General features: G+C 54.5%; 58 protein-coding genes and 1 other RNA gene (1 of these 59 running past the window's edge). 29 read left to right on the forward strand and 30 right to left on the reverse strand.

The window, feature by feature from the left end; all coding sequences use genetic code 11:
- Positions 1-32: 32 nt before the first annotated feature.
- Entirely contained in the window at positions 33-422 is a 390-nt protein-coding gene (locus tag ACK13D_RS11525) for a DUF454 family protein (RefSeq protein ID WP_010255914.1), read from the reverse strand.
- A gap of 57 nt (positions 423-479) precedes the next feature.
- Between ACK13D_RS11525 and priC the strand changes: the two genes are divergently transcribed.
- From priC to rsmS, 3 genes are read left to right on the forward strand one after another with little or no spacing between them, the layout of a single operon-like run.
- A complete protein-coding gene (gene priC / locus ACK13D_RS11530) occupies positions 480-1,001 on the forward strand; it encodes a primosomal replication protein PriC (RefSeq protein ID WP_010255912.1) in 522 nt (173 codons plus the stop codon).
- 57 nt (positions 1,002-1,058) lie between these two features.
- Positions 1,059-1,304, forward strand: a complete 246-nt coding sequence (locus tag ACK13D_RS11535) for a membrane protein (RefSeq protein WP_010255909.1) — start codon at positions 1,059-1,061, stop codon at positions 1,302-1,304.
- Between the two features lie 8 nt (positions 1,305-1,312).
- Positions 1,313-1,465: a pleiotropic regulatory protein RsmS gene (rsmS, locus tag ACK13D_RS11540; protein ID WP_010255907.1), complete on the forward strand. Its 153-nt coding sequence runs from the start codon at positions 1,313-1,315 to the stop codon at positions 1,463-1,465.
- Here the strand turns inward: rsmS and acrR are convergent.
- A complete protein-coding gene (gene acrR / locus ACK13D_RS11545) occupies positions 1,462-2,100 on the reverse strand; it encodes a multidrug efflux transporter transcriptional repressor AcrR (RefSeq protein WP_010255906.1) in 639 nt (212 codons plus the stop codon). The two genes, rsmS and acrR, sit on opposite strands and share 4 nt — an antisense overlap.
- Before the next feature lie 142 nt (positions 2,101-2,242).
- Between acrR and ACK13D_RS11550 the strand changes: the two genes are divergently transcribed.
- From ACK13D_RS11550 to ykgO, 4 genes are all read left to right on the forward strand, one after another.
- Entirely contained in the window at positions 2,243-3,436 is a 1,194-nt protein-coding gene (locus ACK13D_RS11550) for an efflux RND transporter periplasmic adaptor subunit (protein ID WP_010255904.1), read from the forward strand.
- Between the two features lie 16 nt (positions 3,437-3,452).
- Positions 3,453-6,608: a multidrug efflux RND transporter permease subunit AcrB gene (locus tag ACK13D_RS11555; protein WP_010255902.1), complete on the forward strand. Its 3,156-nt coding sequence runs from the start codon at positions 3,453-3,455 to the stop codon at positions 6,606-6,608.
- 162 nt (positions 6,609-6,770) lie between these two features.
- Positions 6,771-7,025: a type B 50S ribosomal protein L31 gene (locus ACK13D_RS11560; protein WP_010671219.1), complete on the forward strand. Its 255-nt coding sequence runs from the start codon at positions 6,771-6,773 to the stop codon at positions 7,023-7,025.
- A gap of 11 nt (positions 7,026-7,036) precedes the next feature.
- Positions 7,037-7,177: a type B 50S ribosomal protein L36 gene (gene ykgO, locus ACK13D_RS11565; protein ID WP_010255896.1), complete on the forward strand. Its 141-nt coding sequence runs from the start codon at positions 7,037-7,039 to the stop codon at positions 7,175-7,177.
- A 45-nt stretch (positions 7,178-7,222) separates the two neighbouring features.
- Here the strand turns inward: ykgO and ACK13D_RS11570 are convergent, their stop codons facing one another.
- The 3 genes from ACK13D_RS11570 to ACK13D_RS11580 are packed head-to-tail and all read right to left on the reverse strand — an operon-like array spanning position 7,223 to position 9,621.
- Entirely contained in the window at positions 7,223-8,101 is an 879-nt protein-coding gene (locus ACK13D_RS11570; RefSeq protein ID WP_264367012.1) for a metal ABC transporter substrate-binding protein, read from the reverse strand.
- 15 nt (positions 8,102-8,116) lie between these two features.
- Positions 8,117-8,956 carry a metal ABC transporter permease gene (locus ACK13D_RS11575; protein WP_010671217.1) on the reverse strand — a complete coding sequence of 280 codons (840 nt, stop codon included), beginning with the start codon at positions 8,954-8,956 and terminating at the stop codon, positions 8,117-8,119.
- Positions 8,953-9,621 (reverse strand): metal ABC transporter ATP-binding protein, encoded by a 669-nt coding sequence (locus ACK13D_RS11580; protein WP_033766689.1) that lies wholly within the window; start codon positions 9,619-9,621, stop codon positions 8,953-8,955. The genes ACK13D_RS11575 and ACK13D_RS11580 overlap by 4 nt, the downstream gene beginning before the upstream one ends.
- A gap of 341 nt (positions 9,622-9,962) precedes the next feature.
- On the opposite strand from ACK13D_RS11580, the gene ACK13D_RS11585 reads away from it, so the two are divergent.
- The 3 genes from ACK13D_RS11585 to ACK13D_RS11595 all read left to right on the forward strand — a co-directional run bounded on the left by ACK13D_RS11585 (position 9,963) and on the right by ACK13D_RS11595 (position 11,081).
- Entirely contained in the window at positions 9,963-10,316 is a 354-nt protein-coding gene (locus ACK13D_RS11585) for a hypothetical protein (RefSeq protein ID WP_010255885.1), read from the forward strand.
- Positions 10,317-10,463: 147 nt separating this feature from the next.
- Positions 10,464-10,841 carry an Hha toxicity modulator TomB gene (gene tomB, locus ACK13D_RS11590; RefSeq protein WP_003850455.1) on the forward strand — a complete coding sequence of 126 codons (378 nt, stop codon included), beginning with the start codon at positions 10,464-10,466 and terminating at the stop codon, positions 10,839-10,841.
- 24 nt (positions 10,842-10,865) lie between these two features.
- Complete coding sequence (locus tag ACK13D_RS11595; protein WP_003850458.1) at positions 10,866-11,081, forward strand: HHA domain-containing protein; 216 nt, start codon at positions 10,866-10,868, stop codon at positions 11,079-11,081.
- Between the two features lie 134 nt (positions 11,082-11,215).
- Here ACK13D_RS11595 and ffs read toward each other — a convergent pair.
- Positions 11,216-11,312: signal recognition particle sRNA small type (gene ffs / locus ACK13D_RS11600), an RNA gene on the reverse strand.
- A 175-nt stretch (positions 11,313-11,487) separates the two neighbouring features.
- Here ffs and ACK13D_RS11605 point away from each other — a divergent pair.
- A complete protein-coding gene (locus ACK13D_RS11605) occupies positions 11,488-11,799 on the forward strand; it encodes an MGMT family protein (protein WP_010255882.1) in 312 nt (103 codons plus the stop codon).
- Between the two features lie 39 nt (positions 11,800-11,838).
- Here the strand turns inward: ACK13D_RS11605 and ACK13D_RS11610 are convergent, their stop codons facing one another.
- The gene (locus ACK13D_RS11610) at positions 11,839-12,396 is read right to left on the reverse strand and encodes a YbaY family lipoprotein (protein ID WP_010255881.1); all 558 of its coding nucleotides are present in this window, start codon (positions 12,394-12,396) and stop codon (positions 11,839-11,841) included.
- A gap of 190 nt (positions 12,397-12,586) precedes the next feature.
- Here ACK13D_RS11610 and tesB point away from each other — a divergent pair, with 190 nt between their 5' ends.
- Positions 12,587-13,450 (forward strand): acyl-CoA thioesterase II, encoded by an 864-nt coding sequence (tesB, locus tag ACK13D_RS11615; RefSeq protein ID WP_033785426.1) that lies wholly within the window; start codon positions 12,587-12,589, stop codon positions 13,448-13,450.
- Positions 13,451-13,499: 49 nt separating this feature from the next.
- Here the strand turns inward: tesB and amtB are convergent, their stop codons facing one another.
- From amtB to ACK13D_RS11640, 5 genes are all read right to left on the reverse strand, one after another.
- Positions 13,500-14,786 (reverse strand): ammonium transporter AmtB, encoded by a 1,287-nt coding sequence (gene amtB, locus ACK13D_RS11620; RefSeq protein WP_010255877.1) that lies wholly within the window; start codon positions 14,784-14,786, stop codon positions 13,500-13,502.
- A gap of 34 nt (positions 14,787-14,820) precedes the next feature.
- Positions 14,821-15,159 carry a P-II family nitrogen regulator gene (gene glnK, locus ACK13D_RS11625; protein ID WP_003850469.1) on the reverse strand — a complete coding sequence of 113 codons (339 nt, stop codon included), beginning with the start codon at positions 15,157-15,159 and terminating at the stop codon, positions 14,821-14,823.
- Positions 15,160-15,416: 257 nt separating this feature from the next.
- Positions 15,417-17,192 (reverse strand): SmdB family multidrug efflux ABC transporter permease/ATP-binding protein, encoded by a 1,776-nt coding sequence (locus ACK13D_RS11630; protein ID WP_010671215.1) that lies wholly within the window; start codon positions 17,190-17,192, stop codon positions 15,417-15,419.
- Complete coding sequence (locus tag ACK13D_RS11635) at positions 17,185-18,954, reverse strand: SmdA family multidrug ABC transporter permease/ATP-binding protein (protein ID WP_010255867.1); 1,770 nt, start codon at positions 18,952-18,954, stop codon at positions 17,185-17,187. The genes ACK13D_RS11630 and ACK13D_RS11635 overlap by 8 nt, the downstream gene beginning before the upstream one ends.
- A gap of 24 nt (positions 18,955-18,978) precedes the next feature.
- Entirely contained in the window at positions 18,979-19,440 is a 462-nt protein-coding gene (locus ACK13D_RS11640) for an Lrp/AsnC family transcriptional regulator (protein ID WP_031592177.1), read from the reverse strand.
- 117 nt (positions 19,441-19,557) lie between these two features.
- Here ACK13D_RS11640 and ACK13D_RS11645 point away from each other — a divergent pair, with 117 nt between their 5' ends.
- Positions 19,558-20,592, forward strand: coding sequence for a PLP-dependent cysteine synthase family protein (locus ACK13D_RS11645; protein WP_010255863.1), 1,035 nt, complete (start codon positions 19,558-19,560; stop codon positions 20,590-20,592).
- A 34-nt stretch (positions 20,593-20,626) separates the two neighbouring features.
- On the opposite strand, the gene cof is transcribed toward ACK13D_RS11645, so the two are convergent.
- The gene (cof, locus tag ACK13D_RS11650; protein WP_033779652.1) at positions 20,627-21,448 is read right to left on the reverse strand and encodes an HMP-PP phosphatase; all 822 of its coding nucleotides are present in this window, start codon (positions 21,446-21,448) and stop codon (positions 20,627-20,629) included.
- A 92-nt stretch (positions 21,449-21,540) separates the two neighbouring features.
- On the opposite strand from cof, the gene ACK13D_RS11655 reads away from it, so the two are divergent.
- Both ACK13D_RS11655 and queC read left to right on the forward strand, forming a co-directional pair.
- Positions 21,541-23,259 carry an SgrR family transcriptional regulator gene (locus tag ACK13D_RS11655; protein WP_346450337.1) on the forward strand — a complete coding sequence of 573 codons (1,719 nt, stop codon included), beginning with the start codon at positions 21,541-21,543 and terminating at the stop codon, positions 23,257-23,259.
- Positions 23,260-23,300: 41 nt separating this feature from the next.
- Positions 23,301-23,996: a 7-cyano-7-deazaguanine synthase QueC gene (gene queC / locus ACK13D_RS11660; RefSeq protein WP_031592184.1), complete on the forward strand. Its 696-nt coding sequence runs from the start codon at positions 23,301-23,303 to the stop codon at positions 23,994-23,996.
- Between the two features lie 50 nt (positions 23,997-24,046).
- On the opposite strand, the gene ACK13D_RS11665 is transcribed toward queC, so the two are convergent.
- From ACK13D_RS11665 to bolA, 9 genes are all read right to left on the reverse strand, one after another.
- The gene (locus tag ACK13D_RS11665; protein WP_010671209.1) at positions 24,047-24,445 is read right to left on the reverse strand and encodes a YbgC/FadM family acyl-CoA thioesterase; all 399 of its coding nucleotides are present in this window, start codon (positions 24,443-24,445) and stop codon (positions 24,047-24,049) included.
- Positions 24,446-24,545: 100 nt separating this feature from the next.
- Positions 24,546-24,899, reverse strand: a complete 354-nt coding sequence (locus tag ACK13D_RS11670) for a ComEA family DNA-binding protein (RefSeq protein WP_010255849.1) — start codon at positions 24,897-24,899, stop codon at positions 24,546-24,548.
- Between the two features lie 140 nt (positions 24,900-25,039).
- Complete coding sequence (ppiD, locus tag ACK13D_RS11675) at positions 25,040-26,908, reverse strand: peptidylprolyl isomerase (RefSeq protein ID WP_022626118.1); 1,869 nt, start codon at positions 26,906-26,908, stop codon at positions 25,040-25,042.
- Between the two features lie 247 nt (positions 26,909-27,155).
- Entirely contained in the window at positions 27,156-27,428 is a 273-nt protein-coding gene (hupB, locus tag ACK13D_RS11680; RefSeq protein WP_009091701.1) for a nucleoid-associated protein HU-beta, read from the reverse strand.
- A 214-nt stretch (positions 27,429-27,642) separates the two neighbouring features.
- Positions 27,643-29,997 (reverse strand): endopeptidase La, encoded by a 2,355-nt coding sequence (gene lon, locus ACK13D_RS11685; RefSeq protein ID WP_346450338.1) that lies wholly within the window; start codon positions 29,995-29,997, stop codon positions 27,643-27,645.
- Positions 29,998-30,183: 186 nt separating this feature from the next.
- Positions 30,184-31,455 (reverse strand): ATP-dependent protease ATP-binding subunit ClpX, encoded by a 1,272-nt coding sequence (clpX, locus tag ACK13D_RS11690; protein ID WP_010671205.1) that lies wholly within the window; start codon positions 31,453-31,455, stop codon positions 30,184-30,186.
- A gap of 134 nt (positions 31,456-31,589) precedes the next feature.
- Complete coding sequence (clpP, locus tag ACK13D_RS11695; RefSeq protein WP_010255410.1) at positions 31,590-32,213, reverse strand: ATP-dependent Clp endopeptidase proteolytic subunit ClpP; 624 nt, start codon at positions 32,211-32,213, stop codon at positions 31,590-31,592.
- Positions 32,214-32,549: 336 nt separating this feature from the next.
- On the reverse strand, positions 32,550-33,854 hold the full coding sequence (tig, locus tag ACK13D_RS11700) for a trigger factor (RefSeq protein ID WP_010255408.1): 1,305 nt from the start codon (positions 33,852-33,854) through the stop codon (positions 32,550-32,552).
- A gap of 293 nt (positions 33,855-34,147) precedes the next feature.
- Positions 34,148-34,462 (reverse strand): transcriptional regulator BolA, encoded by a 315-nt coding sequence (gene bolA, locus ACK13D_RS11705; RefSeq protein ID WP_008924895.1) that lies wholly within the window; start codon positions 34,460-34,462, stop codon positions 34,148-34,150.
- Between the two features lie 286 nt (positions 34,463-34,748).
- On the opposite strand from bolA, the gene ACK13D_RS11710 reads away from it, so the two are divergent.
- The 8 genes from ACK13D_RS11710 to ACK13D_RS11745 all read left to right on the forward strand — a co-directional run bounded on the left by ACK13D_RS11710 (position 34,749) and on the right by ACK13D_RS11745 (position 43,577).
- A complete protein-coding gene (locus ACK13D_RS11710; RefSeq protein ID WP_010255406.1) occupies positions 34,749-35,327 on the forward strand; it encodes a lipoprotein in 579 nt (192 codons plus the stop codon).
- 57 nt (positions 35,328-35,384) lie between these two features.
- On the forward strand, positions 35,385-36,875 hold the full coding sequence (ampG, locus tag ACK13D_RS11715; RefSeq protein ID WP_010255404.1) for a muropeptide MFS transporter AmpG: 1,491 nt from the start codon (positions 35,385-35,387) through the stop codon (positions 36,873-36,875).
- Positions 36,876-37,319: 444 nt separating this feature from the next.
- A complete protein-coding gene (gene cyoA / locus ACK13D_RS11720; RefSeq protein ID WP_010255402.1) occupies positions 37,320-38,246 on the forward strand; it encodes a cytochrome o ubiquinol oxidase subunit II in 927 nt (308 codons plus the stop codon).
- A gap of 4 nt (positions 38,247-38,250) precedes the next feature.
- Positions 38,251-40,233: a cytochrome o ubiquinol oxidase subunit I gene (gene cyoB, locus ACK13D_RS11725; RefSeq protein WP_010255400.1), complete on the forward strand. Its 1,983-nt coding sequence runs from the start codon at positions 38,251-38,253 to the stop codon at positions 40,231-40,233.
- Complete coding sequence (locus ACK13D_RS11730) at positions 40,233-40,850, forward strand: cytochrome o ubiquinol oxidase subunit III (protein ID WP_009091720.1); 618 nt, start codon at positions 40,233-40,235, stop codon at positions 40,848-40,850. The genes cyoB and ACK13D_RS11730 overlap by 1 nt, the downstream gene beginning before the upstream one ends.
- Positions 40,850-41,179, forward strand: coding sequence for a cytochrome o ubiquinol oxidase subunit IV (locus tag ACK13D_RS11735; RefSeq protein WP_008924889.1), 330 nt, complete (start codon positions 40,850-40,852; stop codon positions 41,177-41,179). Before ACK13D_RS11730 ends, ACK13D_RS11735 begins: the two co-directional genes overlap by 1 nt.
- 13 nt (positions 41,180-41,192) lie before the next feature.
- Positions 41,193-42,080 carry a heme o synthase gene (gene cyoE, locus ACK13D_RS11740; protein WP_010255394.1) on the forward strand — a complete coding sequence of 296 codons (888 nt, stop codon included), beginning with the start codon at positions 41,193-41,195 and terminating at the stop codon, positions 42,078-42,080.
- Between the two features lie 132 nt (positions 42,081-42,212).
- The gene (locus ACK13D_RS11745; protein ID WP_010255391.1) at positions 42,213-43,577 is read left to right on the forward strand and encodes an MFS transporter; all 1,365 of its coding nucleotides are present in this window, start codon (positions 42,213-42,215) and stop codon (positions 43,575-43,577) included.
- Between the two features lie 747 nt (positions 43,578-44,324).
- On the opposite strand, the gene ACK13D_RS11750 is transcribed toward ACK13D_RS11745, so the two are convergent.
- The gene (locus tag ACK13D_RS11750; protein WP_003852530.1) at positions 44,325-44,816 is read right to left on the reverse strand and encodes a YajQ family cyclic di-GMP-binding protein; all 492 of its coding nucleotides are present in this window, start codon (positions 44,814-44,816) and stop codon (positions 44,325-44,327) included.
- 135 nt (positions 44,817-44,951) lie between these two features.
- On the opposite strand from ACK13D_RS11750, the gene panE reads away from it, so the two are divergent.
- Both panE and yajL read left to right on the forward strand, forming a co-directional pair.
- The gene (gene panE, locus ACK13D_RS11755) at positions 44,952-45,872 is read left to right on the forward strand and encodes a 2-dehydropantoate 2-reductase (protein WP_418796424.1); all 921 of its coding nucleotides are present in this window, start codon (positions 44,952-44,954) and stop codon (positions 45,870-45,872) included.
- Positions 45,826-46,422, forward strand: coding sequence for a protein deglycase YajL (yajL, locus tag ACK13D_RS11760; RefSeq protein WP_010671202.1), 597 nt, complete (start codon positions 45,826-45,828; stop codon positions 46,420-46,422). The genes panE and yajL overlap by 47 nt, the downstream gene beginning before the upstream one ends.
- 80 nt (positions 46,423-46,502) lie before the next feature.
- Here yajL and thiI read toward each other — a convergent pair whose 3' ends face one another.
- Positions 46,503-47,951, reverse strand: coding sequence for a tRNA uracil 4-sulfurtransferase ThiI (gene thiI / locus ACK13D_RS11765; RefSeq protein WP_418796426.1), 1,449 nt, complete (start codon positions 47,949-47,951; stop codon positions 46,503-46,505).
- A gap of 235 nt (positions 47,952-48,186) precedes the next feature.
- On the opposite strand from thiI, the gene xseB reads away from it, so the two are divergent.
- The 4 genes from xseB (at position 48,187) to ACK13D_RS11785 (ending at position 52,270) form a co-directional block, all read left to right on the forward strand.
- Positions 48,187-48,429 (forward strand): exodeoxyribonuclease VII small subunit, encoded by a 243-nt coding sequence (gene xseB / locus ACK13D_RS11770; RefSeq protein ID WP_010255382.1) that lies wholly within the window; start codon positions 48,187-48,189, stop codon positions 48,427-48,429.
- Entirely contained in the window at positions 48,429-49,328 is a 900-nt protein-coding gene (gene ispA, locus ACK13D_RS11775; protein ID WP_064689919.1) for a (2E,6E)-farnesyl diphosphate synthase, read from the forward strand. The genes xseB and ispA overlap by 1 nt, the downstream gene beginning before the upstream one ends.
- Before the next feature lie 19 nt (positions 49,329-49,347).
- Positions 49,348-51,213, forward strand: coding sequence for a 1-deoxy-D-xylulose-5-phosphate synthase (gene dxs, locus ACK13D_RS11780; protein ID WP_010255380.1), 1,866 nt, complete (start codon positions 49,348-49,350; stop codon positions 51,211-51,213).
- An 82-nt stretch (positions 51,214-51,295) separates the two neighbouring features.
- On the forward strand, positions 51,296-52,270 hold the full coding sequence (locus tag ACK13D_RS11785) for an aldo/keto reductase (protein ID WP_033756762.1): 975 nt from the start codon (positions 51,296-51,298) through the stop codon (positions 52,268-52,270).
- Positions 52,271-52,336: 66 nt separating this feature from the next.
- Here the strand turns inward: ACK13D_RS11785 and pgpA are convergent, their stop codons facing one another.
- The 6 genes from pgpA to nrdR form a co-directional block, all read right to left on the reverse strand.
- Positions 52,337-52,831, reverse strand: a complete 495-nt coding sequence (pgpA, locus tag ACK13D_RS11790) for a phosphatidylglycerophosphatase A (protein WP_031293112.1) — start codon at positions 52,829-52,831, stop codon at positions 52,337-52,339.
- Entirely contained in the window at positions 52,821-53,798 is a 978-nt protein-coding gene (gene thiL / locus ACK13D_RS11795) for a thiamine-phosphate kinase (RefSeq protein WP_010255374.1), read from the reverse strand. Before thiL ends, pgpA begins: the two co-directional genes overlap by 11 nt.
- 55 nt (positions 53,799-53,853) lie before the next feature.
- On the reverse strand, positions 53,854-54,273 hold the full coding sequence (gene nusB, locus ACK13D_RS11800) for a transcription antitermination factor NusB (protein WP_010255372.1): 420 nt from the start codon (positions 54,271-54,273) through the stop codon (positions 53,854-53,856).
- A gap of 19 nt (positions 54,274-54,292) precedes the next feature.
- Positions 54,293-54,763 (reverse strand): 6,7-dimethyl-8-ribityllumazine synthase, encoded by a 471-nt coding sequence (gene ribH, locus ACK13D_RS11805; RefSeq protein ID WP_010255369.1) that lies wholly within the window; start codon positions 54,761-54,763, stop codon positions 54,293-54,295.
- Positions 54,764-54,853: 90 nt separating this feature from the next.
- Entirely contained in the window at positions 54,854-55,954 is a 1,101-nt protein-coding gene (gene ribD / locus ACK13D_RS11810; RefSeq protein WP_031592195.1) for a bifunctional diaminohydroxyphosphoribosylaminopyrimidine deaminase/5-amino-6-(5-phosphoribosylamino)uracil reductase RibD, read from the reverse strand.
- A 3-nt stretch (positions 55,955-55,957) separates the two neighbouring features.
- On the reverse strand, positions 55,958-56,237 hold the 3' portion of the coding sequence (nrdR, locus tag ACK13D_RS11815) for a transcriptional regulator NrdR (protein WP_009091750.1). It continues 170 nt past the right edge of the window; the window shows 280 of its 450 coding nt (coding positions 171-450); its start codon lies off the right edge, out of view — the gene reads right to left on this strand; its stop codon occupies positions 55,958-55,960.

Consider the following 56,237-nt stretch of genomic DNA (forward strand, 5'->3'; position numbering starts at 1 on the left):
AAATCTAAGCAAATGACCGGCTAAATGCAACTTTATCGCGGCGGCGGCGGTGCGTCCGCTGCTTCTGCCACCACCGGAATACGCCACATAAACAGCAGCAGCGCCGCCAGCATGATCAGCAGCATAATGCGTACCCAGAGCTGATGCACCAGGAAGAGTGAGAGACTAAAGGTGGCGACTATCAGGCAGATAGCGCGTACTTTAGCCCCTGGCGGCATCGCGCGATGCTGCTGCCAGTGACGCAGATAGCGGCCAAATGGCGATTTCCACAGCAGCCAGTGATGAAAACGCGGCGATGAACGGGCAAAACACCAGGCCGCCAGCAGCATGAATGGCGTGGTAGGTAATAAAGGTAATACAATGCCCAGCGTCCCCAGCACAATCGCCAGCCAGCCGAGGGTTAATAACAGAATGCGTTGCATGAATGCCGCCCAACTCTTTCCTCATCAGCGTACGTTAGCACAATTGAGCGTGACGCGATGAGTGCGATCGCCATACAACAGCGCCTGCAACAGCTCCTTATCGCCCTGCGGCAGGAACTCGCCTGCCATTCCGATGGGGTTTGCCGTCTGCCACGTTTTGATACTCAGCTGTTTCGCACCAAAGGCACGCGGCTGGCTGATTACCTGCTGGAAGTGGAACAGAATTTTGCCCGGCTCTGCGACAGCAGCCACGATCTGGCCCGCAGTGCCTGGCTGGCTGAACGCCTGGTCGATCAGATTGCCGCCCTGCAACGTGAGGCGAGTACGCAACAGCTGCGTACCCGACGCGAACAGCCCGTCAGGAACCCACGCGCCGCAAAATATCAGGAGTACCGTGAATTTGAACGGCGTTTGCTGGCAATGATCGATCAGCGTGAGCAGAGACTGGCGCTGGCCGAAACGCTGGCGGTACAGCATCAGCTGAAACAGGATCTGGAAACGTTAGAGCAGCGACTGGCACGCTGTCGGCAGGCGATTCGCTCGGTTGAATGGGCCTCTTCGTTGCGCGGCAGCGAATAAAGCGCAGCGTGACAAAAGCGCTCCTATACTGGGTGTGATTCGGCGCGGAGAAGAACCATGGCTTTACTTGTGTGGCTGTTAAGCGGTTTACTGCTGGGGTTGCTGAAGCGCCTGCTGATGCCGGGACCACCGGGCGGCCTGGTTGCTACCCTGACGCTGTCGATGATCGGGGCTCTGATTGGCGGCTATATCGCCACCTATTTTGACCTGGGTACCCTGGCAACGCTGCATATTGGCGCACTGGGCATGGCGATTCTCGGTGCATTAGTGATGCTGCTGGTCGCGGCCCGACTACGTATTTAGGAGAAGAGATGTCACTGGAAAATGCCCCTGACGACGTCAAACTGGCAGTTGATCTGATTCAACTACTGGAAGAGCATCAACTGCCGGTAGAAACCGTGCTTTCAGCGCTGGCCATGGTGCAGCGCGATTTCGAAAACAAGCGTGATCGCCCATCGGCTTAGTGGTGGGCAGTCAGCGTCGGACTGAGGCGCAGCATATCGATAAAGGCATTGACCAGCGTCGGCGCGTCTCCGGCTAAATCAAAACTGTCCGGAGCAAACAGCCAGCTTTCCATCATACCGTTGACGTAACCGCGCAGGATAAGAGCGGCCTGACGCGTGCTGAGACTGCCCGGAAGTTGTCCGGCTTCGATACACTGGCGCAGCACATCTTCAATTTTGTCGTAGCACTCCAGCAGTAAGCTCTGCTGCATATTCTTCAGCGCCGACATTTCGCCAACAAATTCACATTTGTGGAAAATGATCTCCATCAAGGCGCGGCGCTGCGGATCCTTTGCTGTCGCGTCAAAGATATAGACCAGCATCGCTCGCAACACAGAGAGTGGATCGCCAGGGTATTTTGTCTGATACTCAAGTTCCACATCGTCCAGACCAGCATCACAACGAAGCCATATTTCATGTAATACATCGGCTTTATTTTTGAAGTGCCAGTAGATGGCCCCTCGCGTGACGCTGGCAGCGGTTGCAATATCCGCCAGAGAAGTGGCTGAAACGCCCTGCTGCGAAAACAGAACAATGGCGGCATCAAGAATTTGATGTCGCGTTTCAAGTGCTTGCGCTTTGGTTTTTCGTGCCATAAGGGGCTTTTTTTACAAACAGGTAAGTTTACATACATTTGCGAATGTATGTACCATAGCATGACCTGCGACTTGACACAGCAATGGGTTTTTCAGTTTGTGATCCATTGACCAATTGATATCGGACACTAGAGGTTTATTTATGAATAAAATCAGAGGATTATCGCCTCTGGCGGCCGTCCTGATGCTATCAGGCAGCTTTTTGTTAACAGGATGTGACAACAATAAATCCGAACAAGCCGCCCAGCAACCGCCAGCAGTGGGGGTTGTAACACTGAAAACTGAACCCCTGAAAATCTCGACTGAATTACCTGGCCGCACCTCGGCATATCGTGTCGCCGAAGTCCGTCCGCAGGTTTCCGGTATCATTCTGAAGCGTAACTTTGTTGAAGGCAGCGATGTCAAAGCGGGTCAGTCTCTTTATCAGATCGATCCTGCTACCTATCAGGCTGCCTATGACAGCGCCAAAGGTGATTTAACTCAGGCGCAGGCCAATGCACGCATCGCTCAGCTGACCGTCAAACGTTATAAGCCTTTACTCGGCACCAAATATATCAGTCAGCAGGATTACGACACCGCCGTTGCCACGGCCGCGCAAAACGATGCTGCGGTTCAGGTAGCAAAAGCCAATGTAGAAACGGCCCGCATTAACCTGGCTTATACCAAAGTCACCTCGCCTATCAGTGGCCGCATCGGCAAATCGTCAGTAACGGAAGGTGCGCTGGTACAAAACGCACAAACCACCGCTCTGGCCACTGTGCAGCAACTTGACCCGATGTATGTCGACGTCACCCAGTCGAGCGAAGATTTCATGCGCTTACGTTCAGAACTGGAGTCGGGTCAGCTGAAGCAGAACGATGGCAAAGCCAACGTGACCCTGCTGATGCAGAACGGCAACAGCTATCCACAGACAGGTACGCTGGAGTTCTCTGACGTTACCGTTGATGAAACCACGGGTTCTATCACCCTTCGCGCCATTGTCCCGAACCCGAACCATGCGCTGTTACCGGGTATGTTTGTTCGCGCTCGTCTGGATGAAGGTACCAATCCTAATGCGTTGCTGGTTCCGCAACAGGCGGTAGCCCGCACCCCAACGGGTCAGGCAACGGTCATGGTGGTGGGTGCAGATAACAAAGTGGAAGCTCGTCAGGTCACCACCTCTCAGGCGATTGGCGACAAGTGGTTAGTCACCGACGGTGTTAAAGCGGGTGAACGTGTGATCAGCACGGGTCTGCAGCGAGCCAAGCCGGGCGCACAGGTTACCCCACAAGAAGTCTCAGACGATGCGAAAGCGGCACCCGATTCAAAGCCGCAGTCTGACAAGTCATCGTCATAACAGGAGCCGTTGATTCATGGCTAAGTTCTTTATCGATCGGCCCATCTTTGCGTGGGTGCTCGCCATCATCATTATGCTGGTCGGTGCGCTATCGATTCTCAAACTTCCGATTGAGCAATATCCCAATGTTGCACCGCCGGCGATTGAGATTCAGGCCACCTACCCTGGTGCAGATGCTAAAACGCTGCAGGACTCGGTGACCCAGGTCATCGAACAAAATATGAACGGCATTGATGGACTGATGTATATGTCCTCAAGCAGCGACTCATCCGGTACGCTGACCCTGACGATCTCCTTTGAGTCAGGAACAGATGCCGATATCGCGCAGGTTCAGGTGCAGAACAAACTGCAGCTGGCGACGCCGCTGTTACCGCAGGAAGTACAGCAACAGGGGATTCAGGTTAAGAAATCTTCCAGTAGCTTCCTGATGGTAGCGGGCTTCATCAGCGACGATGACAATATGACGCAGAATGATATTTCTGACTTTATTTCATCGTCCATCAAAGACCCGATCAGCCGTACCAAAGGCGTGGGTGATACCCAGGTATTTGGTGCGCAGTACGCGATGCGTATCTGGATGGATCCGCACAAGCTGAACAACTACAACCTGACGCCGGTTGATGTTATCAGCGCCCTGAATACGCAGAACACCCAGGTTGCTGCCGGTCAGTTGGGCGGTACGCCTCCGGTTCCGGGACAGCAGCTTAACGCCTCGATCATTGCGCAAACCCGTCTCACCTCTACCGATGAATTCGGCAAAATCCTGCTGAAAGTGAATGAAGATGGTTCTCAGGTTCGTCTGCGTGATGTGGCAAGGATTGAACTTGGCGCGGAAAACTACGAAATCGTTGCCCGTTATAACGGCAAGCCTGCGTCCGGTATCGGTATCAAGCTGGCCACCGGTGCGAATGCGCTGGATACCGCCAATGCGGTGAAAGAAGAACTGGCCAAATTGCAGCCGACGTTCCCGGCCGGTTTGAAAGTGGTCTATCCGTATGACACCACGCCTTTCGTTAAAATCTCGATTTTCGAAGTGGTGAAAACGCTGATCGAAGCGATCGTGCTGGTGTTCCTGGTCATGTATCTGTTTCTGCAGAACTTCCGCGCCACGCTCATTCCTACCATCGCGGTCCCTGTGGTATTGCTGGGTACGTTTGCCGTTATCAGCGCTTTTGGCTATTCGATAAACACCCTGACGATGTTCGGGATGGTGCTGGCCATCGGCTTGCTGGTAGATGACGCCATCGTGGTGGTCGAGAACGTTGAGCGCGTAATGGCGGAAGAGGGATTACCGCCAAAAGAAGCGACTAAGCGTTCTATGGAGCAGATCCAGGGCGCACTGGTCGGTATCGCACTGGTGCTAGCTGCCGTATTTATTCCGATGGCGTTCTTTGGTGGTTCGACCGGTGTTATCTACCGTCAGTTCTCCATCACTATCGTTTCGGCAATGGCGCTGTCGGTGCTGGTCGCCTTTATTCTGACGCCGGCACTCTGTGCCACCATGCTGAAACCGATTAAAAAAGGCGAGCACGGTAAAACCACCGGTTTCTTCGGCTGGTTCAACCGCATGTTCGACAAAAGCACCAACCACTATGTGGATGGTGTGGGTCACATGGTTCGCAGTACGGGTCGCTATATGGTGATCTATCTGGTGATCGTGGTCGGTATGGCGTTTCTGTTTGTGCGACTGCCCTCTTCATTCTTACCGGAAGAGGATCAGGGTCTGCTGCTGGCTCAGGCGCAGCTGCCTGCTGGTGCAACCCAGGAGCGTACGCAGAAAGTGCTGGACCAGGTGACGGATTACTTCCTGACCCAGGAGAAAGACACGGTTAAATCGGTGTTTACCGTTAACGGCTTCGGCTTTGCCGGTCGTGGACAGAATACCGGTATCGCCTTCGTCAGTCTCAAGCCGTGGGATGAGCGTACCGGCAGCGACATGAAAGTACCGGCGATTGCTGGCCGTGCCATGCAGGCGCTGGGGGCGATCAAAGATGCAATGGTCATTCCTTTCAACCTGCCAGCCATTATTGAACTGGGTAACGCGACCGGCTTCGACTTTGAGCTGATCGACCAGAATAACCTTGGCCACGATAAGCTGACGGAAGCGCGTAATCAGCTGTTCGGCATGATTGCGCAGCATCCTGATACGCTGGTTGGCGTCCGTCCTAACGGGATGGAAGATACCCCGCAGTACAAGCTGACCATCGATCAGGAGAAAGCACAGGCGCTGGGCGTATCACTGAGTGATATCAACACCACGCTGGCGGCTTCCTGGGGCGGTTCCTACGTCAATGACTTCATTGACCGCGGTCGCGTGAAGAAAGTTTACGTCATGGGTAAAGCGGACGCCCGCATGCTGCCGGACGACATTGGTAAATGGTACGTGCGCAACAGCAGCGGAACCATGGTGCCCTTCTCTGCCTTCTCGTCAGCGAAATGGCAATATGGCTCACCGCGCCTTGAGCGTTACAACGGTCTGCCTGCGATGGAAATCCTGGGACAGGCTGCGCCAGGCAAAAGCTCGGGTGCGGCAATGGACCTGATGGAAGAGCTGGCGGCGAAACTGCCTGCCGGTATCGGCTATGACTGGACCGGTATGTCCTATCAGGAACGCTTGTCAGGTAACCAGGCCCCTGCGCTCTATGCCATCTCGCTGATTGTGGTCTTCCTGTGTCTCGCCGCACTGTACGAGAGCTGGTCGATTCCATTCTCGGTTATGCTGGTTGTCCCGCTCGGGGTCATTGGTGCACTGATCTTTACCACCCTGCGTGGCCTGAGTAATGACGTCTACTTCGTAGTGGGGTTACTGACAACCATCGGCCTCTCCACCAAGAACGCCATCCTTATCGTCGAATTTGCTAAAGATTTGATGGATAAAGAGGGTAAAGGGCTGATTGAAGCTGCGCTGGAAGCGTGCCGTATGCGTCTGCGTCCTATCCTGATGACGTCACTGGCGTTTATTCTCGGGGTACTGCCGCTGGCGATCAGTACTGGTGCCGGTTCCGGTTCGCAAAACGCCGTAGGTACCGGTGTTATCGGTGGTATGGTCACCGCGACCATACTGGCGATCTTCTTCGTTCCTGTGTTCTTTGTGGTGGTACGCCGCCGCTTTGGCAAGAAAAAAGAAGAATCAGCGAACAGTCATCCGGTTGAGCATAACCAGACTCACTAAGCTGTAAATCATCTGAGGCCGCGCAAGCGGCCTTTTTTTATGCCTGCGATTCAGCCCTTCTCATTTCCTGTCCCCTTGCTTTTCCTGTCTCACGGACAGTTGCAATCCTGGCCTGTGCATCGCATAATATTGTTATAGTATAACATTACATAGGTGTGCATTATGAAAGCGAATATTCATCCTCACTATCGTCACGTGGTTTTCCATGACACATCGGCTGATGTCTGGTTCAAAATCGGATCAACCATCAAAACCGATCGCACCGTGGAGTTCGAAGGCGAAACGCTGCCCTACGTCACCCTGGATGTGTCGTCTGCCTCACATGTGTTCTACACCGGTAAACAGAAAGATTTTGCCAAAGAGGGCAGCACCGCGCGCTTTAACCAGCGTTTCGGGCGCTTTCTTGGAAAGAAATAGAGGAGAGGATCATGCAGGTATTAAGCTCGCTGCGTTCAGCAAAAAATCGCCATCGGGATTGTAAAGTAGTCCGCCGCAAAGGCCGTATTTACGTGATCTGTAAATCGAACCCGCGGTTTAAAGCAGTACAGGGAAGAAAGAAAAAACGCTAGTTTGTGTCGTGATGACTGGCCGGGCTTGCCCGGCCTTTTTTATGCTTAGTGCATGCTCTTCAGCATCGCATTCACGTTGTGTTTAAAAGCCGCCTGATAGGTGGCTGCCGGGCCAGAGGCCGTGGATAACGCTTCCGGATAGAGCTCACCACCCGGCTCTGCCCCGGTGGCGCTGGCAATCTGTTTTACCAGACGCGGGTCGGTCTGGTTCTCAATGAAATAGCGATTGATGTGCTGCTGCTTAAGCAGGGTGATTAAATTACCCACGTTGCTGGCACTCGCTTCCGCCTCAGTAGAGAACCCTACCGGCGCCAGGAAAGTCACGCCATATCGCTGTCCAAAGTAACCAAACGCATCGTGACTGGTCAGCACTTTACGCTTATCGGCTGGCACAGCGTCAAAGGCGGTTTTTGCCCAGCGATCCAGCGCCTGCAGTTGCTGAATGTAATTCTGTCCACGCTGACGAATGGCCGGAGCATCTTCAGGATCGGCTTTGACCAGCGCATTCATCACGTTGGTCGCGTAGATAACGCCGTTCTGCATGCTGTTCCAGGCGTGAGGATCGGTAACGGTTTTACCCTCCTCCTCCATGCTGCGGGTGGTGACACCGGTTGAAGCGACAACGGGCTGACCCCGATACCCTGAGGCGCTGACCAGCCGATCCATCCACCCTTCCAGTCCCAGTCCGCTGACAAACACCAGATCGGCCTTCGCCAGCGCCTGACTGTCCTGCGGTGTCGGTTCAAAAGTATGAGGATCGCCATTCGGCCCCACCAGGCTTTTAACCTTTACATGATCGCCGCCGACCTGCTTAACGATGTCAGCCAGCACGGTAAAGCTCGCCACGACATCCACCGTTTTGGCCATCGCCAGAGGCGTGGCAAACAGCGCAGCGAGCGCCAGGCTAACCGGTAATTTTTTCATAGATACCCCTTAAGATTAATGGCGGCGTAAAATTCCGCCGCACGGCCCTGTAAGAATGGAGAAAAAAAACAGCATGGCGGCGCTCAGCACCACAGCGGGACCCGCCGGCAATGAGAAGTGCCAGGAGAGCATCAGCCCGGCCAGCGACGAAATCATTGCCATGAAAATGGCGATAACCAGCATCGCGGCGAGATGGCGACTCCAGAAGCGGGCGCTGGCGGCGGGCAACATCATTAAACCCACTGACATCAGGGTGCCCAGCACCTGAAAACCCGCCACCAGATTCAGCACCACCAGCATTAAAAACAGACCATGCACCAGCGGCGCGCTCCATTTTCCCTGCGCACGCAGGAAGTCGCCGTCAAACGCATCGATGACCAGCGGACGATAGATCACCGCCAGCAGAATCAGCGTAAAGGCAGCGATGCCGCCCACCAGCAACAGCGCTGCGTTGTCTACCGCCAGCAGCGAGCCAAACAGAACGTGCAGCAGATCCACACTTGAGCCGCGTAATGAAACCAGCGTGACGCCCAGCGCCAGTGAACCCAGATAGAAGCCGGCGAAACTGGCATCCTCTTTCAGCGGCGTGTAGCGACTGACCGCGCCAGAGAGTAGCGCCACGGCTAAACCGGCGATCAGGCCGCCAACACCCATCGCGACCAGTGACAATCCGGAGATCAGATAGCCAATGGCGGCACCGGGCAGCACCGCGTGTGATAAGGCATCGCCAATCAGGCTCATACGTCGCAGGGAGAGGAATACCCCGAGCGGCGTGGCGCTGACGGCCAGCGCCAGACAGGCCACCAGCGCGCGTCGCATAAAACCAAACTCAATAAAGGGTTGAATGAGAGTCACGGCGCACGACTCCCCAGAGAGGAAGCAGGCAGGCAGGTGCAGTTAACCTCACGTTCATCCATCGACATCACGTTACTGAAGTAGCGCGCCACCAGCGGACGATCGTGCAGCACCACCAGCAGGGTTGTTCCAGCCTGCTGTTGCTGCTCAAGGATCGACATCAGTAGCGTCACCGTCTGGCTGTCAATGCCGTTAAAAGGCTCATCCAGAAGCCAGAGCTGGCTGCGCTGCAGCATCAGCCGCGCAAACAATACCCGCTGCAGTTGTCCGCCGGATAACGTCGCGGGCTGCGCATCCGCATAATCACTCATCTGAACCGCTTCCAGCGCCTGCCAGATCTCCCGACGCAGTATCCGGTTAATGCCGCCGAACCAGCCGCAGCGTGGCCAGCAGCCAATAGAGACCAGTTCAAATACCGTCAGGGGAAAGCGGGTCTCAAGTTCGGTGCGCTGCGGCAACCAGCCGATATCCCGGCGTGCAACCTGCAGCTCGCAGCGCCCGGCTATCGGTGGCAGTAAGCCAGCAATGGTTTTTAACAGGGTTGATTTGCCGCTACCGTTCGCGCCGACCAGCGCGGTCATCGAGCCGGCTGCGAGCTGGCCGGTAATAGCCGGGGTCACAACCTGTCCCTGGTAGCCCGCGCGAAGCGCGTTAAACAGGATCATGCGCTGATCCCCCATTTTATTGCCACAGCAAGCAGCGTGATAAATAGCAGTGCTACTCCCAGCCGCCCGCCCAGTGACATAAGTAGTCCACTCTGACGCATTACTTCACCATAATGTTATAACATAACAGTAAAGATACCTGATGTTGCTCTCTGTTGAATGTGGGATTGTGTATCAAAAGATAAATACCAGCTGCACGCACTGGCAGACCCGCGCTGGCGATAAGGCCTGCGGCTGCGTCTGGCAAATCTCGTAAACTGAGAGTTTTGTGCTCAACTGACTTGCAAACCAGTTGCAGAAAACCAATGATAGGTTTATTAACGGTTATAAGTGGAACAGATATGCTGTCACGCATTGAATGTGATATTGCCGCGGGTGAATCGGACTGCGCAAAAATAGCAGAGATTGTTCAGCGGAATATTCTCAAAATAACCGATTTGCTGGTAGGGGATTTACGCTGGTACTCACAAAATGCCCGGTTAGTTCCAGGCAGTTTAAAAATCATTTCGGTTGAATACCAGGATCTGAATAGTTTTAAATTACTTTACGATTTTGACTGGAATTTATTTAGTCCCTGCCTGGATCTAAATGAAACCGTGACGCAGTCAGAACAGGTAAACTTTCACATTAAGCCCGGTGCACTTGAGTTTGATGTGATCGACAATGAGCAACCCTCCCCTGGCGATGAATTGTAATATTTAGTAATGGAGGTGAGCAGAACTAATGGTTTTACACTATCTTTAAGGTATCCCGTTTAATAACTGCCCGAATAATCGCTTCCTGGCCGCGTGATCTTCTCTCGCCGCCCTGCGGCAACTGTGCTAGCTATGGAGGGGAAAAAGATGGACGAATACTCACCGAAACGGCATGATATTGCCCAGCTTAAATACCTTTGTGAGAGTCTGTTTGACGACAGCATGGCAACATTAACCGACAGTCATCATGGCTGGGTTAATGATCCCACTTCTGAAAGCAATCTACAGCTTAACGATTTGATTGAGCATATCGCCTCTTTCACCATGAATTACAAAATTAAGCACGTTGAAGATGAAGCGCTGATTTCGCAAATCGATGAATATCTTGATGATACTTTTATGCTATTCAGCAATTATGGTGTCAATAGTCCGGATCTTCAGCGGTGGCAACGTTCAGCAAAACGCTTATTTAATCTGTTCACTGAAGAGTGCGCTTTTCTCCAGCAACCGAGCCATTCATTATAGTAAAGACATGAGAACGGTTTATTTATGAACAAAACCCTGACTAAAACCGATTATTTGATGCGACTGCGGCGCTGCCGCTCTCTTGATACCCTGGAAAGGGTGATTGAAAAAAATAAGTATGAATTACCGGAAGATGAATTAGCGGTATTTTACTCAGCAGCTGACCATCGCCTGGCGGAACTGACGATGAACAAGCTCTACGATAAAGTCCCGGGTTCAGTATGGAAATTTGTCCGTTAATCTGATCGCTTACTGCTCAGTTTTACCCCAATAAAGTACCGGATAATCCTGCCTGCCGGCAAAGGATCGGCCCAGGCGGGTTTTGCCTGTCTGCAGCTTAGGGGGAGAATATCGAAGGGGGAAAGTGGTGGGGGCCCTGCCAGCTACATCCCGGCACACGCGTCACCTGCTACGGCTGCTTCCTTCCGGATCTGACCGAGTTCACAAGCTAGCATTGCGGGAGAACCAACAGGGCCCCCATTGACAAGCCCTCTTTACGAGAGCGGGGGCATTATCTGGGAAGGAGGTGGCAATTGCAAGCGTAGTCGGGACAACCGTTGTTTTCTTGAACAACCACCGCTTTTACGCTTTCTCCGCCTTTTCCCCGTGCTAAAGTTAAAACCCTTTTTCCTGATGAAATAAGTACATGAATCAGCCAGACACTTTCCAGCAACGCATCTGGCAAATTGTTGCCGCTATTCCGGCTGGCCGCGTCACCACCTATGGCGATGTGGCGCTACTGGCCGGTTCTCCGCGCGCGGCGCGTCAGGTTGGTGGCGTGCTGAGTCGCTTACCCGAGGGCACTACCCTTCCCTGGCATCGCGTCGTAAACCGACACGGCACAATTTCTCTTCAGGGTGACCGTCTGTTGCGGCAGCGGGATGCACTGGAGGCGGAAGGCATAGAGGTGAGTGATGATGGACAGCTCGATCTCGAGGCTTATCGCTGGCGAGTTTAGACAGGGTAAAAAGGGCGACAATGTCGCCCCGAAATGAGTTTACAGACGGGTTGGAGCAGGAACCGCAGCAGACGGCGTCACCTGAGTCGGTGAGGTCGAAGGAACGGTGGTCGCTGCGCCCGGCTGGGTTGGCATCGCCATAGACGGTACCGGTACCAGCAGCAGCTCTGCTTTGGTGCCACCCTGGTTAATCACTGGCTTCACGCCTTCAGTGATAAAGGCCAGTTTACCGTCGATTGAGATAGCTGCGCTTAACAGAATGCGTGCATCAGGCTTGATGTCGGCTGGGTTAAACGGCAGCACGAACTGGAACGGTGCCTGTTTGCCTTCGGTACGCACCACGCGCTGCGACAGCACTTTTGAGGGTGCATCGGCGACGGACGCATCAGAGAGCGTCACGGTTAATACTGCATCCGGCGGCAGCGCAATGCGCTGGCGGATAAAGACTGAACCACTTACGTTAGGCTGCGCAATCGCCGCCGTCTGTCCTGCAACCGCAGAACCCAGAGTTGGCGTTGGCACGGGTTTACTCTTGTCGGCGCATCCTACAACAGCAACCGCCATAACTACTCCACTGAACACATGCCTGAGTTTCATTGATGTCGTCTCCATTTGATCAAAATGATTGTCGGCAGCGAATCCTGCTTACAGCGCTTCACTCGCCGTATGTCCTTAATGTTGGCACAAAAATGAAATTTTGCCTGGCACCGACAATCCAGAAAGTCTGATTGACGTCAACTGGTCCGATCTTTCACACTGAGCAGGTCACTATATTGAGGAATGCGCCATGAGTCAGGCACTGCAAAATCTGCTGAATTTATTAAATCTGGAAAAACTGGAAGAGGGTTTATATCGCGGCCAGAGCGAAGATATTGGCCTTCGTCAGGTGTTTGGCGGTCAGGTGGTGGGTCAGGCGCTGTATGCCGCAAAGCAAACCGTGGCGGAAGATCGCATTATTCACTCTTTTCACAGCTATTTTTTGCGGCCCGGCGATAGTCAGAAAGCGATTATTTATGATGTTGAAACGCTGCGAGATGGCAAAAGTTTCAGTGCACGTAGGGTCAGTGCCATTCAGAATGGGCAGCCGATTTTTTATATGACCGCCTCGTTCCAGTCACCGGAAAGCGGCTTTGAACATCAGAATCCGATGCCACAGGTGGCGGGGCCAGAGAATCTGTTAACTGAACAGGCGATGGCGCAGAAAATGGCGCATCTGCTGCCAGAAAAGCTACGTGAAAAATTCATTGCTGAGCGTCCGCTGGAGATCCGCCCGATACAGATTCACAATCCTCTTCGGGGCCATGTGGATAAGCCGGAGCGCCAGGTCTGGATCCGCGCCACCGGCCCACTGCCCGACGACTTACGTATCCATCAGTATCTGCTCGGCTATGCTTCCGATCTCAATTTCCTGCCGGTCGCGCTCCAGCCGCACGGCAAAGGCTTTTTAGAGCCGGACATGCAGGTCGCCACTATCGACCACTCAATGTGGTTCCACCGCCCGTTCGACTTCAGTGAATGGCTGCTCTATAGCGTAGTCAGTACTTCGGCGTCAGGCGCACGGGGTTTTGTCCGGGGCGAGTTCTACAATCAGAAGGGTGTGCTGGTGGCCTCAACGGTTCAGGAAGGGGTCATGCGTCAGCGCAGCGAATAAAAAAAGGGGCGATTACTCGCCCCCGATTGATCTTTTCACTGCCCATCCATTACTGGTTGTAAGCATTCTCGCCGTGGCTGTTTACATCCAGACCTTCACGCTCATGCTCTTCCGGAACGCGCAGACCGACAATCAAATCAGCCAGCTTGAAGCCGATGAAGGCGACAACGCCCGACCAGACGATAGTCAGGCCCACGCTGAAGAGCTGTACCCAAACCTGATGGCCCATGGTGACACCCTCTGCGTAGCCTACGCCGCCCAGTGAAGAGGAGGCAAACACGCCAGTCAGGATACAGCCGACAATGCCGCACACGCCATGCACGCCGAACACATCGCAGGGATCATCCACGCGCAGCCATTTTTTCAGGGTGGTCACGCCCCACAGTCCCGCCAGTCCGCCAACCAGGCCGATAATTAATGCACCGCCGACGCCGACATAACCACAGGCAGGCGTAATCGCTACCAGCCCGGCAATAAAGCCTGAACAGGCACCCAGCAGCGAAGGCTTACCACGTACCGCCCACTCGCCAAAGGTCCATGACAACACGGCGCCCGCTGTTGCGACAACGGTGTTCAGGAAGGCCAGCGCCGCGATTTCGTTTGCTGCAGAAGCAGAACCGGCGTTGAAACCGAACCAGCCGACATACAGAATGGCGGTGCCGGTGAATACCATTGGCAGGTTGTGTGGTTTGAAGGCCTCTTTACCAAAGCCGGCACGTTTGCCCACCAGATAAGCGCCCACCAGACCGGCGACAGCGGCGTTAATATGCACCACGGTGCCGCCAGCAAAGTCCAGCGCGCCATCCTGTGCCAGGAAACCGCCAGCCCACACCATGTGCGCGATAGGCAGGTAAGCCAGGGTCAGCCAGACGCCGACAAAAATCAGTACGGCAGAGAAACGGATGCGTTCTGCGATAGCACCGACAATCAGGCCCACCGTGATACAGGCAAACGAGGCCTGGAACGCGACATGAATATATTGATAGAAGCTGCCCATGACGGCGGTCAGCTGAATGTTTTTCAGCATCACCCAGTTAAAGCTGCCAAAGAAGGCGTTGCCTTCACTGAACGCCAGTGAATAGCCGTAAACCATCCACAATACGCAGACCAGTGAGAAGGTGACGGCAACCTGAGTCAGCATCGACAGCACGTTTTTACCGCGAATCAAACCACCATAAAACAGCGCGATACCTGGAATTGACATAAACAGCACCAGCGCGGTGCAAATCATCATAAATGCGTTATCAGCCTTGTCCGCAACGGCAGGCGCAGCCATTGCGAGTGAGGGTAACAGTGCCAGGCTGGTGAGGCCCAACTTAGCGAAAATTTTATTCATTTTTATTCCATCCCATCACAGTACTGAGTCTTTATTACAGAGCGGCTTCGTCGGTCTCGCCGGTACGAATACGGATGACGCGCTGCAGTTCAGCCACGAAAATTTTACCGTCGCCAATTTTGCCGGTGTAAGCTGCTTTACTGATGACATCCACCACTTCGTCTAACTGATCGTCGGCAATAGCGATATCAATTTTGACCTTAGGCAGGAAGTTCACGCTGTACTCTGCGCCACGATAAAGCTCTGCATGGCCCTTCTGACGGCCAAAACCTTTCACTTCGGAGACGGTCAGTCCCTGAATGCCGATAGAGGATAAAGCTTCACGTACATCCTCCAGCTTGAATGGCTTAATTACGACGGTAACCAGCTTCATTGGATCCCCTCCAGCGAGTAAATAGGTAACGTTTACGGACACGCAGGGATATAAGCAAAGCCTGTGCCAGAGTGTGAAAATGACGGTAATCCGTTGTTCAGGCGAGACGCGACAAGGGATGCTTTAAAGAGGATGGGAAACAGAGAGGCCGTACAGGGGTAATTGCAGCGGAGGGCTGCACTCCTTTGGTGCTTCAGGCGTCAAAGGAGTGCATTTATACAGATTAATCTGATAAAGGTGCGCAAAAAAGGTGCAACTCAGCCTTCAGTTGTTACAGCGACGCCCGATACCAGATCTTCACCTGCCTGCTGCAGCTGATACATCTGCCAGTAACGTCCCTGCATCGCCAGCAGTTGCTGATGCGTACCCTGCTCAACCACACGACCACGATGCAGCACCAGAATCTTGTCTGCTTCAATAATCGTTGAGAGGCGGTGAGCAATCACCACCAGCGTGCTGTGCTGGCGCAGCGTCTCAAGCGTCTGCTGAATGGCCTGCTCGGTGCCGGAATCAATATTGGCCGTCGCTTCGTCGAGGATCAGTATCTGCGGCAGATCAACCAGCACCCGGGCCAGTGCCAGCAGCTGCTTCTGCCCGACCGACAGATTATTGCCCTGCTCGCCCAGCCGGGTATGTATTCCCTCCGGCAACGCATGCGCCAGCGGAGCCAGCTGCACCTGTTCCAGCACCGTCCAGACGGCCTCTTCGCTGATGTCGCGTCCCAGCCGCACATTCGCCAGCAGCGTATCGGCCAGCACCACCGGATCCTGCTGCACCATCGCGATACCGCGCCGCAGCACGGCATGGCTCAGGTCGCTAATGGGTCGATCATCAATGCGGATCTCGCCGCGCGTCACCGGGTAGTAACCCATTAACAGGTTCGCCAGCGTGCTTTTACCGCTGCCGGTATGTCCCACCAGCGCCACAAACTCGCGTGGGGCAACCTCAAGATTGATATCACTGAGCACATCGCGGTTTTCACGGTAGGCAAAGCTCAGATTGTTCAGGGTGATACGACCTGAAGCCAGCGGTTGTTGATCGGCACCATACTGCTGCTGTGCAGCATCCATCAGTTCGAAAATACGCTCACCTGAAACTACCGCCTGCTGCAGCATCGATTGCTGAGTGGTCAGCTCAATCAGCGGCTCATTCAGACGCCCCAGATAGGTAATAAAGGCATAGAGTACCCCCACTTCAAACACGCCAGGCATCGAGAAACTAAACAGGATTAGCAGCCCACACAACACCATCGCTGAAAACAGACTCAACAGCGGACGCAGCAGAAAACCATCCAGACGCAGCGTTTCCATTCGCGCCAGATAGTGAGAGCGGCTCGCTTCGCCCATTCGCTCACCAAATCGCGCCTGCTGACGAAACTGCTGGATCACGCTCATACCGCTGATGACTTCGTTAAAGCCATTATTGATGTCTGCCAGATAGCTGCGAACCCGACGGGCAATGGGCGTGCTGTAACGCTGATAGATGAACATCACCACCAGTACCAGCGGGAAGATCATCATCGCCACCAGCGCCATGCGCCAGTCAAGGCTGAACATCGCCACCATCATGGCGCCGACCAGTGCGGCACTGCGCAACACGGTTGAAACCACCGTGACGTAGAGATCGCGGATCACTTCGGTGTCGTTAGTCACGCGTGAAATAATCTGCCCGACCGGCTGGGTATCAAAGGCACTCAGCGGCTGACAGAGTGCGGCATTCATCACGTCACTGCGTAACCGCTGTACCACACCGATAGCGGCTCGGTTAAACAACAGCGCCTGCCAGTAGTGCAGCCCGGCGGCCAGCAGCTGAAGCAGGATAAAACTGACCACCAGTCCTGCGACCACTCCCCAGGGCATCTGATGTTTCGCCACCAGGTTGTCGATAAAATAGCTGACCAGAACCGGTCCGGTCACTTCCGCCGCGGCAGCGATCCACAGCATCCCTACCGCCAGCGACAGGGATTTGCGCCACGGCTTACCGTAGCTCAGCAGACGCTTCAGGGTAGGCCACAAGCGTGCAGACTTAGCCATGCGGCACTCCTTTCTCATTTTCATCATCATCCAGCGCCGCTTCCAGTTGCTGGTAACGGTACATGTCCCGATACCAGCCAGCACTGCCGGTCAGCGCATCGTGGTCGCCCCGCTGCGCCACTCTGCCCTGCTGCAGGACCAGGATTTCACTGGCTTCCGTCAGTGCCGATAAGCGGTGCGCGCTGATAATCAGCGTGCGTCCCTGCCCCCAGATGCGCAGGTTATGCAGGATTTCGTGTTCGGTACGGCCATCGACCGCGGAAAGCGCGTCGTCCAGAATCAGGATTTCCGCATTCAGCAGCAGCGCCCGGGCAATCGAAAGACGCTGCTTCTGCCCACCCGACAGCATCACACCGCGCTCCCCGACTTCCGTTTCATAGCCCTGCGGCAAACGCAGGATATCGTCATGAACGCAGGCCAGCGTGGCGGCATGCTCAATCTCCTGCTGGGTTGCGCCCGGTTTCCCCAGCGCAATATTGTTCGCCACGCTGTCTGAGAACAGGAACGGTGTCTGGCTGACCACGGCCAGACGGCTGCGCCAGCTATCCAGCCGCAACTGCGGCAGCGGGATCTGGTGATAACGGATGTCGCCCTGCTGAATATCAAAGTGGCGCTGAATCAGGCTAAGCAGCGTGCTTTTGCCACTGCCGGTTGGTCCGCACAGCCCCAGCATCTCGCCGGGTTTCAGCTGGAAGCTGACATCGCTTAAGACCGGACCCACGCTGGCCGGATAGTTAAAGGCACGAATCGCGACCTGCAGCGTGCCCGGTTCAGATGGCAGTGACTTATCGCCATCTTCCACCGCTGGCGCTTCCGCCAGCAGCGCGCCGATGCGGCTCCAGGCGGCGCTGCCGCGTTCAACAATATTAAACATCCACGCCAGCGCCAGCATCGGCCAGATCATCAGGCCGAGATACATCACAAAGCTGGTGAGCTGCCCCAGCGTCATCTCTCCATGCCAGACCAGCCAGCTGCCGCCACCAATCGCCAGCAGGTTTGAGAAGCCGATAGCGATATAGATAGTGGGATCGAAACGGGCATCGACCCGCGCCACGCGCAGGTTTTTTTCACCGGTATCGCGGGCGATATCGGAAAATTGCTGCGACTGATGCTGTTCAAGGCCAAAGGATTTAATCATCCGGATGCTGGTCAGGCTCTCCTGCGTCTGATCGTTGAGACTGGAGAAGGCGGCCTGTGCCAGCTTAAAGCGATGGTGCAGTTGATTACCGTAGCGATGGATCACGATGGCCATAATGGGCATCGGCACCAGCGCAAGCAGCGTCAGCTGCCAGCTGATCTGCGTGCTCATTACCAGCAGCACCACGCAGCCCATGACCAGCGAGTCGACCAGCGTCAGAACCCCTTCCCCGGCCGCAAACACCACCCGATCCACGTCGTTGGTGGCGCGCGCAATCAGGTCGCCGGTGCGGTGACGCAGATAAAATGCCGGTTGCTGACGACTCAGCTGGCGATAGAAATCTTCGCGCAGCTCAACCGCCAGCTGGTAGGAGGCACCAAACAGCAGCACGCGCCAGACATAGCGCAGCAGATAGACCACCACCGCCGTTGCCAGCATGATCCCAATCCACATCATGATGCGGCTGGTGCTCATGTTGTCACGCGTCACGCCATCGACAATCACCCCGACCACATGCGGTGGCAGCAGCTGCAGAATAGCAATAACAATCAGCAGGAGGACCGCGCCCAGATAGCGCCGCCACTCCCGCAGAAAATACCAACTTAATTGACTGAATAATCGCACAACGCTGCTCTCAATCTCAGGCCCTCAGGGGGCGACAGGTAAAGCCGTGGTGTATTTAATCTCTTCCATGGCGAAGCTGGATGTCACATCAATCAGGCCGGGCACCCCATTCACTACTCGCTTGTAGAAAGCATCATAGCTTTTCATGTCGGCCACCTGAATGCGCAGCAGGTAATCATACTCGCCTGCCATACGGTAAAAGGCCATTACCTCCGGCATGCTGCTCACCACCGAGACAAATGCCTGATACCAGTCGCGGCTGTGCTGCTGCGTTTTAACAAACATAAACGCCGTCAGTGACAGTCCGATTTTATCTCCATCCAGCAACGCCACCCGTGCGCGAATAATGCCATCATCTTCAAGCTTTTTCAGGCGCTTCCAGCAGGGTGTGGTGGTGAGGTTGACGGCATCCGCCAGCGCCTGCAGCGACAGCGTGCAGTCATGCTGCAGCAGTGAGAGCAATTTAAGGTCAGTTTTATCTAACATTCGCGGCTCCGGGAGAATCATTTTCTCCATTACCGCCATTTTAGCGGTAATTGTGCAATCTCTTTTTCCTGCACGTGCCATAAAATAGCCGCATCACTTATTTACCGGACGCCTGAGATGCACACCTGCTGGATTCGCCACGCTATCAACGAAATTAACGCTGATTTTCAACGATCGGCTGAGACCCATTTGATCCGTTTCGATCTGGCGGACTTTCCCGGTATCTGGTTCTATCTGAAAGATGAAAGTACCCATCCCAGTGGCAGTCTTAAACACCGGCTGGCACGATCCCTGTTCCTCTACGGCCTCTCCAACGGCTGGATTAAACAGGATACGCCGATTATCGAAGCCTCGTCAGGCAGCACTGCCGTTTCTGAGGCGTACTTCGCAAGGCTGCTGGGTCTGCCCTTTATTGCGGTGATGCCGGCGAGCACAGCGAAGCGTAAAATTGAGCAGATCACCTTTTATGGCGGACAGTGCCATTTTGTTGAAGATCCCTGCCAGCTCTATGCTGAATCTGAACGGCTGGCGCGGGAGCTCAATGGCCATTTTATGGATCAGTTTACCTATGCTGAACGTGCCACCGACTGGCGCGGCAATAACAATATTGCAGAGAGCATTTTCCGTCAGATGGAGCATGAACCTTATCCGATTCCCCATACGATAATCATGAGTGCGGGCACCGGCGGCACCTCAGCCACGCTGGGCCGCTATATCCGTTATCAGGGACTGGAAACCAAACTGCTGGTGGTTGATCCGCAGCATTCGGTGTTTTTTGATTACTGGCAGCAGCGTGATGCTACCCTGACCAGCGCGCGCGGCAGCATGATCGAAGGAATTGGCCGTCCGCGAGTGGAGCCGTCGTTTATGCCTGACGTGATCGACGAAATGATCAAAGTGCCGGATGGTGCAACGCTGGCCGCCATGCTGAAACTGGAAAAGATTCTGGGACGCAAGCCTGGCGCCTCTACCGGCACCAATTTCTGGGGCATGATGCAGGTGGCAAAACGCCTACGGGCAGCGAATCAGCAGGGAGCGCTGGTGACACTGCTGTGCGACAGCGGCGAACGTTATCCCGATAGCTACTATCAGCCTGAGTGGGTGGCAAAACATATTGGCGATATCACGCCATGGCAGCGCGAGCTGGAATAAAAAACCGGACATCCTGTCCGGTTCACGGCAATCCTCAGCATTCGGGGGAATACGCGAGGTCGGGTGTTGCCAGCCAGTGATTTAAATAGTGAGACACCGCCTGTGTCTCGCAATGCCCTAATACCGGCAGATGCGGTAGCGCGGCTTTCAGCTGCGCCATCGCATTGCCCATGATAAAACCCTGTCCGGCCTGCGCCAGCATCTCGCGATCGTTCATCGCATCACCAAACGCCATACACTCCGCCATGGTCAGCGACAGATGGTCACATAACAGTGCCAGCGCGCTGCCTTTATTACAGCTGGCGGGTAACACCTCCAGACAATCCACGGCAGAGAAGCAGATGTTAGCCTGCTCGCCCAGTGCGGCATCCAGCTCTGTTTTTAGCTGACAGAGGCGCTGATGCTGATCGATAAAGCAGATTTTTGTCACCTGATGCGCGGGCAATCTTTTAAGATCGCACAGCTGATAGCCAAATCCGCTGATCTGATGGGCCACCAGCAGTTCAGGCTGTGGGTGATCGGTAAACCACCCCTGATCGTTGAAAACATGCAGGGTGGCGTGCGTATCCCAGCGGCGGTGGATCACCTCTTCGGCGACCGAAGAGGGCAGATCACGCGCAAAGATCAGATTGCCCTGCCTGTCGTGTACACGGGTACCATTACCGGTAATCAGCCACGCGGGCAGTGTCATTTTTTCCCGTAAGATCTGCATCTCCAGCAGATGGCGGCCCGTCGCTAGCGCCAGATTAACGCCACGCAGATGCAACGCCTGCAGGCTATCCAGCGTCTGCTGACCCAGCTGATGATCCGGCAGCAATAATGTGCCATCCATATCGAACGCGGCTAAACGCACCATGATTTACCTCCTGCTGAAAGATGAACTCCACTATTGCCTGTTAATTGCGGAACTAATAGTGAATACTTTTAAAAAACTGTTCCGGGTTTAACATGCGCCAGCTTAACCGTCTTAATCAGTTCCAGCGTCTGTGGCAGCAGAGTCAGGGCGCCCCACAGCAAACCTGCGTGGCGGAGATGGCCCGCCACTGTATCTGCAGCGAGCGTCATCTGCGCACGTTGCTGTCACAGTGGCAGCATGCAGGCTGGCTCAGCTGGCGCGGCGAGCCTGGCCGTGGCAAACAGGGACAGATAGTATTTCTGCGCTCACCTGAACAATTACGGCAGCAGTTGCTGCAACAACAGCTCGACGCCGGAGACGCCGCTGAGGCCTTGCAGCTGCTGGATCTGCCGCCGGAAAGGCTAATCAATATGCTGCGGCCATTAATGGGTGGACAGTGGCAGAACGATACGCCGGTTCTGCGCATCCCCTACTATCGTCCGATGGAGAGCACAGAGCCGCGCCAGATTACTGGTCGGGCCGAACAGCACCTGGCTCGCCAGATCTATTCCGGTCTGACCCGCTTTGAGCAGGATGAGCCGGTCGGCGATCTGGCGCATCACTGGCAATATGACGAGGCGTCATCTGGCTGGTTATTCTGGTTACGACCTCAGCTGATGTGGCACAACGACGAGCCTCTGCAGGCCGCACAACTGGTGGCGCAGTTCCACCAGCTGTTGCGGGATAGGCGCGTCAGTGTGTTGCTGGCCGATGTGGTCAGCGTGGATGCGCCCCATCCGCTTGCGGTGCGTTTCGTACTGCGACGCCCTGATTTCTGGCTGCCCCATCGGCTCGCCCACTTGTTGTGCCTGCTGCCCCATCCCATCGATCCCGCCACGGGCAGCGGGCCGTGGAAACTCAGGCACTTCAGCACCGAACTGGTCAGGATTGAAAGTCACGCGCGCTGGCATCTGCAGCGTCCTCTGCTGCAGGCGGTGGAGTACTGGATTACCCCTCAGCTGTTTGATCCCGCTCTCGGCAGCAGCTGTCGTCATCCGGTGCAGATTGCGATAGGCGATGCCACAGAGCTCAGGACGCTGCAACCGGTCAGCAGCAGTATCAGCCTCGGCTTCTGTTATCTGGTCTGCCGGCCGCGAGCCGGATTTACCGCTGATCAGGCGCGCACGCTTTTCCAGCTGATCCAGCAAAGCGGCATTGTCAGCCGGTTGCCTCTGGATGAGGGACTCATCACTCCCAGTAAAGAGTTGTTACCTGGCTGGAGTGTGCCGCTGATTGATGCTGTCAGGGTTCCCTTACCGGCAACCCTGACGCTGCATTATCAGTTGCCGGTTGAGCTGCATCAGATGTCACAGGCGCTGGTTGCACTGTTAAAACAGCACGGCTGCACCCTGAAGGTAGTTTTTCATCCGGTAAAAAACTGGCACGGCATCGACCCGCTTGATGAGGCAGATATCGTGATGGGCGACAGACTGATTGGTGATGCGCCGGTCTTTACGCTGGCCAGCTGGTTGCAGACTGACCCGCTATGGCGGCCGCTGTGGCCCGCGCCGCAGGGCGAAGAGATTCAGGCGCAACTGCTGGCTATCCAGCAAATTGCTGACGACGAAACCCGTGCCCGCACGCTGCATCAGCTTTATCATCAGCTGATGACGGGCGGCATCCTGCTGCCACTTTTCAATTATCGCTATCAAATCTACGCGCCGCCGGGCGTTGAAGGGATTGAACTGAATACGCTGGGCTGGTTCGATTTCAGCCGCGCATGGATCCCGCCGCCCATTGATCTGCCATGCAGCTGTTCAGCGGCGGACTGAGGCATTACCATAAGCGCAAAATTAATTATCAGGAAAACACCATGAAACGCGCTGTTGTAGTTTTCAGCGGTGGACAAGACTCCACTACCTGCCTGATTCAGGCCTTAGAGCAATATGATGATGTTCATTGCGTCACTTTCGACTATGGACAACGCCATCGGGAAGAGATCGATGTGGCCCGCGACCTGGCGATTAAATTGGGCGCGCGCGCGCATAAAGTGCTGGATGTCACCATGCTGAACGAACTCGCCGTCAGCAGCCTGACGCGGGATAACATTCCGGTGCCGGCTTATAATCCCGAGGCCAGTGGATTACCCAGTACGTTTGTGCCGGGACGCAATATTCTCTTTCTGACGCTGGCCTCGGTTTACGCTTATCAGGTCGAAGCGGAAGCGGTGATCACTGGCGTCTGTGAGACCGATTTCTCCGGCTATCCCGATTGTCGCGATGAGTTTGTCAAAGCGCTGAACCATGCGGTGTCGCTTGGCATGGCGCGCGATGTTCGTTTTGAGACGCCGCTAATGTGGCTCAATAAAGCGGAAACCTGGGCGCTGGCGGATTACTGGCAGCAACTTGCGCTGGTACGCGAGCAGACGCTGACCTGCTATAACGGCGTGAAAGGTGACGGATGCGGTGAGTGTGCAGCCTGTCATTTACGGGCCAATGGCCTGCAGGGTTATCTCAACGATCGTGCTGGCGTAATGGCGGCAATGAAAGCAAAAAGCGGCCTTAACTAAGAGTGTCTGACGTGGCGGCAGAGAATCCGGGGTGCCGCCTTTTTTTCGGCTCATGCCATCAGACGCATCAGTCGCTCGCGCAACTCCCCTTCCAGCGCAACCGCCTTCTGAGTCCGCAAATCAATACAGACAAAAGTGAGTGCGGCATCCGCCACCACGGTCTCCTGCCCTGCCAGCAAAACCCGCTGCGCAATAATGCCGCTTTTGCCATTCAACTGCGTGATCTCACTGTCGATAGTCAGTACGTCGCCCAGCACGGCCGGGCGACGGTAGTTGATGTTGATGTTTACCACCACAAAAGCCAGTTTCTGTTCCTGCAACCAGTGGAATGCTTCCACCTCTTCCAGCCATTCCCAGCGCGCCTCCTCCAGAAACTCAAGATAGCGCGCATTATTGACGTGCTGATAGACATCCAGATGATAGCCGCGCACTTTTATGGTGGTCTGCATGATCATGCTCTCCTGCTGCTGTGAATTAACTGGTTGGACCTGTTCACTTTAGCAGAGTCGCCTGTCTATCGTGGGTTAAGCATCACAGATGTGTACTGCTTCACAATTTCAGCCGGGCCGCATTTCGCTCTATCAACGCATTGCCGATACCCGGCACTTCACTGAGTTGCTGAATTGCGCTAAACGGTCCGTACTGTTCGCGATAGCTCACAATTGCCTGCGCCTTTTTCAGCCCCACCCCATTCATAACGGCAGAGAGCTGTTCGGCTGTTGCTTCATTGATGCTGACCTGCTCCTGCTGTGGCTGCGCGGCGGCTTCCGGCTTCGACGCAGGATGTGAGCTCTGCGTGACGGCTGCGCTGACAGGTTCAGGTGCCGCAGAGACGCTGCTGTGACAGAGTGCGCCGCCCAGCGCGAGTGAAAGATAGAAGGCAACGAGTTTAGGTTTAGCCATGCTGTGTTTCTCCTTGTATGTAAACAGCAGCGACAGAGTGGCACTACTGCACACAAGGCTCAAAAGCGGGATTTCAGAAATGGAAAAGGCCGCGAATGCGGCCTTTGATTGTTACAGTCGTTGCGCAGTTTCTGCGAGGCTTACTGCATTTGTGCGGCAGCGCCGTACTTAATTTTGGCCTCTTTACGCAGGTTTTGCAGTAACGCTTCAAACGCCAGCTGCGCATTATTCTGCGTGACGCCTTTGACCATTTCGTCAATCTGCGCCTGCGGCATGCTGCCGGTTTTAACTTTATCAACCGCCACCAGTACCACATTGCCCTGCATATCTTCGCTGACACCCCAGGAAGGTTTATTTTCCGCAGGCTGAGGCAGGTTAAAGGCAGTCTGTGCCACCGGATCCTGCGCATTGCGATCAACGGTCTTGCTGGCACTCAGCGTCAGACCCGCTGCAGTCAGCGCATCCTGCTTACCGGCTTTGAGATCGGCCAGCAGCTTATCGGCCTGAGCTTTGGCCTGCTGCGTCGCTTTATCATGCTTAAGCGTGTCAGTGATCTGCGCCTTAACCTGCTCAAGCGGTTTTACCGCTTCCGGTTTATGCTCACTGATACGCAGCACAAAGGCACGATCGCCATCGACAGTGATGATATCGGAGTTGTTGCCCGGCGCGCCGTTTTGCCCGACCAGACCGCCATTAAAGATCGCCTGCTTCACTGCATCAAAGTTAAGCTCATCTGGCAGCGTATCCTGACTGAACCAGCCAGTCTCTTTCGCTTTCAGACCAGAAGCCTGCTCTGCACCCGCCAGTGACTCATTGTCATTGCTGGCCGCTTCGCTGACTTTCTGTTGCACTTTGTAGAAGGCATCAACGCCCTTCTCCTGCTTCACTTTCGCTGCAATGGCGCTGCGCACTTCATCCAGTGGTTTAACCTGCTCTGGCTGAATATCGTCAAGACGAACCACCAGGAAGCCCACTGAAGATTTGATGACGCCTGACATCTGGCCTTTCTCAGTCAGACCGGCATTTTTCAGCTCATCCGGCGTCGTAGAGGGTTCCAGCCAGCCCATATCGCCGCCCTTACGCGCAGAGATCGGGTCAATGGATTTGGCTTTTGCCACGTCAGCGAAGCTGGCACCTGCTTTCAGCTGCGCCAGGACCGCACTGGCATCGGCTTCAGTTTTGGTCTGAATGACGCTGTAGCGCGTACGCTGTGGCTGCGAATAGTCCGCTTTATGCTGGTCGTACCAGGCCTGAATGTCGGCCTCGCTGGCATCCTGCTGCATGCTGGCCGCATCCATCAGGAGGTAGCTGACACGGAACTGCTCTGGTGCCATAAAGCTGGTTTTATGCTGCTGATAATACTGACTGATTTCGTCGTCAGTAACGGCCTGCTTCGCCGCCAGTGCATTGACGTCCAGCGTCGCCTGACGAATCTCACGCTGCTGTGAAACCAGGTCCACCAGTTTGCTGGCTTCGCCTTTCAGCGTGAAGTCGGTGTTAGCCACGGCATTGATCAGCTGTTGATTAGAGAGCTGCTTACGCAACGCTTCGGCATACTGGTCGGCGCTGAAGCCCATATTGCTGATCAGACTCAGATATTTGGCATTGTCGAATTTACCGTTGGTCTGAAAAGCCTGCTGATTGAAGATAGCCTGCTTCACCTGATCGTCACTGATGCTGAGGTGGAGATCTTTGATGTAGCTATCAAGCAGCGCCTGATCGATTAGCTGCGACAGCGCCTGCTGGCGAATCTGCTGCATGTAGCCATCGTTGCTGGCCAGCTGTGAGAACTGATCGCCCAGCATCTGCTGCTGACGACTGCGCTCGCTGTTGAACGCCTGCTCCAGCTGTCCCCGGCTAATCTCCTGGCCGTTAACTTTGGCCGCATAGTCGTTATTGCCGCCAATCAGATAGTTGCCAACGCCCGTCAGCACAAAGGAGAGGATAATCAGCCCCAAAATAATCTTGAGCACGACATGGTTCGACGCCGCGCGTAAATTGTCCATCATGGTATGGCAACACTCCGCTGTAGTGTGAATGTAAAGCTCGGTCGCAATTCGCCATTGGCTGGCGACTCACGCAACTGCTGGCTTAGCTGGCAGTCTCAATCCGGTCCAGGTCCATCTTACGGCCCGATTCTCACCGGTTAAAACAAAAAAGGCACATCTGATTGATGTGCCCGTATGTTACATGAGAACGGGTTAATCGTCCTCTAATCCACTGAAGAAAATGCGTCAATGAATCTATTCGTTGTTATTAATTGACAGCGTCTTTCAATGCTTTACCAGCACGGAAGCCTGGTACTTTACCGGCCGGGATGGTGATCTCTTTACCGGTTTGCGGGTTGCGGCCGGTACGTGCAGCGCGGTCACGCACAGAGAATGTGCCGAAACCTACCAGAGCCACTTCATCACCGTCTTTCAGCGCATCTGAAACTGAGCCCATAAATGCATCTAAAACACGTCCCGCTGCAGCTTTAGAAATATCAGCATCGGCAGCAATTTTGTCGATCAATTGTGACTTATTCACTCTCTTCATCCCCTCTTTTATTATTTCACATCGTACCCTGCATCCGGCAGGGTGCGAACGCGCAGCAAGTTATATCAAGCCTGTGGAGCCGAAACAACGGAATTTCTCTGAGAACGTCGCGTCGGCAGCCACCTAAATTAACGGCACAAAAAAAAGCTGGCAAGCGCCAATTGCCTTGCCAGCTCCGCTTTTTAACGGTTTTTGCCGTTAATCACTATTTTGCTGTTACAACCTGCATACCGTATGGCGCATTTTCCAGTGCCAGATTCAGCACCTCTTCAATGCGTTTCACCGGATAAATCTCCAGATCGGCAATCACGTTCTGTGGAATCTCTTCCAGGTCGCGCTTGTTGTCGTCAGGGATCAGCACGGTTTTAATGCCACCACGGTGCGCTGCCAGCAGTTTCTCTTTCAGCCCGCCAATCGGCAGCACCTGACCACGCAGGGTGATCTCACCGGTCATCGCCACATCCGCCCGCACCGGGTTACCGGTCAGACAGGAGACCAGCGCAGTACACATGGCGATACCGGCACTTGGACCATCTTTCGGCGTAGCGCCTTCAGGGACGTGAACGTGAATATCACGTTTTTCGTAGAAGTCACCATTGATGCCCAGCTTCTCGGCACGGGCACGCACCACGGTCAGCGCAGCCTGAATCGACTCCTGCATCACTTCACCCAGAGAACCGGTGTAAGTCAGCTTGCCTTTACCTGGTACGCAGGCGGTTTCGATAGTCAGCAAATCGCCACCCACTTCGGTCCATGCCAGACCCGTTACCTGACCCACACGGTTTTCGCTGTCCGCACGACCGTAGTCGAAGCGCTGAACGCCCAGGAAATCCTTGAGGTTTTCGCCATTGATGTTGATGTGCTTTTTCGTCTTGTCCATCAGCAGTGATTTCACCGCTTTACGGCACAATTTCGACAGCTCACGCTCAAGGCTACGCACACCGGCTTCACGGGTGTAGTAACGGATAATGCCCACAATCGCGCTGTCTTCAACCGTAATTTCATTGGCTTTCAGGGCGTTGCGCTCAATCTGCTTGGTCAGCAGATGCTGCTTAGCGATGTTCAGTTTTTCATCTTCGGTGTAACCCGACAGACGAATCACTTCCATACGGTCCAGCAGCGGTGCCGGGATGTTCATTGAGTTCGATGTAGCAACGAACATCACATCAGAAAGGTCATAGTCGACTTCCAGATAGTGGTCGTTGAACGCAATGTTCTGCTCAGGATCAAGCACTTCCAGCAGCGCTGAAGCCGGATCGCCGCGCATGTCAGAGGACATTTTGTCGATTTCATCCAGCAGGAACAGTGGGTTTTTAACCCCGACTTTCGCCATTTTCTGGATTAATTTACCCGGCATAGAGCCGATGTAAGTACGACGGTGACCGCGGATTTCAGCTTCATCACGCACGCCACCCAGCGCCATACGCACATATTTGCGTCCGGTCGCTTTGGCGATCGACTGACCGAGAGAGGTTTTACCTACCCCTGGCGGTCCGACCAGGCACAAAATCGGCCCTTTGATTTTGCTGACGCGACTCTGAACCGCAAGATACTCAAGAATACGATCCTTCACGCGCTCCAGCCCGTAATGGTCGGTATCCAGCGTCTCCTGCGCTTTACGCAGATCTTTCTTCACTTTGCTGCGCGCGTTCCACGGAACCTGCACCATCCAGTCGATATAGCCGCGAACCACGGTCGCTTCAGCGGACATCGGGGACATCATCTTCAGCTTCTGCAGCTCAGCTTCCGCTTTCTCGCGCGCTTCTTCCGGCATTTTTGCCGCATCGATTTTGCGTTTTAACGCTTCGTACTCGTCGGGCGCGTCGTCCATCTCGCCCAGCTCTTTCTGAATCGCCTTCATCTGCTCATTCAGATAGTACTCGCGCTGGCTCTTCTCCATCTGCTTCTTAACACGGTTGCGAATGCGCTTCTCAACCTGCAGCAGATCGATTTCAGATTCCATCATCGCCATCAGATATTCCAGACGTTCGTTGACGTCGGACATCTCCAGCACAGACTGTTTGTCTGCCAGCTTCAGTGGCATATGTGCTGCGACGGTGTCGGCAAGGCGGGCCGCATCGTCAATGTTGTTCAGCGAGGTTAAAACCTCGGGTGGGATCTTTTTGTTGAGTTTGATGTAGCCTTCAAACTGATTGATCGCCGTGCGCACCAGCACTTCCTGCTCGCGCTCTTCAATCTCTGGCGAAACCAGATATTCAGCTTGTGCCACAAAATGGTCACCGTTATCGGCCAGCGTCGTAATGTGGGCGCGCTGTAAACCTTCGACCAGGACTTTGACGGTGCCATCCGGCAGTTTCAGCATTTGTAATACTGATGCAACGGTCCCTACTGAGAAGAGATCGTTAATGCCAGGTTCATCCGTTGAAGCCTCTTTCTGTGCGACCAGCATGATTTTTTTATCATGATCCATTGCGGCTTCAAGGCACCGAATTGATTTTTCCCGGCCAACAAACAACGGAATTACCATGTGCGGATAAACCACCACGTCGCGCAGCGGCAACACGGGGATTTCAATGCGTTCAGAACGCTCAGGATTCATAGAGCTCTCTCTTTGTTTAATGTCCGCCAGGTGATGGGAACCGCATCAGGCAGGTATGCAGTTAAACCCACAGGTATCTGAGTATATGGGGATGATTGTCCGACATTCAACGTCACAGAGGCGAGAAAAGCAAAAGGGGAAACATTTTCCCCTTTTTTATTACGACAAGATGGACGATCTGTTTAATTATTCGCCAGATGCCTGGGCTTCATGCTTACCGTAGATCAACATGGGCTCAGACTGACCTTCAATAACTGATTCATCAATCACTACTTTTTCCACGTCGTCCATGGAAGGCAGGTCATACATCGTTTCCAGTAACGCGCCTTCTACAATTGAACGCAGACCACGTGCACCGGTTTTACGTGACATCGCTTTCTTAGCAATGGCGGTTAACGCCTCGTCACGGAACTCCAGCTCAACGCCTTCCAGGTTAAACAGCGCCTGGTACTGTTTGGTCAGGGCGTTCTTAGGCTCACGCAGAATCTGAATCAGCGCTTCTTCGCTCAGCTCGCTCAGGGTCGCAACAACAGGCAGACGACCGATGAACTCAGGGATCAGACCAAATTTGATCAAATCTTCTGGTTCACACTGCGCAAGCAGTTCGCCTTCGCTGGCTTTCTGCGATTTCCCTTTCACGGTCGCGCCGAAGCCGATACCGGATCCGGTTTCAACACGCTGGGCGATCACTTTGTCCAGGCCGGCAAATGCGCCGCCGCAGATAAACAGAATTTTAGAGGTATCAACCTGCAAAAATTCCTGCTGCGGATGCTTACGTCCACCCTGCGGGGGAACGGCAGCCACGGTGCCTTCAATCAGTTTAAGCAGTGCCTGCTGTACGCCTTCGCCTGACACGTCACGGGTAATCGACGGGTTATCAGACTTACGTGAGATTTTGTCGATTTCATCGATGTAAACGATGCCGCGCTGTGCTTTCTGTACGTCGTAGTCGCATTTCTGCAGCAGTTTCTGGATGATGTTTTCAACATCTTCACCCACGTAACCGGCTTCAGTCAGCGTGGTGGCATCAGCCATGGTAAACGGCACATCCAGCAGGCGTGCCAGCGTTTCTGCCAGCAGCGTTTTACCACTACCGGTCGGGCCAATCAGCAGAATGTTGCTTTTGCCCAGCTCGATACCATTGCTGGTATCGCCGTTGCGCAGACGCTTGTAGTGGTTGTAAACCGCAACCGCCAGCACTTTCTTCGCTCTTTCCTGACCGATGACATAATCATCGAGGTGATGGCGAATTTCATGTGGGGTTGGCAACGCACTACGTTCACGATGCGGGGCAACTTCCTTAATCTCTTCGCGAATGATGTCGTTGCACAGGTCAACACACTCATCGCAGATATACACTGACGGCCCGGCAATCAGCTTTCGCACTTCATGCTGGCTTTTGCCGCAAAAAGAGCAGTACAGCAACTTTCCTGAACCGTCTTTGCGCTTATCTGTCATCAGTTAACCTCTTCTTGTTCTCAGGCCATACCCGCGTACGGCTCAGGCCGTGCGGAGACGGCCGAAATTCATTCAACCCATAATAGTACCGTTGTCCTGTTAACTATAGACCAGGGACAACGGTAAGTCGGGTCTTATTGGCGATGCGTCAGAATTGAATCGACTAATCCATACTCTACCGCTTCATTTGCAGAGAGGAAACGGTCACGCTCGGTGTCACGCTCAATTTCTTCCAGCGTTTTACCGGTGTGCTCAGCCATCAGCTCATTCATACGCTGCTTAACTTTAAGGATTTCGCGCGCATGGATCTCGATGTCTGACGCCTGACCCTGATAACCGCCCAGCGGCTGGTGGATCATCACACGTGAGTTTGGCAGACAGAAACGTTTGCCTTTGGTCCCCGCCGTCAGCAGGAAAGCGCCCATAGAACAGGCCTGACCCATACAGATAGTGCTGACATCCGGTTTGATAAATTTCATGGTGTCGTAGATCGACATACCGGCAGTGATGACACCGCCTGGCGAGTTAATGTAGAGATAGATATCTTTTTCCGGGTTTTCAGCTTCCAGAAACAGCATCTGCGCCACAATCAGATTAGCCATGTGGTCTTCGACCTGGCCAGTCAGAAAAATGACGCGCTCTTTAAGCAGACGGGAGTAGATGTCGTAAGAACGCTCACCACGCGAAGTTTGTTCAACCACCATTGGCACCAGCGCATTGTGCGGTGCTGTATATTCACGATCGCCACTGTATGACATTACCGTCTCCTGGATAAATTTCATTGGCAACATTCTGTACCGATTCTACGTAAGACGCGCGGGAAACTCCACGCCGCGCCTTTTTCCGACACCTTCAGGACGGTTAATCAGCCAGCCTCACTCTTATTTCTGCATACTCCCTGTATCTGGGGATGCTGCACGCATGTTTCAAGCATAACAATCTTTTCCCTGTTCGCTAACCCGGAAAAAGCGATGCGTGAATAATTCGCCTGTTTATTAAACAAATAGCGCCGAAGAGTGGCTATCCGGACGCAAAACACAAAAAAGCCCGCGACTTTTCAGTCACGGGCTTAGCACAGACGGTTAAATGCGTGATCAGGCCTGAGCGGTCTGATTCATCAGATCCTGGAAGTTGGTCTCTTTCTCGGTCACTTTAGCTTTCGCCAGGACCGCTTCAACCGCTTGCTCTTCCAGCGCAACGTTGCGCATATTGTTCATCAGCTCGTTATTCTTGCTGTAGAACTCGATCACTTCCTGCGGATCTTCATACGCAGAAGCCATCTCTTCAATCATGGTGCTTACGCGCGCTTCGTCAGCTTTCAGCTCGTGGGTACGAATCACTTCGCCCAGCAGCAGACCGACAACCACACGGCGTTTAGCCTGCTCTTCGAACAGTTCGCGTGGCAGTTCCAGCGCCTGCTGTTCGTTGCCACCGAAACGCTGTGCAGCCTGACGACGCAGAACGTCGATTTCGCTGTCAACCAGCGCAGCTGGCACGTCGATTTCGTTCGCTTCAACCAGACCGTCGATTGCCTGAGTTTTGATGCGATTACGGATAGCGCCTTTCAGCTCGCGATCCATGTTCTTACGCACTTCAGTACGCAGACCGGCAACTGAACCATCTTCAACGCCGAAACGTTTGATGAACTCTTCAGTCAGCTCTGGCAGTTCGCGCGTTTCAACTTTCTTCAGCACGATCTCGAACTTCGCATCTTTCCCTTTCAGGTTTTCTGCGTGGTAGTCGTCCGGGAATTTCACGTCGATAGTGAAAGTTTCGCCCGCTTTGTGACCCACAACGCCTTCTTCAAAGCCTGGGATCATGCGGCCCTGGCCCATGGCCAGAACGAAATCAGAGGCTTTGCCGCCTTCGAACTCTTCACCGTCCACAGAACCGTTGAAATCGATAGTGGCACGATCTTCCGGACCTGCTGCAGCGTCGCTTTCGATCCAGTTGGCCTGCTGCTTGCGCAGAGTGTCCAGCATGGTATCAACGTCAGCATCAGTTACTTCAACGACAGGTTTTTCGACTTCGATGTTTTCCAGGCCTTTCAGCTCAACTTCCGGATAGACTTCGAATTCAACCGCGTAGGTGAAATCCTGACCTTCTTTGTATTCGCCTGGCACGTAGTTCGGTGCGCCAGCCGGATTAATTTTTTCTTTGATGATGGCGTCAACAAAGTTGCGCGTCATCAGCTCGCCCAGCACGTCCTGACGGACAGAAGCGCCGTAACGCTGTGCCACGATGTTCATCGGCACTTTGCCTTTACGGAAACCATCGATGCGAACTTTCCTGGCAACGTCAACCAGTTCTTTTTTTACAGCGCTTTCGATGCTGTCAGCAGCGACAGTAATCGTAATGCGACGGCCCAGGCCCTGAGTGGTTTCTACAGAAACTTGCATCTTGTTACCTCAAAAAATCACGTGCTCGGTCAACTTCAGACACCACACATAGTGAAATGCGCCGTATCCAACAACCGGGACGGCTTCCGTGAAGAGAACCTGATCCCTGTTACCAGAAGCGTCCCGAAGACATTCCGGAAAAATAGACGCAGCATTATAGCGGCATCGCTGGAATGAGTCGAGGATGCTAACTCACCACTTTTCAGCAGGTTTGCTGCTTTTTTGAGCCAGGGATCGCGTTTTTCGCTAAATAACAGAAAAAACGGCCCGCAGGCCGTTTCAGAGAAGGGAGATCAGGCGAGTGTTCCGGCACCACGACAGTTAGGCGAAGCCAGTACGGTATCCTGCAACCCTTCCCACTCTTTCAGGGTGTAAGTATGCAGGGCTAAGGCGTGTACGCTGCCCGCTAACTCAGCGGCCAGTTCGCCATAAATCAGGCGATGACGCGCCAGAAAACGCTGGCCTGCAAAGCAGTCGCTCACGATGACCACTTTGAAGTGACTTTCCGATCCGGCAGGAACATTGTGCCGGTAACTTTCGTCGTGCACTTCCAGATGAGCTGGCTGAAACGCCACACGCAGCTTTTCTTCTATTTGTTCGCGGATCATGGCTATTACTCCTCAATGGCGAGCGCAGTGCCCCATCTCATTCAATCTTAGTCGCTTTTAGTGCGCTTACCCGCAAGCGCACGCTAAATATTGCATTTTATGTCAGGCCGCTTCCGGCACGCATAATAACGCAGCTGAAACGAACAGCAAACCGACCTGTCAGAGAAGAGGCTTAAAACGGTTTCAGACACAATTTCCCCGGCAACAGGGCTTTTTTCACTGCCGGGCAATGCTATGATGACCGCAGTTTTTGCAAACCAACCCCCTGACACCAACGAGAAAAAGTATGTTGAAAAAACTGTTATTCCCACTGTTGGCTGCGTTCATTTTAGCCGGCTGTGCAACCAGCAATAATACCCTGACTATCCAGCCTAAAATTCAGTTACCGCAGCAGGACCCAGGCCTGATGGGCGTGACTGTCAGCATCAACGGTGCCGACCAGCGTAAAGATCAGGCGCTGGCAAAAGTAAACCGTGATGGTCAGTTAGTGACCTTAACGTCATCGCGTGACCTGCGCTTCCTGCTGCAGGAAGTGCTGGAGAAGCAGATGACAGCACGCGGCTATATGATTGGTCCTAATGGCGCGGTCGATCTGCAGATTGTGGTGAACAACCTCTATGCCGACGTCACTCAGGGCAATGTGCGCTACAGCATCACCACCAAAGCGGACATCTCTATTATCGCAACAGCGAAAAACGGCAACAAACAGGTTAAAAACTACCGCCAGACTTACAGCGTAGAAGGCGCGTTCAACGCCAATAACCAGAAGATTACCAACGCGGTGAACGCAACTATGAGCGATGTGATCGCGGATATGGCTCAGGACACCAGCGTCAACGACTTCATCAAGCAGAACGCCCGTTAATTCAGTCTCTCCTCTGCCCTGCCTTGCGCAGGGCTTTTTGTTATCTGCAGGATCCGCATGAACCACTATCTTCGCCTCTTCAGCCAGAAAAACGCCGCCGTATTGCTGCTTCTTGGTTTTGCTTCCGGACTGCCGCTGGCCCTGACATCGGGCACGTTGCAGGCGTGGATGACGGTGGAAAATGTCGACCTGAAAACCATCGGCTTCTTTTCGCTGGTCGGCCAGGCCTATGTCTTTAAGTTTCTCTGGTCACCGATGATGGACCGCTATACGCCGCCGTTTCTGGGCCGGCGTCGCGGCTGGTTACTGGTCAGTCAGCTGGCGCTGGTTGGCGGGATAATCGCGATGGGATTTCTGCAACCGGGACGCGATCTTACCCTGATGGCCGCGCTGGCCGTGCTGATTGCCTTCTGCTCCGCCTCACAGGACATCGTTTTTGACGCATGGAAAACGGACATCCTGCCGCCTGAAGAGCGTGGCAGCGGCGCGGCGATTACCGTGCTGGGGTATCGACTGGCAATGCTGATTTCCGGCGGGCTGGCGTTGTGGCTGGCTGACCGCTACCTCGGCTGGCAGGCAACCTACTGGCTGATGGCGCTGATGATGGTGCCGGGCATTATCGCCACGCTGGTGGCGAGCGAGCCAGATACCCGTATCTCCACACCCCATTCACTGCGTCAGGCGGTGGTCGATCCACTAAAAGATTTCTTTCAGCGCAACAACGCCTGGCTGCTGATTACCCTGATTATTCTTTACAAGCTGGGCGATGCGTTTGCCGCCTCGTTGACCACCACTTTTTTGATTCGCGGCGTGGGCTTCAACGCCGGTGACGTCGGTCTGGTCAACAAGACGCTGGGTCTGCTGGCGACCATTATCGGCGCGCTCTATGGCGGCGTACTGATGCAGCGTCTGAGCCTGTTCCGGGCGCTAATGATTTTCGGTCTGCTGCAGGCTGTCTCGAACTTTGGTTACTGGCTGCTGGCGGTGACCGATAAACAGTTGTGGAGCATGGCCAGCGCGGTCTTTGTTGAAAATCTCTGTGGCGGCATGGGCACCGCGGCCTTTGTGGCGCTGTTAATGACGCTGTGCAATAAGTCGTTCTCCGCTACCCAGTTCGCACTGTTGTCGGCGCTCTCAGCGGTGGGTCGGGTCTATGTTGGCCCGGCGGCGGGGTGGCTGGTGGAACTCTGGGGCTGGCCGACCTTTTATGCTTTCACGGTGATGGCGGGTCTGCCGGGCCTGGTGCTGCTGGCTTTTTGCCGACAAACATTGAATCAGGTCGAGCAAAGTGGCAATTTTCTGACACGTAGCTACTATCCTCATGGCTATCGCTGGACTAATCGTCTGTTTGCAGCCGGATGCGGCGTGCTGGCACTCTGGCTGGTGGCTCTGGCACTGAATGCGTTGGGCGTGACGGCGCTGACACCGCTGCTTACCCGCCTGTTTGAGCTGGGTATGACACTCTCCCTGCTGGCGGTGCTTTCGGGAGTGTTGCTGGACTATCGGGCGCTGAAGAGAACCCCTGCGTTGCCTGCATCAGATGCTTAAGTGAAATCGATAGGTTTACGGGCTGCGGCTTATTTTATGACACGCCGATAAGTCGCCGCCATTTATCATCGCGTGTTATTTTTTAAAAATAACAATATGACCTGAGGAGGCGTAGCGGAAATACTAAAAACCGGTGAGCAATTACTTTAGTTAAATTTCATCGCGCAAATGATGCAGACTTGTTAAATATTTGGGAGTTAAAAGTAAGGGTTATTCCTTTCCCTGATTTTTTTACGGTTACTTCCATTGGTTTTTGTTATATTGATGCCAACTGCTTGTCTGCGTTAATTATTTGTCACCTGGCGCAACATCTGTGACACCCTTAGCAAAAGGTGTCAACACGTATCTGACACATCCTTAAGCTGGTTTACACTGCATAAACCTTCCCGTAAAATGCGCGCACACTTAAACGACAATAGAGCCCTTTGTCATTGAGGTCGTTAAATGAGACTCAGTAAATACAATAAAAGTTTGGGGATTTTGTCATTAATTGCAGGCACTTTATTAATGAGTGGCTGCGATAGTGCATTGTTAAATCCCAAAGGACAGATTGCACTGGAGCAACGTTCGCTGATACTGACTGCCTTTGGCCTGATGTTGATCGTCGTCATCCCCGCAGTCCTGATGGCCGTGGTGTTTGCCTGGAAATATCGGGCGTCCAACACGAATGCGAAGTACAGCCCTAACTGGTCACACTCTAACAAAGTGGAAGCCGTGGTCTGGACCATTCCGATCCTGATCATTCTCTTCCTCAGCGTGCTGACCTGGAAATCAACCCACGCACTGGAGCCCAGCAAACCGCTGCAATCTGATGTGAAACCGGTTGAGATCGATGTGGTTGCACTGGACTGGAAATGGTTGTTCATTTACCCGGAACAGGGTATTGCGACCGTGAACCAGATTGCCTTCCCGGCAAATACTCCGGTGAACTTCAAAATCACGTCTAACTCCGTCATGAACTCTTTCTTCATCCCAACGCTCGGCAGCCAGATTTATGCGATGGCTGGTATGCAGACCAAGCTGCATCTGATTGCAAATGAGCCGGGAATTTTCGACGGTATCTCTGCGAACTTCAGTGGTCGTGGTTTCTCTGGCATGAAGTTTAAAGCCATTGCAACCAAAGACGATGCGGAATTCCAGCAGTGGGTGGCTAAAGTTAAAGCAGCCCCTAACACGCTGAACACTATGGATGATTTCGAGAAAGTGGCTGTGCCAAGCGAAAATCACCCGGTGGAATATTTCTCTTCAGCTGATCCGAAACTGTTCATGCAAGTCATCGACAAGTTCAAGATGAGCCACGGGAAAATGGACATGCCAAAACATGAAGGTATGGACATGAGTCACGCCGCTTCCGCGGGAGCCGAGGAATAATACGATGTTCGGAAAATTAACACTTGATGCAGTGCCGTACCATGAGCCGATTATCATGGTTACGGTTGCCGCTATCCTGATAGGTGGTGCAGCGCTGGTTGCTGCGCTCACCTATTTTGGTAAGTGGAAATATCTGTGGTCTGAATGGCTGACGTCAGTCGACCACAAACGCCTGGGTATCATGTACATCATCATGGCGTTCGTCATGCTGATTCGTGGTTTCGCTGATGCCATTATGATGCGTACCCAGCAGGTTATGGCTTCGGCCGGTGAAGCGGGCATTCTGCCACCGCACCACTACGACCAGATCTTTACCGCGCATGGCGTGATTATGATCTTCTTCGTGGCGATGCCGTTCGTGGTTGGCCTGATGAACATCGCGGTTCCGTTGCAGATTGGTGCACGTGACGTTGCGTTCCCGTTCCTGAACAACCTGAGCTTCTGGTTTACTGCGGTCGGTGTGATCCTGGTTAACCTGTCTCTGGGTGTGGGCGAGTTCGCACAGACCGGCTGGCTGGCTTATCCGCCGCTCTCCGGCGCGGAGTACAGTCCCGGGGTCGGGGTCGATTACTGGATCTGGAGCCTTCAGCTTTCAGGTATTGGTACGACCTTAACCGGTATTAACTTCTTCGTGACCATCCTGAAGATGCGTGCACCGGGCATGAGCCTGTTCAAAATGCCGGTATTTACCTGGACCGCGCTGTGCACCAACGTCCTGATCATCGCTGCGTTCCCGGTTCTGACCGTGACCCTGGCGCTGTTGACCCTTGATCGTTATCTCGGCTTCCATTTCTTCACCAATGAAATGGGCGGGAACATGATGATGTACGTCAACCTGATCTGGGTCTGGGGCCATCCGGAAGTGTATATCCTGGTACTGCCGGTGTTTGGTGTGTTCGCAGAAATTACCGCGACCTTCTCCAAAAAACGTCTGTTTGGTTATACCTCACTGGTGTGGGCGACCATCGCCATTACCGTGCTGTCGTTTATCGTCTGGTTGCACCACTTCTTCACCATGGGTGCAGGTGCCAACGTTAACGCCTTCTTCGGTATCATGACGATGATCATCGCGATTCCGACCGGGGTTAAAATCTTTAACTGGCTGTTCACCATGTATCAGGGCCGCATTCAGATGCACTCTGCCATGCTGTGGACCGTTGGCTTCCTGGTAACCTTCTCTGTAGGGGGTATGACCGGCGTACTGCTGGCCGTTCCGGGTGCTGACTTTATTCTGCACAACAGCCTGTTCCTGATTGCACACTTCCATAACGTTATCATCGGTGGTGTGGTGTTCGGTTGTATGGCGGGCGTGACCTACTGGTTCCCGAAAGCATTTGGCTTCACCCTGAACGAAACCTGGGGCAAGCGCGCATTCTGGTTCTGGATCATTGGCTTCTTCGTTGCCTTTATGCCGCTGTACGCACTGGGCTTCATGGGTATGACACGTCGTCTGAGCCAGGATATCGATCCACAGTTCCACACCTTACTGGTGGTAGCTGCGGGCGGTGCCGGTCTGATTGCGCTGGGTATTCTGTGTCAGCTGACCATGTTCTACGTCTCGGTACGTGACCGCGATCAGAACCGTGATGTGACGGGTGACCCATGGGGCGGTCGTACGCTGGAGTGGGCAACCTCTTCACCACCACCGTTCTATAACTTTGCTGTCATCCCGCATGTGCATGAGCGTGACGCTTTCTGGGAAATGAAAGAGAAAGGCGAAGCGTACAAACAGCCGGAATCTTATGAAGAGATTCATATGCCGAAAAACAGCGGTGCCGCAATTATCATCTGCGCATTTGCAACGGTAATGGGTTTCGCGCTGATCTGGCATATCTGGTGGCTGGCGGGTGTTTCATTCCTCGGCATGATCGTTTCCTGGATCGTGAAGAGCTTCGACGAAGACGTGGATTACTACGTTCCGGTTGCCGAAGTTCAGAAGATTGAGAACCAGCACTTTGACGAAATCAGCAAAGCAGGTCTGAAATAATGTCAACTGAAACTCTGATTAAACATCACCACGACGCCCATGCGGAGCATGGGCATCACGATGCAGGAGCCAATAAAGTCTTTGGCTTCTGGATCTACCTGATGAGTGACTGCATTATCTTCGCAACCCTGTTTGCGACCTATGCTGTCATGGTCAACAACACTGCCGGTGGCCCGGCAGGTAAAGATATCTTTGAGCTGCCGTTTGTTCTGGTAGAAACCGCCCTGCTGCTGTTGAGTTCGATCACTTACGGCATGGCTGTTATCTCCATGAACAAGGAGCAAAAAGGTGCCGTTATCGGCTGGCTGGCGCTGACCTTCCTGTTCGGTCTGGGCTTCATCGGGATGGAAATCTATGAATTCCATCATCTGATTGCTGAAGGCTTTGGTCCGGATCGCAGTGGCTTCCTGTCTGGCTTCTTTACGCTGGTCGGTACCCACGGTCTGCACGTGACCTCAGGTCTGATCTGGATGCTGGTTCTGATGTTCCAGATTTCCAAACGTGGCCTGAACGCGACTAACCGCACCCGTATCATGTGTCTGAGCCTGTTCTGGCACTTCCTGGACGTGGTCTGGATTTGCGTCTTCACCGTTGTTTACCTGATGGGAGCCATGTAATGAGTCATTCTGTTAACGAACATGGCGCTTCACACGGTAGCGTGAAGTCCTACATGATCGGCTTCATCCTCTCTATCATCCTGACGGCGATCCCGTTCTGGATGGTAATGGATGGCAGTGCATCTCACGGTACTATCCTTGGTGTTGTTCTGGTATGTGCGGTGATTCAGGTGCTGGTTCACCTGGTCTACTTCCTGCACTTAGACAGCAAATCTGAGGGTGGCTGGAACATGGTAGCCATTGTCTTCTCGGCCATCATCATCCTGATTGTCGTAGTAGGCTCACTGTGGATCATGTGGAACCTCAACTACAACATGATGCCTCACTAAAGAGTCACGCGTAATGTTTAAGCAATACCTGCAAGTTACAAAACCAGGAATTATTTTCGGGAATTTAATTTCTGTGATCGGCGGATTTCTGTTGGCTTCCAAAGGCAACACGGATTACGCCCTGTTTCTCATCACCCTGGTGGGCGTGTCACTGGTGGTTGCATCGGGTTGTGTGTTTAACAACGTGATCGACCGCGACATTGACATCAAGATGGAGAGAACCAGGAATCGGGTGCTGGTAAAAGGCCTCATCTCCGCGAAAGTAAGCCTGGTTTATGCCACTGTGCTGGGTATTGCTGGCTTTGCGTTGCTCTACTTCGGTGCTAATCCGCTGGCCATGTGGCTGGCGGTGATGGGCTTCGTGGTGTACGTGGGCATCTACAGTCTCTACATGAAGCGTAATTCCGTTTACGGTACGCTGATTGGCAGTCTGTCGGGTGCTGCGCCGCCGGTTATCGGCTACTGCGCGGTCTCTAACCAGTTTGATGCTGGCGCATTAATCCTGCTGGCGATCTTTAGCCTGTGGCAGATGCCGCATTCGTACGCGATTGCCATCTTCCGCTTTAAAGATTACCAGGCAGCGAACATCCCGGTTCTGCCGGTGGTGAAAGGCATTTCCGTGGCTAAAAATCATATTACGCTCTATATCCTAGCGTTTATGATTGCCACGCTGATGCTGACGCTGGGAGGCTACGCGGGCTACAAATATCTGGTGGTGGCTGCTGCGGTTAGCGTCTGGTGGCTGGGCATGGCGTTATCGGGTTATAAAACCGCTGATGACCGTGTCTGGGCGCGTAAACTGTTTGTCTTCTCTATCGTGACCATCACCGCACTGAGCGTGATGATGTCGGTGGATTCGATGGCTCCGGCCTCGAAGGACCTGCTGACTTACGTCTGGTAACCGGCACCGATACAGCATGAAAAGGGCGCGATTTTCGCGCCCTTTCTTTTTGTTACCACTGCTTAAAAACTATTGTTTTACCCGCCCTGCCCCGCCCCCTAGAATAAATGCAGCACATTAACAGAGGTTGGAATGAACGATAATAAAATGACTCCGGTGGAGCTGCGCGCCACATGGGGCCTCGGTACGGTCTTTTCCCTGCGCATGCTGGGAATGTTTATGGTCCTGCCGGTACTGACCACTTATGGCATGGCATTACAGGGCGCGAGTGAAACCTTAATTGGCCTGGCAATCGGCATTTATGGCCTTGCCCAGGCGATATTTCAGATTCCTTTTGGTCTGCTCTCCGATCGCATCGGGCGTAAGCCGCTGATCGTTGGCGGACTGTTGCTGTTTGTCCTGGGCAGTATTATTGCTGCCTGCACCGACTCCATCTGGGGCATTATTCTGGGCCGTGCACTTCAGGGCTCAGGCGCGATTGCCGCTGCCGTGATGGCGCTGTTATCCGATTTAACCCGTGAGCAGAACCGCACCAAAGCGATGGCGTTTATCGGCATCAGTTTTGGCGTTACCTTCGCGATCGCCATGGTGGTCGGCCCGATTGTTACTCACGCACTGGGCCTGCATGCGCTGTTCTGGATGATTGCGATTCTGGCGTCGCTGGGTATCGTGATCACTCTGCTGGTGGTGCCATCGGCCTCCCATCATGTTCTGAACCGTGAATCAGGCATGGTTAAAGGCAGCTTCCGCAAAGTGCTGGCTAACCCACGTCTGGTGAAGCTCAATATCGGTATTTTCTGCCTGCACGTCCTGCTGATGTCGAGTTTTGTCGCGTTACCGGGGCAGTTTGAACAGGCAGGCTTCCCGGCTCCCGAACACTGGAAAGTCTATCTCTCCACCATGCTGATCGCTTTTGCCGGCGTAGTCCCCTTCATCATTTATGCCGAAGTGAAGCGCCGCATGAAGCGTGTCTTTGTCGGCTGCGTCGGGATGATTGTCATTGCCGAGATCGTATTGTGGGGCGCGGAAGGACATTTCTGGACGCTGGTAGTGGGTGTTCAGCTCTTCTTCTTCGCCTTTAACCTGATGGAAGCGATTCTGCCTTCGCTGATCAGTAAAGAGTCGCCTGCAGGCTACAAAGGCACGGCGATGGGGATCTACTCCACCAGCCAGTTCCTGGGCGTGGCCGTTGGCGGCAGCATGGGTGGCTGGGTATTTGGTCATTTCGATGCGCAGACCGTATTCCTGGTTGGCGCGATGGTGGCCGCAGCCTGGCTGTTTGTCAGCATGACAATGCAGGAGCCGCCTTATGTCAGCAGCCTGCGCATCGTGCTGAGTGATGCCGCACTGGCCGTGCCGAATCTGGAGCAGCGCCTGAAAGCGCAGCCGGGCGTTAACTCTGTGTTTATCGTGCCCGAAGAGAAAAGCGCCTACATCAAAATTGATAGCAAGGTTACCAGCCGCCCTGAGCTGGAAGCTCTGCTGGGTAGTTGCTGATAAAAAACCGGTTTGGCATGTTAGCTGTGAGATCGATCTGACTTAGGAAGCAGGCCCAGAGAGCCAGCTTGATAGGGTGAGCAACATCAGTCCATTTCGCTGTGAGATCGAGCTGGCTCAGGGAACACGGTCAGATCGGAAAGTCGCAAAAGCCGCCATCCATGGCACGCTCGGCCCGCGCCGTCCTGGCGCGGGACGCTTTCCTCCTCTGACCGTGCCCCCTGCGCCCCTGAGCTTTTGAGTTGCTGCTAAGTTCCCCCAGGATTTGAATCTGTTAATAGACTCAAATCCAACTCAATCCTGGTTTCAGACAGCTTATAAACTCAAAGCAAGGGGGCCAGCATAGGCTCAACCGCGCCAAACCCGGCACAAGCCTTCTTACAGACAACTCATAAATCCAAGGCGATGGGAGCCTGTGCCTGTAGCAAAGCATCGCGGGCCAGGGACAAAAATGCCGGGAGCGTTTTTGAACAACGCAACGCGTTGGCCCGGCTACGGGCGCACCTCAGGGATGAGGTGCGTAATCGCCCGCGCTGAGCCGCCATGGATGGCGCTTTTGCGTCTTTGCTAAAGGCACAGGCTCCCTGAGCAAGCGCGCGATCGCACAGACGCCCTACAGCTCCCAACTCTCTCCAGAATTTCGACTTGTTTAAAGCGACAGAAGCCCACCCAAACTCAACAACAAAAAACCCGGCCTTAGCCGGGTTTTTATCACTGCATTCATGCTGAAATTCAGCCTGCCCCCGCTTAATCGCGGAAGTTTTTAAACTGGAATGGCTGCCCCAGATTACTGCCGCGCACGATTGCCATCGCACCCTGCAAATCATCACGCGCTTTGCCGGTTACACGCAATGCTTCACCCTGAATCTGGGTCTGCACTTTCAGCTTGCTGTCTTTGATCAGCTTCACCAGCTTCTTCGCCACGTCGCTTTCAATGCCTTTTTTCAGTTTGGCATCGACCGCCCAGCTTTTGCCGCTGTGCTCAATCTCTTCCGGCACCTCTAAAGCACCGCCTTCAATCCCGCGCTTCAGTAACTTCTCACGCAAAATATCAACCAGCTGCTTAACCTGAAAATCGGACTCGCTGGTGATTTTGATGGTTTCATTCTTTTCGTTGAGCTCAAACTCGGCGCTCACGTTGCGGAAATCGAAGCGGGTAGACACTTCACGGTTGGCATTTTCCACCGCATTGCGAATTTCCTGCAGATCGACTTCTGAAACGATATCGAAAGATGGCATCTCTTCTTCTCCTGACGCTAAAGTGACATGCATAATACGCGTCTTAAGGTGCTAAATAAAATCAGGCTGCACACAACGCTATAATGACAGTGTGACAGTAAATAATAGATGGATAGCCCGCCAGCGGGAGGCAGCATGAAAATTACCGTGTTAGGTTGCGGCGCTCTGGGTCAGATCTGGATGACAACCCTTGCCCGCCAGGGACATGAGGTGCAGGGATGGTTGCGGGTGCCGCAGCCCTACTGTTCAGCCAATGTGATTGATCCACAGGGTAACATTTCGAACCGCACGTTTATCGCCAACGATCCGCTGTTTCTGGCAGAAAGCCAGCTGCTGCTGGTTACGCTCAAAGCCCCGCAGGTCTCGCCCGCGGTGAAAAACCTGGAAAGCGTGCTGCCAGAAAACTGCCCGGTGCTGCTGCTGCACAACGGCATGGGGACGCTGGAAGAGCTGAAAGGGCTGACTCAGCCGCTGCTGCGCGGCGTCACCACCCATGCGGCGATGCGCGACGACACCGTTATTAAACACATCGCCAGTGGCATTACCCACATCGGCCCCGGTAACCGCAAAAGCGCCGCTTACAGCGATCTCGCCGATATCCTGCATCATGCCCTGCCTGATGTCGCCTGGCATGACAACATCCGGGCGGCCTGCTGGCGCAAGCTGGCAGTGAACTGCATCATCAATCCGCTTAGCGTGGAGTATGAGTGCCAGAACGGTGCCCTGCGCGCTTATCCGGAGCAGATCGCGCAACTGTGCGAAGAGATCAGCTGGGTCATGGAGCGCGAAGGTCAGAACGTTGCCAGCGAAAGCCTGCAGGACATCATCTTCGACGTGATTGAAAGCACCGCGGCCAACACCTCTTCGATGCTGCAGGACATACGCGCCCAGCGTCTTACCGAAATCGACTATATCAGCGGTTTTCTGCTGCGCCGCGCCCGGACGCACGGCCTGGTGCTGACGGAGAATACCCGTCTGTATGACATTGTAAAACGCAAGGAGTCCCATTATGACCGCGAACGCATCAGTGCTGGTTTGCCTGGCACATGGCAGTGAAGAAACCGAAGCCGTCACCACCATCGACCTGCTGGTACGGGCCGGGCTGAACGTCGTCACCGCCAGCGTCGAAAGCGACGGCAACCGGGAGATCGTCTGCTCACGCGGTGTTCGTCTGCTGGCTGACGTGACGCTGGTTGAAGTCGCCGACAATGATTTCGCCGCCATCGTCCTGCCCGGCGGCCTGAAAGGCGCCGAAACCTTCCGTGACAGTCCGCTGTTAGTCGAAACGGTACGCCAGTTTCACCTCAATGAAAGGATCGTCGCCGCTATCTGCGCAGCAGCAGGCACGGTACTCATCCCCCACGATCTCTTCCCGGTCGGTAACATGACTGGCTTTCCCGGCTTAAAAGAGACCATTCCGTCAGACAAGTGGATGGAGCGGCGTGTGGTCTGGGATCCGCGCGTCAATCTGCTGACCAGCCAGGGGCCTGGCACGGCAATGGATTTTGCGCTGAAGCTGATCGATCTGCTGGTGGGAAAAGAGATGGCGCGCGAAGTGGCCGCACAGCTGGTGCTTGCTCCCGGCATTTATGACTATCAGGCGTAAACACGCTGAGTTGAACAATCTGTTTTAAGACAATGCAGCCAGTCAGACCTGAACAGGCGCTGACTGGCTCTGAGGCGTCACTACGGGCGGTAGACTTTCACGTTTTTAAAGCCCTGCTCATGCAGATAGAGTGCCTGCAGACGGCTCATCACACCACGATCGCAGTAGAGCAACCAGGTCCGGTTCTGATCGAGATCGCCAAACTGCGTACTGAGTTTGTAGAACGGCAGCGATTTCACTTCCGTAGCTTTCAGTGCCAGAGGCTTCTCTTCCTGCTCATCAATAGAGCGGATATCCAGCACCACGTCGTTCTCACTCAGCATGGCGACGGTCTCAACTTCAACCACCTCCTCTTCTGTCTGCTCAGCGATGGTACGGATATCGACGTTGGTCGCCTCTTCAATGACCCGATCCAGAATCGTGAAGTCGAAATTCTGCTCTTCAGCCTCGATCTTCTCTTTCACCGCTTTCACGGTCGGGCTTTTTGAGATCACACCGCAATATTCCGGCATGGTGCTGGCGAAATCTTCGGTGCCAATCTCACGGGCAATCCTGATGATGTGCTCTTTGTCATGAGAAATCAGCGGACGCAGAATCAGCGTATCAGAGGCGTTATCAATCAGGCGCAGGTTGGTCAGCGTCTGGCTCGACACCTGACCCACCGCTTCACCGGTAACCAGTGCCTGCACGCCGTAGCGCTCAGCAATCGTCGAAGCGGCACGCACCATCATGCGCTTCAGCACCACGCCCATCTGACCGTCATCCACTTTTTCGAGGATCTCACCCACTACCGGCTCAAAATTGATCGCCACGAACCGCACGCGGTGTGAACGACCAAAACGATTCCACAGATAGTGCGCAACCTGACGGACGCCAATCTCATGGGCGGCACCGCCAAGATTAAAGAAGCAGTAATGTACGCGACTGCCGCGACGCAGCAGCATATAGCTGGAGACGCCGGAGTCAAAGCCACCGGAAATCAGCGACAGCACATCTTCCTGCGTGCCGATCGGGAAACCGCCCAGACCTTCGTAGCGCGCAGTCACCAGCGTCAGACGATTCTCTTCAACTTCAAGATTCACCGTCACGTCCGGGTTTTTAAGCTGTACGCGGGCGCTTTCAATATGCTGATTCAGACCGCCGCCAACATAGCGCTCCACATCCTGTGAACTGAAGCTATGCTTACCACGACGTTTAACACGTACGCAGAAGCTCTTCCCTTCAAGGCTGTCGCGATACTGCACTAAAGTCTGTTCAAAGATGTGATGAATATCGGTGTACTCACGATCTTCAACCGCTAAAACGTGATGAATCCCCGGAATGCGCGTCAGCTCATCGGGAATAACGTCCCGCAGCACCGGATTTTTCGAACGCACTTCAATGTGATCCCAGTGACGCACAACGGCGATTTCGTCGCTAACGGTTTTCAGGACGTTGCGGATATTGCTGGCAAGAATCTTGATAAAGCGCAAACGCACCGACGGACTCTTGATGGTGATTTCAGGAAATAACTTGATGATAAACTTCATGGCGGCGACACAGCTTCGTTGGGCAAATAAGTGCTAAAACAGGCAGCACTTAGCTGGTAAAATCACAAAATTGCGGGCTGCAAGGCGCAACCGCATCCGAGGCGCGGGAGTATATCACCTTTGTCAGGTGACTGCTTCTTCATCAGCCGCCGCATTGATTATTTTGCTAATCATAGGGTCTCAGCTACCATGACCGATTGCGAGATAATGTCCCAACCGTGAGTCGACACGAAATATGCCGAAAAAAGCCGAACAGCCAGCCAGCTTTGAAACGTCATTGCAGCAGCTGGAGCAGATTGTCAGCCGTCTGGAAAGTGGTGAACTGCCGCTGGAAGAAGCCCTGAACGAATTTGAGCGCGGCGTGCAGCTGGCGCGGACTGGCCAGCAGACGCTGCAGCAGGCTGAACAGCGGGTCCGTATTCTGCTGAACGATGATAAAGATGCCGACCTCACTGCTTTCACGCCGGAAAACAGCTAATGGATTTCGCCCGATTACTCGACGCGTATCAGCAGCAGGTTAATGCCGCGCTGACGCGTTTTATAGAGCCACTTCCTTTTCAGAGTTCTCCTCTGGTGAATGCCATGCATTATGGGGCATTATTAGGCGGTAAACGCCTGCGTCCTTTTCTGGTCTACGCTACCGGCGAAATGCTCCACGCCGACCCGGCGAGTCTGGATGCCCCCGCCGCCGCGGTTGAATGCATTCATGCGTACTCTCTGATTCATGACGATCTCCCCGCAATGGACGATGATGCACTGCGTCGCGGGCAGCCAACCTGTCACATTAAATATGGCGAAGATACCGCGATTCTGGCGGGCGACGCCCTGCAGACGCTGGCCTTTTCAATTCTGGCCGACCAGGCGATGCCCGGTGTCAGCGCTGAATATCGTCTGATGATGCTCTCTGAACTGGCGAAAGCCAGCGGCGTGGCCGGCATGTGTGGCGGACAGGCGCTTGATTTAGCGGCGGAAGGTAAATCTGTGGATCTGGACCAGCTGGAGCAGATCCATCGTCATAAAACCGGCGCGCTGATCCGTTCAGCGGTACGATTAGGCGCCTTAACTGCGGGCGATGCTGGCCGTGAAGCCCTGCCGCTGCTCGACCGCTATGCAGAGGCCATTGGTCTCGCGTTTCAGGTGCAGGACGACATTCTGGATGTGATCGGTGACACAGCGGTGACAGGAAAACGCCAGGGTGCCGATCAGCACCTGGGAAAAAGCACCTATCCTTCACTGTTAGGCCTTGAAAATGCCCAAGCTAAAGCGCGGGATTTGTATCAGGAAGCCCTTGATACGTTAGAAATGCTCGCTGCGCACTCTTATAACACTACAGCACTGCAGGCGCTGGCGAGCTTCATAATTGAACGCGACAAATAACTTCCATAATGAGTCTCTGATGAGTTTTGATATTGCTAAATACCCGACACTGGCGCTGGCAAACACGGTTCAGGAGCTGCGCGCCCTGCCGAAAGAGAAGCTGCCTGCGCTCTGTGATGAACTGCGTCAGTATCTGTTAGACAGTGTAAGCCGCTCCAGCGGCCATTTTGCGTCGGGTCTGGGCGTGGTCGAACTGACGGTCGCGCTGCATTATGTCTATAACACCCCCTTCGACCATCTGGTATGGGATGTGGGTCATCAGGCTTATCCCCATAAAATTCTGACCGGTCGCCGCGATCGCATCGGTACGATTCGTCAGAAAAATGGCGTACACCCGTTTCCATGGCGCGGCGAAAGTGAATATGACGTATTGAGCGTCGGACACTCGTCAACCTCCATCAGTGCCGGTCTCGGCATGGCCGCGGCGGCAGAACGTGAAGGTCAGGGTCGTCGCACCGCCTGTATTATTGGCGATGGAGCAATTACCGCTGGCATGGCGTTTGAGGCGATGAACCACGCCGGTGATATTAAGCCGGACATGCTGGTGATCCTCAACGACAACGAGATGTCGATCTCCGAAAACGTCGGGGCGCTGAATAACCGTCTGGCGCAGATCCTGTCGGGTAAAACCTATGCGCGACTGCGCGAAGGCAGCAAGCGTGTGCTGACCAGCCTGCCACCGATTAAAGAGCTGGTAAGACGCACCGAAGAGCATCTCAAAGGCATGGTCGTGCCGGGTACGCTGTTTGAAGAGCTGGGCTTTAATTATATCGGCCCGGTAGATGGTCACGATGTGCTGACGCTGGTCAATACACTGAGCAACATGCGCAGCCTTAAAGGGCCGCAGTTCCTGCATATCATGACGAAGAAAGGTAAAGGCTACGCCCCGGCAGAGGAAGATCCGATTGCCTGGCACGCCGTGCCTAAATTTGATCCTGCGATTGGCGAACTGCCAAAAAGTGCGGAAGGTCTGCCAAGCTACTCTAAAATCTTCGGCAACTGGCTGTGCGAAATGGCCGCCGACGATCCGAAACTGATGGCGATTACGCCAGCAATGCGCGAAGGCTCTGGCATGGTGGCCTTCTCACGCGAATTCCCGAAACAATATTTCGATGTGGCGATTGCCGAGCAGCACGCCGTGACCTTCGCTGCCGGTATGGCGATTGGCGGCTATAAACCGATTGTTGCTATCTACTCCACCTTCCTGCAGCGCGCCTACGATCAGCTGATCCATGACGTCGCCATCCAGAAACTGCCGGTCCTGTTTGCTATCGATCGCGGTGGTATTGTTGGCGCGGATGGTCAGACTCACCAGGGCGCGTTTGATCTCGCCTATCTGCGCTGCGTGCCGGATATGGTGATCATGACCCCCAGCGATGAAAATGAGTGTCGGCAGATGCTCTACACCGGCTATCACTATCAGGATGGTCCAAGTGCAGTGCGCTATCCGCGCGGCACCGGTGTCGGCACGCCACTGGCACCGCTGCAGAGCCTGCCGCTGGGTAAAGCCGTGGTGAAACGTCAGGGTGAAAAGCTGGCGATTCTGAACTTCGGCACCCTGTTGCCGGAAGCGGCCGCCACGGCGGAAGCGCTGAATGCGACTCTGGTCGATATGCGCTTTGTGAAGCCGCTGGATGAGGCGCTGATCGCCGAGCTCGCCGCCACGCACGACTCGCTGATTACGCTGGAAGAAGGCGCCATCAAGGGCGGTGCTGGCAGTGGCGTCAATGAATTTGTCATGGCGAAACGTCTGGCTGTTCCGGTGCTGAACATCGGTCTGCCTGATGAGTTCATCCCGCAGGGGACGCAGGACGAAGTGCGTCATGACTATCTGCTGGACGCGGAGGGCATTCAGCAGCAGATCGCCCACTGGCTGGCGCAGTAACCTCCCCTCGCTGCGCTCCCCCCTCGGGGAGCGCAACATCCTGCTATGCTAAGACCTTTGCACTTTCGCAGGAGCCTCCACCATGAAAACGATTCAACTGGGTACCACCGATCTGCAGGTGTCGCGTCTCTGTCTTGGCTGCATGACTTATGGCGAGCCGACGCGCGGCAACCATGCCTGGACGCTGCCGGAAGCGAGCAGCCGTCCGCTGATCCAGCAGGCGCTGAACGCAGGGATCAACTTTTTCGATACCGCCAACAGCTATTCAGATGGCAGCAGTGAAGAGATCCTGGGTCGGGCGCTGAAAGACTTTGCCCGCCGTGAAGAGATCGTGGTCGCCACCAAAGTCTATTTCCCGCTGACCAATCTGTCACAGGGATTGTCGCGCAAGAATATTCTGCAATCCATTGATGACAGCCTGCAGCGCCTCGGCATGGAGTATGTCGACCTGCTGCAGATTCACCGCTGGGATTATGAGACGCCGCTGGAAGAGACGCTGGAAGCGCTGCATGAAGTCGTGCAGTCTGGCAAAGCACGTTATATCGGTGCCTCGTCGATGCACGCCAGTCAGTTTGCCCAGGCGTTGCAGATGCAGTCGGAACAGGGCTGGCATCGCTTTGTCAGCATGCAGGATCAGTACAACCTGATTCAGCGCGAAGAGGAGCGTGAAATGCATCCGCTCTGCCTGCAAGAGCAGATTGCCGTGCTGCCGTGGAGTCCGCTGGCGCGCGGTAAGCTGACCCGCCCGTGGGGGGAAAATACCGCGCGTTCCGCCTCTGACAAAGTGATGGCGTCGCTCTATGACAATACCGAAGAGAATGATGCCGTGATTGCAGAGCGGCTGGCGCAGGTGGCGGAAGGTAAAGGTGTAACGCGGGCGCAGGTGGCTCTGGCCTGGCTGCTGAGCAAGCCTGCCGTTACGGCGCCGATTATTGGTGCGTCGCGTGCTGAGCAGTTTGAGGATCTGGTGAAGGCGGTGGATGTCACGCTGAGTGACGAGGAAGTTGCACTGCTGGAAGAGGTCTATCAGCCGCATCAGCCGGTAGGATTCGAATAAGGCTGGCAACAAAGTGACGCCCTGCCCGGGCGTCACCTTCTGTCGCGGTGTGAAAAGCCCTGGCAGTTAACCCGCCAGCCAGACCCCAAAGCCATACAGCATGGCAGCGGAAATCACGCCAGCAATAATGTCATCCACCATAATGCCCATGCCGCCATGCACATTGCGGTCAAACCAGCGAATCGGCCACGGCTTCCACATATCAAGAATACGGAACAACACAAAGCCACCCAGAACCCATTGCCAGCTGTTGACCGGAATCGCCATCAGCGTGATCCACATGCCGATAAACTCATCCCAGACAATACTGCCGTGATCGTGTACGCCCATATCTTTAGCGGTGCGATGGCAGAGATAGACGCCAACGCAGATACCGACCAGCACCACCAGCGAATAGAGATCCTGCGGCAGATAGGTCATCAGCCACCAGAACGGAATGGCCGCCAGCGATCCCATGGTGCCAGGCACGACCGGGCTTAATCCGCTGCCGAAACCGGTCGCCAGCAGATGCCAGGGATTGCTCATCCGCAGGCGACTCTTCGCCACGTCGTTATTTAGCATCAAAGTGATCAAACCCTTTATGACGGAATGTGGCGGGCTTGCCATTATCCAGCAGCGTTAAGCCTTCCGACTCCGGCGCCATCTGTCCGATGCAGGTATAGGGCACGCCCAGGTGACCCAGCGCCACATCGAGCGCGCCGCGATTGACCTCGGGCACCGTAAAGCAGAGTTCGTAATCTTCTCCGCCACTCAGCGCCCAGCGCAGGACCTGCTCAGGGTCGAAATGATCGCGCAACGCAGCCGAAAGGGGCAACGCATCCAGATTAAGCCGTGCGCCACAGCCGCTGGCTTTCAGCACGTGGCCGAGATCGGAAATCAGGCCGTCGGAAAGATCCACCGCTGAGGAGGCCAGCGAACGCAGCGCCTGGCCCTGCAGAATGCGCGGCATAGGACGCAGATGACGTTTAATCAGCGCTTCATGCACCGCCGGATCGCTGATACGGCAGTGGTGCTGCAGCAGCGCCAGGCCCGCGGCGCTGTCACCCAGCGTTCCGGTCACGTAAATCCAGTCACCCGGCTTCGCGCCTGAACGTTTCAGGGCGCGGCCCTGCGGCACCAGACCGTGAATCGCCAGCGTCAGGCTCAGCGGGCCACGGGTGGTGTCGCCGCCGACCAGCTGCATGTCGTAATATTCCAGCAGTTCAAACAGGCTTTCGCTGAAGGCAGAGAGCCAGCTCTCATCGACCTGCGGCAGCGTTAAGGCCAGTGTCAGCCACGCAGGGTCGGCGCCCATGGCAGCAAGGTCGCTGAGATTCACAGCCAGGGCTTTGTAACCCAGATCGGCAGGATGGATATCCCTTAAGAAGTGCACACCCGCGACCAGGGTATCGGTGCTGATCGCCAGCGTCTGTTTTTCCGGCACGCTAAGTAACGCACAATCGTCACCGATGCCGAGTTCGACATCACGGCGGCTGCGTGTTCTGCGGTTGAAGTAGCGTGCGATGAGTTCAAATTCACCACAAGACATAATTGCGTTCCGCTTAACCCTTCATGAAAAAAGGCCGGCAAGCCGGCCTTTTTGTTTATTTGCGATTGGGTCGAATTTGTGGACCGGCTTTATCAAGCACGCCGTTAACAAATTTATGACTGTCTTCGGCACCGAAGACTTTCGCCAGCTCAATCCCTTCGTTGATGGCCACTTTATAAGGCACATCATTACGTTTGCTCAGCTCATACAGCGAGATGCGCAGGATAGCTTTTTCTACCTGGCCCAGCTCTTCGAGCTGACGCGACAGATAGGGCTTCATCAGTCCATCCAGATACGCACTGTTGGTCGCCACACCGGACAGCAGTTCGCGGAAGTAGGTAATGTCGACGTCTTTGACGTCCTGTTCCGCCAGAAACTGGTATTCCACATCGGCAATGTCGTTATTCGACAACTGCCAGGAGTAAAGCGCCTGAACAGCGCACTCACGGGCGCGACGACGAGCAGCAGGTTTCACAAAATTCCCCTTACAAAAATCAGGCTTTAATGGCTTTCAATACGTTGATCATTTCGAGCGCAGTCAGAGCCGCTTCAGCACCTTTGTTACCCGCTTTGGTGCCGGCACGCTCAATGGCCTGCTCGATGCTTTCAGTGGTCAGCACGCCAAACGCGACAGGAATCTCGCTGTTCATGGCAACGCTGGCGATACCGGAGCTGGCTTCACCCGCCACATATTCGAAGTGCGCAGTGCCACCACGAATAACCGTACCGAGTGCGATAATCGCATCATATTTGCCGGTGTTGGCCAGCGCGCGTGCTGCCAGAGGCAGTTCGTATGCACCAGGCACCCAGACTACGGTGATATTGTCATCTTTGACCTGGCCAATACGTTTCAGGGCGTCAACTGCGCCATCCAGCAGGCTGTCATTAATGAAGTTGTTAAAACGCGCGATAACGATGGCAACATTGGCCTCAGGCGTTGCAACAGCAGCTTCGATAACTTTCATACTTATCCTTTCAGGGGTTTGGTTGGCCCCGCGCAGGGGGGCGGATTCTATCATACTCTTGGGCGGCGTGCTCTCGCTTTTCCGACCGTGTTATTGTGGTGTCAGGGTCAGGCGTAAATCGTCACCGACCTGGCGGACATCACTGAAACGGAAGGCAGGTGCGTCAGCCAGCTGGCTTAGTCCCGGCAGCTGACACAGCCCGCGTCCTTCATGACCTAACAGCTTAGGCGCCAGATAAACAATCAGTTCATCGACCAGTCCGGCCTGCAACAGGGCACCGGCCAGCGTTGCGCCCGCTTCAACCCAGACGCTGTTAATCTGTCGCTGTCCCAGCAGCATCATCATCGCCACCAGGTCCAGCTGTTGTTCGCGCAGCGGAACAGCGATTTGCGTCACGTCAGCGGGCCAGCTCTGCTGATCGGGCTGATGACGCATCAGCCAGGTTTCGCCTGGCTGCTCAATGAGCCGATGCTGCGGCGTCACGCGATTCTGGCTGTCGATAATCACCCGCACCGGCTGACGCAGTTGCTGCTCATCAAGCAGTGCCTGGCTCTCCGCATTAAGTTCAGACCAGCGTACCGTCAGGGAAGGATCGTCCGCCAGCACCGTGGCGCTGCTGCTGAGAATGGCGGCGCTCTGCGCACGCAGGCGCTGCACATCACGACGGGCAGCCGGCGAGGTTATCCACTGACTTTCGCCGCTGGCCATTGCCGTTCTGCCATCCAGTGAGGCACCCAGCTTGAGCTGGATCCAGGGGAAGCCAGTGCGCATGCGTTTGAGGAAACCGCGATTCAGCGCCTCCGCTTCCGGCATCATCAGACCGTGGCTGACCTCGATGCCCGCCTGATGCAGACGGTGCAGTCCGCGCCCCGCCACCTGCGGATTTGGATCCTGCATGGCGGCCACGACACGGGTAACGCCAGCGGCGATCAGCGCATCACAGCAGGGTGGCGTACGGCCATGATGGCTGCAGGGTTCCAGCGTGACATAGGCGGTTGCGCCACGCGCTTTCTCGCCCGCCATGCGCAGGGCGTGGACTTCAGCATGAGGTTCACCGGCGCGCTGATGCCAGCCCTCACCGACCACCTCGCCATCGCGCACAATCACGCAGCCCACATTGGGGTTCGGCATCGTCGTAAAGCGGCCGCGTCGCGCCAGTTCCAGCGCACGCGCCATGTAAAGTTCATCCATGGTTTAATCCTGTAACCGGGCGATCTCTTCGCCAAAATCACGAATGTCTTCAAAGCTGCGGTAAACCGAGGCAAAGCGGATGTAGGCGACTTTATCGAGCTTCTTCAGCTCATCCATCACCAGATTGCCAATCAGCTTACTGGGAATTTCACGTTCACCGGTGGCACGCAACTGGGTTTTAATATGGTTTACGGCGCTTTCAACCGCATCGGCGCTGACCGGACGCTTCTCAAGCGCTTTCATCATCCCGCTGGCCATTTTGTCTTCATTAAACGGTTCGCGC

The organism is Pantoea sp. K16 (assembly GCF_048452805.1).
In the GTDB taxonomy this organism is placed as follows: domain Bacteria; phylum Pseudomonadota; class Gammaproteobacteria; order Enterobacterales; family Enterobacteriaceae; genus Pantoea; species Pantoea agglomerans.

Coding starts and splice junctions, on each gene's coding strand:
- ACK13D_RS11525 (WP_010255914.1), bottom strand. CDS start 422: ATGCAACGCATTCTGTTATTAACCCTCGGCTGGCTGGCGATTGTGCTG.
- priC (WP_010255912.1), top strand. CDS start 480: ATGAGTGCGATCGCCATACAACAGCGCCTGCAACAGCTCCTTATCGCC.
- ACK13D_RS11535 (WP_010255909.1), top strand. CDS start 1,059: ATGGCTTTACTTGTGTGGCTGTTAAGCGGTTTACTGCTGGGGTTGCTG.
- rsmS (WP_010255907.1), top strand. CDS start 1,313: ATGTCACTGGAAAATGCCCCTGACGACGTCAAACTGGCAGTTGATCTG.
- acrR (WP_010255906.1), bottom strand. CDS start 2,100: ATGGCACGAAAAACCAAAGCGCAAGCACTTGAAACGCGACATCAAATT.
- ACK13D_RS11550 (WP_010255904.1), top strand. CDS start 2,243: ATGAATAAAATCAGAGGATTATCGCCTCTGGCGGCCGTCCTGATGCTA.
- ACK13D_RS11555 (WP_010255902.1), top strand. CDS start 3,453: ATGGCTAAGTTCTTTATCGATCGGCCCATCTTTGCGTGGGTGCTCGCC.
- ACK13D_RS11560 (WP_010671219.1), top strand. CDS start 6,771: ATGAAAGCGAATATTCATCCTCACTATCGTCACGTGGTTTTCCATGAC.
- ykgO (WP_010255896.1), top strand. CDS start 7,037: ATGCAGGTATTAAGCTCGCTGCGTTCAGCAAAAAATCGCCATCGGGAT.
- ACK13D_RS11570 (WP_264367012.1), bottom strand. CDS start 8,101: ATGAAAAAATTACCGGTTAGCCTGGCGCTCGCTGCGCTGTTTGCCACG.
- ACK13D_RS11580 (WP_033766689.1), bottom strand. CDS start 9,621: ATGATCCTGTTTAACGCGCTTCGCGCGGGCTACCAGGGACAGGTTGTG.
- ACK13D_RS11585 (WP_010255885.1), top strand. CDS start 9,963: ATGCTGTCACGCATTGAATGTGATATTGCCGCGGGTGAATCGGACTGC.
- tomB (WP_003850455.1), top strand. CDS start 10,464: ATGGACGAATACTCACCGAAACGGCATGATATTGCCCAGCTTAAATAC.
- ACK13D_RS11595 (WP_003850458.1), top strand. CDS start 10,866: ATGAACAAAACCCTGACTAAAACCGATTATTTGATGCGACTGCGGCGC.
- ACK13D_RS11605 (WP_010255882.1), top strand. CDS start 11,488: ATGAATCAGCCAGACACTTTCCAGCAACGCATCTGGCAAATTGTTGCC.
- ACK13D_RS11610 (WP_010255881.1), bottom strand. CDS start 12,396: ATGAAACTCAGGCATGTGTTCAGTGGAGTAGTTATGGCGGTTGCTGTT.
- tesB (WP_033785426.1), top strand. CDS start 12,587: ATGAGTCAGGCACTGCAAAATCTGCTGAATTTATTAAATCTGGAAAAA.
- amtB (WP_010255877.1), bottom strand. CDS start 14,786: ATGAATAAAATTTTCGCTAAGTTGGGCCTCACCAGCCTGGCACTGTTA.
- glnK (WP_003850469.1), bottom strand. CDS start 15,159: ATGAAGCTGGTTACCGTCGTAATTAAGCCATTCAAGCTGGAGGATGTA.
- ACK13D_RS11630 (WP_010671215.1), bottom strand. CDS start 17,192: ATGGCTAAGTCTGCACGCTTGTGGCCTACCCTGAAGCGTCTGCTGAGC.
- ACK13D_RS11640 (WP_031592177.1), bottom strand. CDS start 19,440: ATGTTAGATAAAACTGACCTTAAATTGCTCTCACTGCTGCAGCATGAC.
- ACK13D_RS11645 (WP_010255863.1), top strand. CDS start 19,558: ATGCACACCTGCTGGATTCGCCACGCTATCAACGAAATTAACGCTGAT.
- cof (WP_033779652.1), bottom strand. CDS start 21,448: ATGGTGCGTTTAGCCGCGTTCGATATGGATGGCACATTATTGCTGCCG.
- ACK13D_RS11655 (WP_346450337.1), top strand. CDS start 21,541: ATGCGCCAGCTTAACCGTCTTAATCAGTTCCAGCGTCTGTGGCAGCAG.
- queC (WP_031592184.1), top strand. CDS start 23,301: ATGAAACGCGCTGTTGTAGTTTTCAGCGGTGGACAAGACTCCACTACC.
- ACK13D_RS11665 (WP_010671209.1), bottom strand. CDS start 24,445: ATGCAGACCACCATAAAAGTGCGCGGCTATCATCTGGATGTCTATCAG.
- ACK13D_RS11670 (WP_010255849.1), bottom strand. CDS start 24,899: ATGGCTAAACCTAAACTCGTTGCCTTCTATCTTTCACTCGCGCTGGGC.
- ppiD (WP_022626118.1), bottom strand. CDS start 26,908: ATGATGGACAATTTACGCGCGGCGTCGAACCATGTCGTGCTCAAGATT.
- lon (WP_346450338.1), bottom strand. CDS start 29,997: ATGAATCCTGAGCGTTCTGAACGCATTGAAATCCCCGTGTTGCCGCTG.
- clpX (WP_010671205.1), bottom strand. CDS start 31,455: ATGACAGATAAGCGCAAAGACGGTTCAGGAAAGTTGCTGTACTGCTCT.
- clpP (WP_010255410.1), bottom strand. CDS start 32,213: ATGTCATACAGTGGCGATCGTGAATATACAGCACCGCACAATGCGCTG.
- tig (WP_010255408.1), bottom strand. CDS start 33,854: ATGCAAGTTTCTGTAGAAACCACTCAGGGCCTGGGCCGTCGCATTACG.
- bolA (WP_008924895.1), bottom strand. CDS start 34,462: ATGATCCGCGAACAAATAGAAGAAAAGCTGCGTGTGGCGTTTCAGCCA.
- ACK13D_RS11710 (WP_010255406.1), top strand. CDS start 34,749: ATGTTGAAAAAACTGTTATTCCCACTGTTGGCTGCGTTCATTTTAGCC.
- ampG (WP_010255404.1), top strand. CDS start 35,385: ATGAACCACTATCTTCGCCTCTTCAGCCAGAAAAACGCCGCCGTATTG.
- cyoA (WP_010255402.1), top strand. CDS start 37,320: ATGAGACTCAGTAAATACAATAAAAGTTTGGGGATTTTGTCATTAATT.
- cyoB (WP_010255400.1), top strand. CDS start 38,251: ATGTTCGGAAAATTAACACTTGATGCAGTGCCGTACCATGAGCCGATT.
- ACK13D_RS11730 (WP_009091720.1), top strand. CDS start 40,233: ATGTCAACTGAAACTCTGATTAAACATCACCACGACGCCCATGCGGAG.
- ACK13D_RS11735 (WP_008924889.1), top strand. CDS start 40,850: ATGAGTCATTCTGTTAACGAACATGGCGCTTCACACGGTAGCGTGAAG.
- cyoE (WP_010255394.1), top strand. CDS start 41,193: ATGTTTAAGCAATACCTGCAAGTTACAAAACCAGGAATTATTTTCGGG.
- ACK13D_RS11745 (WP_010255391.1), top strand. CDS start 42,213: ATGAACGATAATAAAATGACTCCGGTGGAGCTGCGCGCCACATGGGGC.
- ACK13D_RS11750 (WP_003852530.1), bottom strand. CDS start 44,816: ATGCCATCTTTCGATATCGTTTCAGAAGTCGATCTGCAGGAAATTCGC.
- panE (WP_418796424.1), top strand. CDS start 44,952: ATGAAAATTACCGTGTTAGGTTGCGGCGCTCTGGGTCAGATCTGGATG.
- yajL (WP_010671202.1), top strand. CDS start 45,826: ATGACCGCGAACGCATCAGTGCTGGTTTGCCTGGCACATGGCAGTGAA.
- thiI (WP_418796426.1), bottom strand. CDS start 47,951: ATGAAGTTTATCATCAAGTTATTTCCTGAAATCACCATCAAGAGTCCG.
- xseB (WP_010255382.1), top strand. CDS start 48,187: ATGCCGAAAAAAGCCGAACAGCCAGCCAGCTTTGAAACGTCATTGCAG.
- ispA (WP_064689919.1), top strand. CDS start 48,429: ATGGATTTCGCCCGATTACTCGACGCGTATCAGCAGCAGGTTAATGCC.
- dxs (WP_010255380.1), top strand. CDS start 49,348: ATGAGTTTTGATATTGCTAAATACCCGACACTGGCGCTGGCAAACACG.
- ACK13D_RS11785 (WP_033756762.1), top strand. CDS start 51,296: ATGAAAACGATTCAACTGGGTACCACCGATCTGCAGGTGTCGCGTCTC.
- pgpA (WP_031293112.1), bottom strand. CDS start 52,831: ATGCTAAATAACGACGTGGCGAAGAGTCGCCTGCGGATGAGCAATCCC.
- thiL (WP_010255374.1), bottom strand. CDS start 53,798: ATGTCTTGTGGTGAATTTGAACTCATCGCACGCTACTTCAACCGCAGA.
- ribH (WP_010255369.1), bottom strand. CDS start 54,763: ATGAAAGTTATCGAAGCTGCTGTTGCAACGCCTGAGGCCAATGTTGCC.
- ribD (WP_031592195.1), bottom strand. CDS start 55,954: ATGGATGAACTTTACATGGCGCGTGCGCTGGAACTGGCGCGACGCGGC.